The following is a 54,869-nucleotide window of genomic DNA, read 5'->3' on the forward strand; positions in this document are numbered from 1 at the left end:
ACGTGATGCTGAACCGGGCCTGCCCCGCGCGCTGCTGCTGGACAAGCTCTGGGATGGCTGGCCCGAGGCCGCCGAGTCCCTGCGCGTCGCCGCCGTCATCACCAACTACCGGCTGATGGACCGCGCGCTCATTGAACGCCTGCACGCCAAGGGCTGGCGGGCGCTGGTCTACACGGTCAACGATGCGGCGATTGCCGAGCGGCTGATTGCCGATGGCATCGATGGGATCATCACGGACGCCGTCGATCAGCTCGGACCCGCATGAAACTACGTGACACCCTGCTTGCTTTCGCTCTGCTGCCAGCGCTCAGCCAAGCTGCCCCGCCCTGCACACCGCAAACCGCAATCGACGTCAGCAAGATTGCGCAGCAGATCATCGTCGTCGGCGAGATGCATGGCACCGAGCAGGCGCCGCGTTTGGTCAGCGGGCTGGTGTGCAGCCTGCTGCAATCCGGACACGGCGTCATCCTGGCACTCGAGCGCAATGGCGCCGAACAGCCCGCACTGGTTCGCTACATCGAGTCTTCCGGCTCCGCCGCAGATCGGGCTGCACTGTGGCAGCAGCCGGACTGGCGCAACGCGACGCAGGACGGCCGCAGCAGCGCAGCGCTGATGGCCCTAATCGACGATGTCCGCAAGCTGCGCGGCAGCGGCCAACGCATCGGCATCCTCGCCATGCAGCAGGTCACCACGGAACTTGCGCCCTTGCGCGTCGATGAGAAGACGATGCTGGCAGAGCGCGAGGCCCTGCTGTACAGCCGCATCAACGACCGCAGCATGGCCGACAACCTGTTGGCGGCGGGCGTGCTCTACGGCAACTACAAGATCGTGGCGCTCGCCGGCGGCGTGCACACGGGAACCAAACGACCCGATTGGGCGGAACCGGGCTATCTGCCCATGGGTGCCCTGGTGCTGGCGGAGCGGCCGGCCTACTTCATCGGCTTGCGCTCAGAAGGCGGCACGGCCTGGGTGTGCGGAAGAGGCGGCGTCTGCGGCCCTCGTGAAGTGGGGGCTGGCGCCTTTGTTGCCGCCGACACGAAGATCGATGCGGAGGCCTCCCTTGGCCCTATCACGGCGTCGCCACCAGCGGCAAAGAACCCCTGATCAGGTCTCCCCAACGGTCGCCGTCCGGACCACCAGCAGATCAGGCGATGCGCGAGTAGACGCAGGTGTCGCGCGGATGCCCGTCGACGCCCAGGGCCTCGTTGCGCAGGATGCCCTCGAGCTCGAAGCCGCAGCGCTCGGCGACCGCGCGGCTCCTGGCATTGCGCGGGTCGCAGCGAATCTCGACGCGCCGTGCCGAGAGCTTCTCGAAGGCCATGGCTGCCAGCAGCCTGACGGCCTCGCTGACATGGCCCTGGCCGGCGGCCTCGGGGCGTATCCAGTAGCCGATCTCGAAGCGCCGCACGGCCCAGTCCATGCGGTGCAGGCCGGTGCCGCCCAGCAGCCGGCCGGGACTGCCGTCGGCGCGACGGGCATACATCTGGTAGCTCAGGTCGCGACGCCCGATGAAGTCGGCCTGCATGCGCCGCACGACCAGCTCCGAACTCTCGGCCGTGGGCGCCTCCTGGGCCCAGGGCATCCAGGGCCGCAGATGCGAGAGGGACTGCGTGATGACGACGGCCATCTCGGCGCCGAGGCCGGCCTGAGGCGCCAGCAGCACGGTGCGCTCGCCGTCCAGCCGCTCGGGGATGTCGATGAGAACGGGATCGATGCTCATGCCGTCACCACTTCAACCGGTTTGGGCAACTCGCGCACGCCGCGGATGACCGGGTGGCGCCAGGCCAGGGCGGCCAGCAGACAGGCCCCCACGCCCGAGAAGGCCAGGGCCGAGCGCAGGCCCATATGCTCGCCCAGCCAGCCGCCGATCAGGGCGCCCGGACCGGCGGGCAGCAGGATGAGCCAGCGCATCGTGCTCGTCATGCGGCCCAGCATGGGCGCGGGTGTGACGGCCTGGCGCAGCGACAGGAAGTTGATGAAGATCAGCACGGCACCGACACCGAAGGCGAACAGCATGAGCCCGAAGCTGACCACACCCAGATGACCCGTCGGCGCCAGTGCCAGCTGCAGCCAGCCGACACCGCAGGCCCCATAGCCCAGCACCAGGCAGGGCCCCGGGCCGATGCGGCGGCTGATGCGGTGGCCGAAGATGCTGGCCAGCACCGTACCGGCGCCCAGCGCGATATAGGAGGCCCCAACCGTCTGGGGGCTCAACTGCAGCTCGCGCGTGGCGAACAGGATCTGCACCACCAGCGCCGCGTTGTGGAAGAGCTGCCAGCCCCCGGTGGCCGTGGCCAGGCTGATGAGCAGCTTCTGCGAGCGCACGAAGGCCAGGCCCTCCTTCAGCGAGGCCCAGAAGGGACCACGGGTGAGCGACAGCTGCTCCTTGACGCGGATGCCGCGCAGGATGACGGCCGACGCCAGCAGGGCCAGCGCATCCACGGCCAGGGCCAACGGCGCGCCCAGCAGCTTGATCAGCACGCCGGCCAGGCCCGGGCCCACCACTTCGGCGCCGGAGCCGGCCAGGGCGTTCTTGGCATGGGCCTCGACGAGGCGCTCACGCGGCACGACCTGGGTCAGCACGATCTGCGCGGCACTGCCCGCCGTCGTGTGCACCGTGCCGAGCACGAAGCCGACCACGTAGAGCCAGCCCATGCCCAGCCAGCCCATCCAGGCGGCCAACGGCACGGTGGCCACGGCGACGGCGAGCAAGGTTTCCCCTGCGATATAGACCGGCAGCTTGCGCATGCGGTCCAGCAGCACGCCCGAAGGCAGGGAGAACAGCACGAAGGGCAGGATCTCCATGGCCTGCAGCAGGCCCATCTGCGTGGGGCTGGCGTTCAGCAGCACGGCCGCCGTCAGCGGCAGGGCCAGCATGGTGACCTGCCCGCCCAGCGACGAGATCAGGATGGACGACCACAGCCGCCGATAGACCACGTCGCGCAGCAGATCGCCGGGCGCGAGGGTGAAAAACTGGATCAGACGAGACCACATGGCTTGGCTCTACTCAGGACAACTCGACACGCGGGCATCGCCCACGCGGACACAGCAACGCGCCAGCAAAAGCGCGGTCAGTCGAGGTCGAGGAGCTTGGTCATGCGGGCCATCCTAGCAGTGTGGCCGGACGGTGGCGCGTGCCAACGGTCATGGATTGAGGATGACAAGTTCGGCGAAACCTGTTGCCGCATCGAAAGTGCGCGTCAGCGAACCGGGTGGTAGCGGCGCGACCAGCAGCTCGGCTGTCGTGCGCACCTCGCAGCCGGCGCAGACATGGCCGCCCAGCACACGGCCTGAGGCGTCGGACAGGCTGGCATGGAGGTGAGCGCCGGCCGGCGTCAGGCTGCCGCTCAGCGTCAGGATTTCCAGCGGGCCCTCGATGCGCGTCGACTGCGGTTCACCGGCAAAGCGCAGCTGGGCATGGGACAGGCTGCCAATGCCTGCGACGACAAAGCCGGTGCGCGCCAGCGCCTCCAGCGCGCCGCGCAGGTCATCGCCCGGGTTGAGGCGCAGCGGCTCCACCTTCACCAGCCCACGGCCGCGCCATCACGTCGCGGATCGCTGGCCGCGACATAGCCTTCGACGCCCGGATCGCCCAGGCGCCAGATGAACTGGCCGGCGCCAAAGTCCTGGTAGCTGTCGTGGATGTCACCGATCTCGTGGCCGCGTGCGCGCAGGGCCTCGATGGTGCCCGCGGGCATATGCGGCTCGATGTTGATGGACAGGCCCTCGTTGAACCGCCAGCGCGGCGCATCGCAGGCGGCCTGCGGGTTCTGTCCATAGCTGAGCATGCGCACCAGGGTCTGCAGATGGCCTTGCGGCTGCATATTGCCGCCCATGACGCCGAAGCTCATGACCGGCGCGCCGTCCCGGGTCAGGAAGGCCGGAATGATGGTGTGGAAGGGCCGCTTGCCCGGCGCGACCTGGTTGGGGTGGCCGGCCTCCAGCGTGAAGCAGTGGCCGCGGTTCTGCAGGCTCACGCCGTAGCCCGGCAGCACCAGGCCGGAGCCGAAACCCATGTAGTTGCTCTGGATGAAGCTGACCATCATTCCCGACTCGTCGGCCGCGGTCAGGTAGATGGTGCCGCCCTTGATGGGGTTGCCGGCGCCGAAGACCTGGGCGCGGGCCGGGTCGATGAGCCTGGCGCGCGAGGCAAGATAGCCGGGGTCAAGCAGCTGGTCCGGGCTGACCGTCATGGCGCCCGGCTCCGCGACGAAGCGGTAGACATCGGCGAAGGCCAGCTTCATCGCCTCGATCATCAGATGCTGGGCCTCGGGGCTGTCGACGGCATGCGCCGTGACATTGCAGTGTTCCAGCAGCCCCAGCGCCATCTGCGCCGCAATGCCCTGGCCATTGGGCGGGATCTCGTGCAGGGTGTGGCCGGCAAAGTCCTTGGCCAGCGGCGTGACCCATTCGGGCCGGTAGGCCGCCAGATCGGCCTCAGTCAGCGCACCGCCGGTGTCGCGGGCGAAGCGGGCCAGGGCCTGTGCGATTTCGCCGCGGTAGAAGGTCTCGCCCTTGGACTCGGCAATCAGCTTGAGGCTGCGCGCTGCATCGGCAAAGCGGAACAGTTCGCCCACCTCAGGCGCGCGCCCCCCGGGGAGGAAGGCCTGGGCAAAGCCGGGCTGCGACGTGATCTCGCTCAGGGCTGCGGCCATGGCCCATTTGCCCTGCACGATGGGCGGCACTGCATAGCCGCGCTCGGCAATCTCGATGGCGGGCTGCATCAGGTCGGCAAAAGGCAGCTTGCCGAAACGCTCGCTCAAGGCTATCCAGCCACCCACCGCGCCGGGCACGGTCACGGCCCCCCAGCCGCGCCTGGGCATGACCTGACCCTGGAAGAACTCAGGCGTCCATGCCGACGGCGCAGGGCCCGAGGCATTGAGGCCGTGCAGGCGCTGGCCGTCCCACAGGATGCAGAAGGCGTCCGAGCCCAGGCCATTGCTGCAGGGCTCGACCAGCGTCATGCAGGCCGCCGCGGCGATGGCCGCGTCGACGGCATTGCCGCCCCGGCCCAGCATCTGCAGCCCGGCCTGGGCCGCCAGCGGATGCGAGGTCGACACGAGATTGCGTGCGAACAGCGGGCTGCGGCGGCTCGGGTAGCCGGCGCTCCAGTCGAAGCGGGTTGCGGTGTTCATGGGCGCTGATTCTGCCGGTGTAAGGCTTTGCAACGGCGTCAACGTTGCCTCGCCAGGCCTCGTTGTTGCCCCAAGCTTTCGCGAAGCCGAACCGAAACCTGAAACCACCCTGGAGCCTCAAGATGAACACGCTGAAGACCACCATCGCCACCGCCCTCATCACGCTCGCCTCTGGCGTGGCCCTGGCGCAGAACCCGACTCCGGCCGCCGCCACCACCGCCCCGGCCGCCACGAAGACCACGGCCACCGCCGCCGCTCCCGCCACCACCGTGGCTCAGGCCGCGACGCCGGCTCCCGCTGCCACGCCGGCCGCCAAGCCCGCTCCCGCCGCGACGACCACGGCGCCCGCTGCCCCGACGGCTGCAGCCGCCCCGGCCGACGCCGCCAGCGGTGTCAAGCACGCCGCCAAGCACCACGCCAAGAAGCACGCCGCAGTCAAGACCGACGCGGCCGCCAAGACCGAGACCAAGACGCAGTAAGCGCATCAGCGCTCCGCGCAAGGCCGCAGCCCGCAAAGGCTGCGGCCTTTTCTTTTCAGCGGATCGGGCTCAACTCCTTCAGTGCCTTGACGGCGCCGGCGCCCATGGCGGCGCCAAAGCGCTTGGCCAGGCGCTCCGCGACGTTGTCGCGCGGCGTGTAGTCGATGACGTCTTCGGCCTTGACGACCTCGCGGGCCACGTAGTCCAGATTGCCGAAGCGATCGGCCAGGCCCAGCTTGACGGCCTGCTCGCCATTCCAGAACAGGCCCGAGAAGGTCTCCGGCGTCTCCTTGAGCCGCTTGCCACGGCCTTCGCGCACGACGGCGATGAACTGCTGGTGGATCTGGTCCAGCATGGCCTGGGCATAGCCACGCTGCTTGGCCGTCAGCGGGCTGAAGGGGTCCAGCATGCCCTTGTTCTCGCCAGCGGTCAGCAGGCGGCGCTCGACGCCCACCTTGTCCATCAAGCCGGTGAAGCCGAAGCCGTCCATCAGCACGCCGATGGAGCCGACGACCGAGGCCTTGTCGACATAGATCTCGTCGGCCGCCGCGGCGATGTAGTAGGCCCCCGAGGCGCAAATCTCCTCGACGACGGCGTAGACCGGCTTGTCGTACTGCTTCTTCAATCTCAGGATCTCGTCATAGACGATGCCGGCCTGCACCGGGCTGCCGCCGGGCGAGTTGATGCGCAGCACGACGGCCTGTGCGGCGTCGTCCTTGAAGGCGTCCTTCAGCGCGGCCAGCAGCAGTTCGGCGCTGGCTTCGCTATCCGCCGCGATCTCGCCGCGCACCTCGACCAGGGCGGTGTGCGGCGTGGCCGATGGCGTCACATGCTTGCCCTGCAGCCACAGGCTGTAGACCAGCAGGCCGGCCAGCGTCAACCAGAACAGGCGGAACACCGTGCGCCAGCGCCTCTCGATGCGCCTCTCCTGCAGAAACTCGCGCGCCAGCTGGGCCAGGGCGGCCTCGTGCTGGGGTGCCACCACAGGCGGCGGGGCAGGCACGCCCACGGGCTCTTGCATGGGCGGGGGCAGGGAGTCGTCGGGGGTGTTCATATCAACCTTCGAAAGCAGGTTTGGTGTCGCGGGTCGGGTGCCAGTACACCTCGCCGTCGCGCTCGGTCAGCTCGATCTTGGTCAGGCGCCCGCGGTTGCAAGGGCCCATCAGGCATTGGCCGCTCAAGGGGTCGTAGACGGCGCCATGGATGCTGCACATGATGAAGCGCTTGTCGTTGTCCAGGAACTCGCCCTCCTGCCAGTCCATCTCGGTCGGCACATGGGCGCAGCGGTTCAGATAGGCCACCGCCTTGCCGTCAAAGCGCAGCGCAAAGGCCCGCACGGGCTCGCGCCACTGGATGACATCGAAGCTGACCGCCTTGCCGCGCTCGGGCAGGTCGGCGGAAGCGCACAGGCGCTGCGGCGGCGCGACGTCTTGCTCAGGCATGCTCGATCAGCCAGTCGTGCAGTTCGCGCGTGGAGTGGGCGACGAAGAGCGGCCCGTGCTCGGCAAAGGTCTCGTGGTCGTGGGCGCCAAAGCTGACGCCCACGCTCGGCACGCCGGCGTTGGAAGCCAGCAGCAGGTCGTGCGTCGTGTCGCCGATCATCAGCGTGCGCTCGGGCTCGACGCCGAACTCGCGCATCAGCTCCAGCAGCATCTGCGGATGCGGCTTGGAGCGCGTCTCGTCGGCCGTGCGCGTGCCATCGAACATCTTCGTCAGCTCGGCATGGGCCAGCACCCGGTCCAGGCCCACGCGGTTCTTGCCGGTGGCGACGGCCAGCCAGTGATGGCGTTCCTTGAGCGCCTGCAGCATCTCCAGCGTGCCGTCGAACAGCGCCACCTCGTGCTCGGACGCCAGGTAGTGGTGGCGGTAGCGCAGGCCCAGCTCGCCATAGCGGTCGTGCGACAGGCCCGGCACCACATGTTCCAGCGCATCACGCAGGCCCAGGCCGATGACGTACTTGGCGCGCTCGAACTCGGGCTCGGGTTCGCCGATGTCGACGGCGGCGCGCTGGATGCAGCGGGCGATCAGCGCCGTGGAATCGAAAAGGGTGCCGTCCCAGTCGAAGGCGATGAGGTCAAAACGTTGGGGTCTCATGGGTTCATCAGCTTCGCACACTCGGGGGGCAGAGGCGCTTGCAGCGTCATCTCGGCGCCGGTGGCGGGGTGGTTGAAACGCAGGCTGCGGGCATGCAGGAACATGCGGTCGAACTTCGCGGGTCCGCGCGCCAGCTCGCGGTTGCGCTCGAAGTCGCCGTACTTGGGATCGCCGACTATCGAATGGCCGGCCTGCTGCAGGTGCACGCGAATCTGGTGGGTGCGGCCAGTCTTGATGGTCACGTCCAGCAGGCTGAAGCGCGGCGTCTTCTGCATGATCTTGACGAGGCTGATCGAGCGCTTGGCCTCCTCCTCGCCTTCCTTGCCCGGGCGCACCCAGCGCTCGCCGTCGCTGCCGACGAACTTCACCAGCGGCACGTCGATGACCTTGAGCTTCTCGGGCCAATCGCCCCAGACGAGTGCCGCGTAGGTCTTGCCCGTTTCGCGGTCACGCAGCTGGTCCTGCAGATTCGTCAGCGCGCTGCGCTTCTTCGCGATCATCAACAGGCCCGAGGTCTCCTTGTCCAGGCGATGCACCAGTTCGAGGAACTTGGCCGTCGGCCGGGCGCGGCGCAGGGCCTCGATGACGCCATAGCTGACACCCGAGCCGCCGTGCACGGCCACGCCGGCGGGCTTGTCGATGACGAGCAGGTGCTCGTCCTCGAAGACGACAGGGAACTCGCGCGCCGGCGCCTCGGGCTGGGCCGCGCGCTCGGGCAGGCGCACCGGCGGGATGCGCACCTCGTCACCGATCGCCAGCCGGGTGTCGGCCTGGGCCCGGCCCTTGTTGACCCTCACCTCACCCGCGCGGATGACGCGGTAGACATGGGTCTTGGGGACGCCTTTGAGCTCGCGCAGCAGGAAATTGTCCAGGCGCTGGCCGGCCGATCCTTCGTCCACGATGACGCGCCGGACCGCGGGTTTGTCCGTACTCACGGCGGCTGCCGACCCCGTGGCAGGGGCGGTATTGCCTGCCCCTATAATCCTTTTCACCACGTTGCTGCCGTAAGTGTTTGATTCTTTTGATTTTAGCGGCGACAACGCGGGGCCCGAAGGGCTTGCCCCTCGGGTCACAACAGGCGATGCAACGCATCCTGCGGCCGACAGGCAGTTTCCCCAAGTGAAACGGCGGTTGGCGGCACGGTGTGGCAGAGCGATGACACCCGGAACCCACCGGCCTCTCTTCAACGGCCTCGAAGCCCAAAGAGATCCGGTTGCCGAACAAGGTTTTCACGGCGCGAGAAAGCGCGGTACCCACCGCAACAGCTCGCGCCAGCGTCCAGCCCTCCTTCGCGGATGAGCCCTTTCCTCCCCCACCCGATGCGCCCCGCCGCGCGACCCCAGCCAGAAGCTGCGGTGGTCGTCCGGCCCGGCGTGCTCGCGTTCACGCGCGGCTGGGTCGAGGCAGAGCTTCCCTGCGCATGAAGGCCCGGTCGCATGCGCCAACGCCGCTCGGCGTCTGACCTCCGTCAGAAACCCGAGCGGTCCAGGGCACTCCTTCCACGGTTCCACGCCGTCGCTCGTGCGTCTTGAACGCCACCTTTGGGTGGCATGACGTGGCGCGTTCCTGCACGGGACGCGCGAAGGAGTGATGACATGAAACGCATGCTGATCAATGCGACGCAGCCGGAAGAGCGGCGCCTCGCGATCGTTGATGGCCAGAAGCTGCTGGACTTCGAGACCGAAATCGAAGGCCGCGAGCAGCGCAAGGGCAATATCTACAAGGCCGTCGTGACGCGGGTCGAGCCCTCGCTCGAAGCCTGCTTCGTCGACTATGGCGAGGACCGCCACGGCTTCCTGCCCTTCAAGGAAATCTCGCGCCAGTTCTTCCGCGAAGGCACCGACGTCAAGAACGCGACCGTCAAGGACGCGATCAAGGAAGGCCAGGAACTGCTGGTCCAGGTCGAGAAGGAAGAGCGCGGCAACAAGGGTGCGGCGCTCACCACCTTCATCTCGCTGGCCGGCCGCTACCTGGTGCTGATGCCCAACAACCCCCGCGGCGGTGGCGTTTCGCGCCGCATCGAGGGCGAGGACCGCGAGGAACTGAAGGAGAACCTCGACCAGCTCGAGTACCCCAAGGGCATGAGCCTGATCGCGCGCACCGCCGGCATCGGCCGCACCGCGCCCGAGCTGCAGTGGGACTTGAACTACATGCTCAAGCTCTGGACCGCGATCGACGACGCGGCCAAGGGCGGCAAGGGTGCCTACCTGATCTACCAGGAATCCAGCCTGGTGATCCGCGCCATCCGCGACTACTTCACGTCCGACATCGGCGAGATCCTGATCGACACGGACGACCTGTTCGAGCAGGCCCACCAGTTCATGAACCACGTGATGCCCGACCAGGGCCATCGCGTGAAGCGCTACCGCGACGACGCGCCGCTGTTCAGCCGCTTCCAGATCGAGCACCAGATCGAGACGGCCTTCAGCCGCACGGTCAACCTGCCCTCGGGCGGCGCCATCGTCATCGACCACACCGAAGCCCTGGTTTCGGTCGACGTCAACTCGGCCCGCGCCACGCGCGGCGGCGACATCGAGGAGACGGCGACCCGCACCAACCTCGAAGCGGCCGACGAAATCGCCCGCCAGATGCGCCTGCGCGACCTCGGCGGCCTCATCGTTGTCGACTTCATCGACATGGAGGAGAGCAAGAACCGCCGTGACGTCGAGCAGCGCCTGCGCGACGCCCTGCGCCAGGACCGTGCCCGCGTGCAGTTCGCCTCCATCAGCAAATTCGGCCTGCTGGAAATGAGCCGCCAGCGCCTGCGCCCGGCCCTGAGCGAAGGCAACCACATCACCTGCCCGCGCTGCAACGGCACCGGCCACATCCGCGACACCGAGTCCTCGGCGCTGCAGATCCTGCGCATGGTCCAGGAAGAGGCCATGAAGGACAACACCGCCGCCGTGCATGTGCAGGTGCCGGTGGAGGTCACGAGCTTCCTGCTCAACGAGAAGCGCACCGAGATCACCAAGATCGAACTCAAGCAGCGCGTCACCGTGCTGCTGGTGCCCAACAAGCATCTCGAGACGCCCAACTACAAGCTGGAGCGCCTGCGCCACGACGACCCGCGCCTGGAGAACCTGCAGGCCAGCTACACGATGATCGAGGAGCCGGACGACGAGGTCGGCATCACCCGCCGTGACGCCGGCGACAAGAAGAACAAGCAGGAGCCGGTCATCAAGGGCATCCTGCCCGAGCAGCCCGCACCGGTGGCGGCTCCCGCACCTGTGGCAGCCGCTCCGGCTCCCGTCGTGGCCCCGCCGCCCCCGGCGCCGGCGCCTGCCGAGTCCAAGGGCTTCTTCAGCCGCCTGTTCAGCTTCTTCGGCGGCGGCGCTGCCGCCCCGGCACCGGTGCCGGCCGTCGAGGCCCCCGCAGCAGCACCGGCCACGACCGACAAGCCCAAGCGCGAAGGCGGCCGTGACGGCCGTCGCGACGGTGGCCGCCGTGGCGAACGCGGTGAGCGCGGTGAACGTGGCGAGCGCAGCGAACAGCGTGGCCAGGGCGGCCGCCGTGACGGCAAGTCCGGCGAAGGCCGTGGCGAGCGCGGTGACCGCAAGCCGCGTGCCGAAGCTGGCAGCGACAAGCCCGAACAGCAGCAGCGCCCCGAGCGCGGCGAGCGTGCCGAACGCGGTGAGCGCCCCGAGCGGGGTGAGCGCGGCGAACGCGGTGAGCGCCGCCCGCGCGGCGAGCGCCAAGAGCGTCCGGCCGCCGAAAGCGTGGCAGCGCCGGTCACCGCAGCACTGAGCGAAGACCTGGCCGCCGTCCATGACGCGCCACCCGCTTTCGTCGACAGCCAGGCCGAAGGCGCCCTGCCCCCGACCGGCGACACGCCGGCCGGCGAAGAGCGCCAGGGCCGCGGCCGCCGCCGCCGCCGTGGGGGCCGCGACCGCGACGACCAGGCCGGCGCCAGCGCCGAAGGCGTGGTGGAAGCCGGCACGGAAGCGCCCGCGGACGCCGCGGCTGAAGCCGCCCCGGCCGCCGAGGGCGATGACGCAGAAGGCCATGGCCGCGAAAGCCGCCGCCGTGGGGGCCGCAACCGCAATCGCAACCGCCGTGAGGAAGGCGCCGTCGAAGGCCAGGAAGCCGCCGCCGATGAGCAAACCGCCGCCCCGGTGCAGAGCTCGCTGATCGAGGACGCGATGGCCAGCGCGGCCACGCCTGCCGCGCCGGCCCCGGCGCCGGTGGTGGCTCCGCCGCCGCCCGCTCCCGCACCCGCACCGGTCGTCGAAGCCTTCAAGCTGCCCATGGGCGAGCTGCAGGCCATCGCCGAAGGCGCCGGCCTGCAATGGGTCAACTCCGACGCCGACAAGATTGCTGCCGTCCAGGCCGCCATCGCCGCCGAGCCGGCGCCGGCCCCGCTGGGCCGCGAGCCGGCAGCCGTCGTCGTCGTCGACGAAGGCCCGCTGGTGCTCGTGGAAACCCGCAAGGATCTGAGCCAGGTGAAGCTGCCTTTCGAGGCATGATTCGAGTCGGCTGATCCCCTCCTCAGGAACGCCGCTCGGCCACAAGCCGGGCGGCGTTCTCACATTTCAGCGCCCAACCCCGAGGCTCCCCATGACGACCACTCTCACCGCCGACGCCGCCACCGCGGCTCGCCCCGCGGCCAAGATGCCGCCGCAGATCCCCTACATCATCGGCAACGAAGGATGCGAGCGCTTCAGCTTCTACGGCATGCGCAACATCCTGACGGTCTTCCTGATGACCAGCCTGCTGCTGGCCGTGCCGGAGTCCATGCGCAAGGCCGAGGCCAAGGAGGTCTTCCACACCTTCGTCATCGGCGTGTATTTCTTCCCGCTGCTGGGCGGCTGGCTGGCCGACCGCTTCTTCGGCAAATACCCGACCATCTTCTGGTTCAGCATCGTCTACTGCGCGGGCCACGCCTGCCTGGCGCTGTTCGACGACAACATCCGCGGCTTCTACTTCGGCCTGTTCCTGATCTCACTCGGCTCGGGGGGCATCAAGCCGCTGGTCAGCAGCTTCGTCGGCGACCAGTTCGACAAGAGCAACCGCACGCTGGCCCAGAAGGTCTATGACGCCTTCTACTGGATCATCAACTTCGGCTCGTTCTTCGCGTCGCTGTTCATGCCCATCCTGCTGAAGGAATTCGGCCCGCGCGTGGCCTTCGGCATCCCAGGCCTGCTGATGCTGGTGGCCACGGTCATCCTTTGGAGCGGCCGCCAGAAATATGTGCACCAGCCGGCGCGCGGCGCCAATCCGGACAGCTTCATCAAGGTGGTCTGGACGGCGCTGAAGGCCGGCGGTCTCGGCATGGGTGTCGCCATCCTCGGCCTGCTCGGCGCGGCCTATAGCCTCAGCCAGATGGGTGGCCTGGGCTTTGTGCCGGCCGTCTGCCTGGCCCTGGTGCTGGTGATGGGCTTTGGCGGCCTGGGCGCCTCGCTGCAGCTGGACCGTGCCCGCGGCGTGCATCCCGACGAGGCCGTCGACGGCGTGCGCGCCGTGCTGCGTCTGCTGGTGCTGTTCGCTCTCGTCACGCCCTTCTGGTCGCTGTTCGACCAGAAGGCCTCGACCTGGGTGCTGCAGGCCGACCAGATGGTAAAGCCGGGCTGGTTCCAGTCTTCCATGATGCAAGCCCTGAACCCGGCCCTGGTGATGATCCTCATCCCCTTCAACAACCTGGTGCTCTACCCGCTGGTGGAAAAGATGGGCGTCAAGGTCACAGCGCTGCGCCGCATGGGTCTGGGGATTGCGCTGGCCGGCGTGGCCTGGATCGTCGTCGGCATCATGCAGCTGTGGCTGGATGGCGGCGAGAAGGTCAACATCGTCTGGCAGGTGCTGCCCTATGCCATCCTGACCCTGGGCGAGGTGCTGGTCTCGGCCACCGGCCTGGAGTTCGCCTACAGCCAGGCACCGCTGTCCATGAAGGGCACCATCACCAGCTTCTGGAACCTGTCGGTGACCATCGGCAATCTGTGGGTACTGCTGTCCAACGTCAGCGTGAAGAGCCCGGGGGCGCTGGAGGCCATCAAGTCGACGGGCTACAGCGAGACGGCCTGCCTGATGTTCTTCTTCGCCGGCTTTGCCTTGGTAGCGGCAACATTGTTTGGCCTGGTCGCGCGGCGCTATCCGATGCAGGACAACTACCGGAATTGACGTTTTGCGGTGAATAGCCACATCGGTTTTGGCGCCGGGTGTCAGTAAGCTGCGCCCCGCCATGACCGACGCCCGCTCTCCCCGCCCCTACGTCGACCCCACGCAAGTCGACCACGATCTGCTGCCGCGCGCCGCGCCCGAAGCGGCGCCCGAACCGGCCGCCTGGCAACAGGCCTCGAACCGTCCGCGCCCGGCCAGTGCCGCCAGGCCGAAACGGCCGACGCGCGCCGCCCGGGAATCGAGCCGCGGCTATTTCGCCCGCCACTGGCATGGCGAGATGAGCCTGGTGCGCAGCTACTGGGTCAACAATATCCTGGTGGCCATGCCCCTGGCCTTCCTGCTGACGGGCCTGATGACCTGGATCAGCGTCAAGGGCGACTCGCTGCAGATCAGCGCCATCGTGCTGCTGCTGGGCGTGCCGCTGCTGATGTCTCTGGATGTCTGGTGCATCGTCGGCGGCTGGCGCTCGGCGGCCAACTATCTGCGCGAAGACGGCTCGGCGCTGTGGGGCTGGCTGGCCCGCATCTCGCTGGCCCTGGGCGCCCTGCAGCTGGGCCTGTCCATCGTCTTCGGCTTCCTGCCCAGCGTGGGCGAGTACTGGTCGATGGCCCGCGGCGTCGACCCGCTGGGCCAGGCCAAGTTCAGCTTCTCCCCCGATGGCCGCAGCCTGAAGCTGCAGGGCGTCATCGGCATGGGCGACGGCGAGCGCATGCGCCAGTTGCTGGCCAGCGACGCGGCCAAGGAGCTCAAGCGGGTGGAGCTGGAGTCTCCAGGAGGCCGCGTGCGCGAGGCCGAACGCATGGCCGCCGCTCTGAAGTCGCACGGTCATGCCAGCCGCGCCGTCGGCACCTGCGCCAGCGCCTGCACCCTGGTCTTCCTGGCCGGCCAGCCGCGTCATCTCACGCCGACGGCCGAGCTGGGCTTCCACCGCGCCTCCACCGGCACCTACAACCCCGTCTTCGAGGAACTGGCCAACCAGCAGCTGGCCAAGACCTATACCGAGCTGGGCCTGCCCCAGCCCATGATCGACAAGACCCTGCGCACGCCGTCGCGCAGTATGTGGTTTGTGCCGCGCGAGGAGCTGCTCTCCTATTCGCTGATCGCACCGTCGCCGCGCACCTTGGCCGTGCCCCTGCCGGATGCCAACGCCAAGCCCAGCGATCTCAACGACGCCCTGCATATGCATCCCGTCTGGGAGGCCCTGGACAGGCGCACGCCGGGCATGGTGGACGAAGTCGCCAAGCGCATGTGGGAGGCCCGCACGGCCGGCGCGGGCGACACTGAGGTGCAGGCCACCGCCCTGCCCCTGCTGGCGCGCCAGATGCCGGACCTGATCAACGGCACCGACCCCATCCTCCGCCGGCGCTATGTGCAACTGGTGGCCGAGCAGCTGAAGGCCCTGCGCGGCGCCAACGGCATCGGCGCCTGCCGCGACCTGGTCGAGGGGCGCTTGAGCGCGCGCCCGCAACTGCCGGAGGAACTGCAGGTCCAGGAGGCCCAGTGGGTGCGGGACGCGGCCGAGGGCACGCCGGCGCGTCGGCAATACAAGCCGGCCAGCGCCATCGAGATGGAGGTGCTGGAGCGCTCGGTCGGGCCCAGCGCCCTGGGCATGCTGTCCCGCCTGTGGGCCGATGTGCCCGACGCCGCCAAGCCCGGCCCGAGCTGCGATCCCGTCATCGCCATGCTGGATCGCCTGCAGGCCCAGCCGCCGGCCCGCCGCGACCTCGCCGCCCGCCTGCTCTTCCAGCCATCGCGCTGATCAGGACCGCATAAGTCGGCTTGGGTGAAATTACCCAGGCGGGCTGATCCCGGCCCGGCCGCGGCCTCTCCTACGATGCCGCCCGGCTGCCAGCCCGGCGGCATTTTTCTGGAGTCCTCTCGTGACCATCGCCTCTCCCTTGCGCCTGACCCTGCTGGGCGCCCTGCTCGGCCTCAACCTCGCTGCGCAAGCGGCACCCAGCGCGCCGGTCGCCGTCAGCTTCGACACCACGCCGCGCGCAGGCCAGCAGCAGCGCCAGCAGATCGACCTGCAAGCCGTCATCAAGGCACGCCTGGAGGCCGGCCCCGACGCCACCGAGGAGCAGCGCGCCAAGATGGCCAAGGCCGCCGAGAACATGGAGCGCATGGGCCAGATGAAGATGGCCATGCGCATGGAACAGACCATGAAGGTCGGCGCGCCCGACGCCCAGGGCTGGCTGCCGATGACCGTCGCCGTCGGCGCCAAGGGCGGCAGCGTGGAGATGGGCGGCAAGGTCAACCCCCTGCCCAACCTCGCCAAGGCCGACATGAGCTTTGCCGCGCGCTTCAACCCCAAGGACTTCGGCTTCGAGGTGCAGGCCGTCGAAGCGGGCTCGGCCGAGGGCAACGAGATGATGCGCAACCTGGGCAACAAGACGATCGGCGACTCGCTGCAGCTGTTCAAGGCGCTGAGCCAGCGTCCGCTGAAGATCGGCGAAAGCATCGAGGTGCCGCTGAACATGTCCCTGCCCATGCCGCTGCCCGGCGGCGCCAACAATATGCAGGGCCTGCTGCACTACACCCTGGCTCGCGTGGACAAGGGCGTGGCCCACTTCGACCTGAGCATGGACCTGAAGATGGAGCTCAACACGCCCGTGCCCAGGCCGCCGGCTGCGGCATCCGCGGCCGGCGCTGAAACCGCCGACGCGCCGCCCCAGATGCTGCACATGGTGCTCAGCGGCGGCGGCAAGGGCACGAGTTCGCTGCGCCTGGCGGACCGCCTGCCGCTGGCCAGCCGTCTCGCCATGGACATGAAGATGACGATGGACGGCCCGGACAACGGCCGCATGTTCATGGACATGGACATGGTGGTGGAGTCCAAGGGCGAGTCCCTGGCCAAGCCGGTGGCCGCCAAGAAGAAGCCCTGAAGGGGCGGCGCCCGGACCCGGATCTAGGGCGCCGTCTTCTCGACGACGACGAAGGCGACGGCATAGTCCTGCTCGTCGCTGACCGTCACATGGGCCTTCAGGCCACGGGCCGCGAACCAGTCGGCCAGGGCGCCATGCAGGGCGACCTCGGGCTTGCCGCTGGGCGCCTTGACGACCTCCATGGCCCGCCAGGTCATGGGCATGCGCATTCCCATGCCGATGGCCTTGGAGAAGGCCTCCTTGGCCGCGAAGCGCGTCGCCAGATAGGCCTCGCCGCGCGCTTCGACCTTGGCGCGACGGTCGCGGAAGACCGCCAGCTCATGCGGCCCCAGCACCTTCTCGGCAAAGCGCTCGCCGCGCCGCGCCAGCGTCTCGCGGATGCGGCGGATGTCACAGACGTCGGTGCCGATGCCGTAGATCACACGTAGGCGGTCGCGATGACCCGCTGGTAGGCCTTCACCGTCTCGGCATAGCCCAGCTCCAGCGCGTCGGCGATCAGGGCATGGCCGATGGACGCCTCCAGCACGCCTGGCACATGGCGCAGGAAGACGCTCAGGTTGTCGCGGTTCAGGTCATGGCCGGCGTTGATGCCGAGGCCCACCTTCAGCGCGGCCTCGGCCGTGGCCGTGAAGCCGGCCAGCACGGCATCCTGGCGCTCGGTGGCAAAGGCGCTGGCAAAGGTCTCGGTGTAGAGCTCGATCCGGTCGGCGCCCAGCTCGGCCACGGCAGCCATGGCGGCCGGGTTGGGGTCCATGAAGAGGCTGACGCGCACGCCCAGACCTTGAGCTTCCTGGATCAGCGGCTTCAGGCGCTCGGCGTCCTGCGGCAGGGTCCAGCCGTGGTCGGACGTGAACTGGTCTTCGGAGTCGGGCACGAAGGTGACCTGGTGGGGGCGGTGCTTGCGCACGAAGTCCATCAGGTTCTGGGTCGGGTTGCCTTCGATGTTGAACTCGGCCTGGGGCCAGTCCTTCAGGAAGGCGGCGAGGTCGTCGACATCGCCGGCGCGGATATGGCGCGCATCGGGCCGCGGGTGGACGGTGATGCCTTGAGCGCCTGCCAGCAGGCATTGCTCAGCGGCTCGCAGCACGCTGGGAATGCCGAGATGGCGGGTGTTGCGCAGCAGCGCGACCTTGTTGACGTTGACCGACAGGGCGCAGCGCTGGCCAGCGTGGGCGAAGGGATTCATGAGTCGAGCAGTTGTTGCACGTCGACCATCAGGGCCCGCGTGCGCAATGGCTGATGACCCAGATGGTAGTGGAGCAGGCCGCGCAGCGTCGTCTTCAGGGCTTGGGGGCCAGCGGCACAGGCCTGGCGCAGAGCGGCCATGCTGCCATGCAACAGGGCGGCCTGGAGCTGGATCAGCAGCGCCCCCGGCAGGCTGGCGTCGCTGGTTGGCGGGATGAGGCCGGACTCGGGCGACAGCTGGTAGCGGCGCGCCGGATCGATGGGGGCTTGCGTCGGTGTGACGACGCTGAGGTCGGGCAGCAGGCCCAGCTCGGCCAGCAGCTTGATCTCGAAGGCACGCAGCACCACGTCACCTTCGGCCAGATGGGCCAGCGCGTCGGCGTAGGCGTCAAAGAGCGCGGGGTGCGGGTCGTGGCGGGCCAGCAGCTTGAGCAGCAGCTCGTTCAGGTAGTAGCCCGAGAACAGCGCCGCACCGGCCGGCAGGGTCGCGCCGCCGCCCCACTCGGCGCTGCGCAGGGTCTGTACCTCGCCGCCGTCGGCCTTGGCCGGCTTGGACAGGCTGACGCTGATCCGCTGCAGCGGCAGCAGCACGGCCCGCAGCTGGGAATACGGTCGCTTGGCACCCTTCGCCGCGACGGCGATGCGGCCGGACTCGCGCGTGAACAGGTCGAGGATGAGGCTGGACTCGCTCCAGTCGTGCTGGTGCAGCACATAGGCGGGCTGCACCGACGGAGTCCGCACCGGGCTCACTCGTAGCCGTAAGAACGCAGATGCTCTTCCGTGTCTGCCCAGCCCGAGCGCACCTTGACCCACAGCTCCAGGAAGACGCGGCCATCCATCAGATGCTCCAGCTCCTGGCGCGACTCCGAGCCGATGCGCTTCAGGCGCTCGCCGCCCTGACCGATGATCATGCCCTTGTGGGCGTCGCGCTCGACGACGATGCTGGCGCTGATGCGGCGCAGCTCGCCCTCCTCTTCCCATTTGTCGATGACGACGGTGGAGGTGTAGGGCAGCTCGTCGCCGGTCAGGCGGAACAGCTTCTCGCGGATGATCTCGCTGGCCAGGAACTTCTCGCTGCGATCGGTCAGCGCGTCCTCGTCATAGAACCACCCCTGCTCGGGCAGATAGGGCTTGAGGATCTTGAAGAGGCGGGTCACGTCGGCCTCCTTCTTGGCTGACAGCGGCACGAACTCGGCGAAGTTGCGACGCTCCTGCATGCCCTTGAGCCAGGGCGCCAGTTCGGCGCGGCGGTGCACGGCATCGAGCTTGTTGGCGATCAGCACGACGGGCTTGTCCTCGGGCAGCAGTCCCAGCACCTTGGCGTCGTCCAGGCCGAAGCGGCCGGCTTCGACGACGAACAGCACCAGGTCGACGTCGGCCAGCACGCCGTGCACGGTACGGTTCAGCGTGCGGTTCAGCGCGGCGTTGTGCTTGGTCTGGAAGCCGGGCGTGTCGACGAAGACGAACTGGGCCTCGTCGACCGTGCGCACGCCGGTGATGCGGTGGCGGGTCGTCTGGGCCTTGTCGGACGTGATGCTGACCTTCTGGCCCACCAGGGCGTTCAGCAGCGTGGACTTGCCGACGTTGGGTCGGCCGACGATGGCGATGAGGCCACAGCGCTGCGGTACTTCGGAAGCACTGGAATCAGGCTTGGGCTCGGTGGTCATGGTCTGCCTCGTTCGGCGGTCAGTCTATCCAGCAGGCGGCGGGCGGCCTCCTGCTCGGCGATGCGGCGCGAACGCCCTTCGCCCAGTTCGGCGACGTCCAGGGCTGGCACCGCGCATTCGACCTCGAAGGTCTGGGCATGGGCCTGTCCGCGTGTCGCGACGATACGGTAGCTCGGCACGGCGATGCGCCGGGCCTGCAGCCATTCCTGCAGTGCGGTCTTGGCGTCCTTGGCGAAGTCGCCGGCGCTGGAGGCCGTGGCGATGGTTTCACCCAGCAGGCGGCGCACGATGGCCAGGGCCGCGTCGTAGCCGGCGTCGATATAGGCCGCACCCAGCACGGCCTCGACGGCATCGGCCAGGATGGAGGGCCGCTGGCCGCCGCCGCCGCGGGCTTCGCCGTCCGACATCTTCAGCACGGCCGGCAAGTTCAGCGCCAGGGCCAGCTTGTGCAGGCTGTCCTCGCGCACCAGATGGGCGCGCACCCGGGTCAGATCACCCTCGTCGGAGCCGGCGTAGCGTTCGTAGAGCAGGCTGGAGACGGCCAGGCTGAGGACGGCGTCACCCAGGAATTCCAGCCTCTCGTTGTGGTCGGCGCCGTAGCTGCGATGGGTGATAGCCCGCGCGAGCAACTCGGGCCGCTGGAAGCGGTGGCCAAGGCGTCGTTGCAGGTCGTCCAGCGCGGCGCTCATCGTCGCGGCATGGTCGTCAACGCGACTTGCCCCGGTACTTGATCATCAGGTAGACCGGGCCGAAGATGTCGATTTCCTTGTCCCAGGCGAACTCGATGACGACCCTGTCATTGGCGTCCTTGGTGATGACGAGGTCGGTGCTCTTGATGCTCTGGATGGAGTACTCGGTCAAGGTGGCCTTGTCGAACTCCTGACGCACCTGGGGAACGGTGGCCGGGTTGCCGGCCGCAATGCGGTCGACGACGCGCTGCACCGTGTAGTACTCCAGCACCGTCGGGAAGACTTTCATGCCGACGACGGCCGTGACGGCAATGACGGCGCCCCAGAACAGCAGGCCGATCAGCGTGAGGCCACGCTGGCTGCGGGAGGGGGCGGAAGGCGTAAGGCGGCGGCAGCTCATCTGGGGCATCAATTGAAGAAGGTACCGATGCGCTTGAGGTTACCGAAATTCATCCAGACCAAGAAGGCCTTGCCGACGATGTTTTCATCCGGCACGAAACCCCAGTAGCGGGAATCGCGGGAGTTGTCACGGTTGTCGCCCAGCATGAAGTAGTGGCCGGCCGGTACCTTGCAGGTCACGCCCTCGACGGTGTAGCGGCAGTTTTCCTGGAAGGGGAAGGGGCCGTCGGCGCGGTCGGCACGGAAAAAGGTCTGGGCGTCGGGCTGCACCAGGATCTCGTGCTCCTTGTCGCCCAGCTTCTCCAGGAAGCGGGGGCGATAGACGCGCGGCGAGCCGCTGTCGTCATAGAACTTGCCCAGCGGCTGGGTCGTCGCGAGCTGACCGTTGATGTAGAGCTTCTGGTTGACGTAGCTGATCTCGTCACCCGGGATGCCGGCCACGCGCTTGATGAAGTCGGTGCTCGGATCCTCGGGATAGCGGAAGACCATCACGTCGCCACGCTTGACGTCGTTGTTCGGGATGATCTTCTTGTTGATCACCGGCAGGCGGATGCCGTAGTGGAACTTGTTGACCAGGATGAGGTCGCCGACCAGCAGCGTCGGCACCATCGAGCCGGACGGGATCTTGAAGGGCTCGAACAGGAAGCTGCGCAGCAGGAAGACGACCAGGATGACCGGGAACAGGCCGGCGGTCCAGTCCAGCCACCAGGGCTGCTGCAGGATCTGCTGGCGGGCCGGCTCGACATCGCCGTCCACCCGGGCGATGCCCTGGGCGGCCAGCGTCTCGCGGCGCTTGGCATCGTTGTCCACCAGGGCCTGGGCGGCGGCGCGGCGGGCCGGCGCGAAATGAAAGCGTTCGGCCAGCCAGTAGAAGAGCGTGACCGCCGTCAGCACGAAGAGCAGCAACGCAAAGTTGCCGTTCCATCGGCCGGCGTACCAGCCGCCCAGATAGGCCACCAGGGCCGCATACAAAACGCCGGTGAGAACGCTCATCGATTGAAGGGGCATGGGAGTTAATCGTCGACTTGCAGGATGGCGAGGAAGGCTTCTTGCGGCACTTCCACGGAGCCGATCTGCTTCATGCGCTTCTTGCCGGCCTTTTGCTTTTCCAGCAGCTTGCGCTTGCGGGTGATGTCACCGCCATAGCATTTTGCCAGCACGTTCTTGCGCAGCGCCTTGATGTTCTCGCGGGCGATGATGTTGGCGCCGATGGCGGCCTGGATGGCGACGTCATACATCTGGCGCGGGATCTGCTCGCGCATCTTGGCCGCCACGCCGCGGCCGCGGTACTGACTCTGGCTGCGGTGCACGATCATGGCCAGCGGGTCGACCTTGTCGCCGTTGATCATGATGTCGACCTTGACGACGTCGGCGGCGCGGTATTCCTTGAACTCGTAGTCCATGGAGGCGTAGCCGCGCGAGGCCGACTTCAGCTTGTCGAAGAAGTCCAGCACGATCTCGGCCAGTGGGATCTCGTAGGTCAGCATGACCTGCTTGCCGTGGTAGGCCATGTTGAGCTGCACGCCGCGTTTCTGGTTGGCCAGCGTCATGACGACGCCGACATAGTCCTGCGGCATGTAGAGGTGCACCGTGACGATGGGCTCGCGGATCTCGCGCATGCGGCCGATGTCGGGCATCTTGGACGGGTTCTCGACCTGGATGACTTCGCCGTCGTTCAGCTCGACCTCATAAATGACGCTGGGCGCCGTCGTGACCAGGTCCTGGTCGAACTCGCGCTCCAGGCGCTCCTGCACGATCTCCATGTGCAGCAGGCCGAGGAAGCCGCAGCGAAAGCCGAAGCCCAGGGCCTGGCTGACCTCGGGCTCGTAGCGCAGCGAGGAGTCGTTGAGGCTGAGCTTTTCCAGCGCGTCGCGCAACTGGTCGTACTCGCTGGCCTCGGTCGGGTAGAGCCCGGCGAACACCTGGGGCTGGATTTCCTTGAAGCCCGGCAGGGCCTCGGTGGCCGGGCCGGCGTTGTTGGGCAGCTTCTTTTCCAGCGTGACGGTGTCGCCCACCTTGGCCGCGGCCAGCTCCTTGATGCCGCAGATGATGAAGCCCACCTCGCCGGCCTTCAGGCCTTCACGGTTCTCGCTCTTGGGCGTGAACACGCCGAGATGCTCGATCGGGTAGACCGAGTTGGTGTTCATCATGCGGATGCGCTCGCCCTTGCGCAGCTCGCCGTCCACCACGCGCACCAGCATGACGACGCCGACGTAGTTGTCGAACCAGGCGTCGATGATCATGGCGCGCGGCGGCGCGTCGGGGTTGCCGCGCGGGGGCGGCATGCGGGCGATGACGGCCTCGATGATCTCGTCGATGCCCATGCCGGTCTTGGCCGAGCAGGGGATGGCGTTGTCGGCGTCGATGCCGATGACGTCCTCGATCTCGGCCTTGGCGTTGTCGGGGTCGGCCGACGGCAGGTCCATCTTGTTCAGCACCGGCACGACCTCAACGCCGAGGTCCAGGGCCGTATAGCAATTGGCCACCGTCTGGGCTTCCACGCCCTGGGACGCGTCCACCACCAGCAGCGCGCCCTCGCAGGCCGACAGCGAGCGGCTGACTTCATAAGAGAAGTCGACGTGGCCGGGCGTGTCGATCAGGTTGAGGTTGTAGACCTGGCCGTCCTTGGCCGTGTACTGCAGGGCAGCCGTCTGCGCCTTGATCGTGATGCCGCGCTCGCGCTCCAGATCCATGGAGTCCAGCACTTGCGCTTCCATCTCCCGATCGCTCAAGCCTCCGCAGCGCTGAATGATGCGGTCAGCCAGCGTGCTCTTGCCGTGGTCGATGTGGGCAATGATGGAGAAGTTGCGGATGTGGTTCATCTGATCTTGAGCAGGACACAACGGCGTCAGCCGTTGCGCCGCACGCTAACTTCGCACTGCGAAGTTAAGCGCGGTGAAGCCGCGCGGCGGTAGGCAAAAAAAAGGCACGTCGAAGAGGCGACGTGCCTTCCAACAAAAGGTATGGCAACTGCTTGTTGGGCTTCCATTGTAGCCAAAAGGCCCAGCCGGGAAGCCGCACCAGCATTGGTTTTCCGGCCGTTGCAGGCTGCCAACAAGGAATTTTAACCACAGCTTATCCACAAGTTCTTGTGGATCGCCTGTGGAAGAAATCCTGGTGTCACGGACGGCCTTCGATTCCACCGTCGGACACCGCTTTCCAGCACGCATCGAGCCTCGATTTTAGCGGGTGGCGCGAACAATCCGGGCGCAAATACAAAAGTTAGCCGGCGCCAACTTCCCAAAACGGTGGACAACTTCATCCGCCGGCTGGCCCGGCCTTGCCGCATCGCGGAAAGCCCGAGGCGTCGGCCGAGGATTTGCGCTACATCAGCGGGCCGGCTTCAGCAGCACGAAGCTGGTCACGTCCTCCCGCCGCACGACCAGGTTGAGGGTCTTGTTCTTGTCGGCCTTGGCGATCTGGGCCTGGAAGGCCTTGACCGAAGCCACCTCGACGTTGTCCACCGATAGGATGAGGTCGCCCTCGCGCAGGCCCGCGCGGGCGGCGGCGCCCGTGGCGCTGTCGACCTTGACGCCGGATTTCAGCTTCAACTCCTTGCGCTGGGCCTCGGTCACTTCGGAAACCTTCAGGCCCAGGGCCGTGCTCGGGGCGGTGGTGGGCGCCGGCTCCTTGCTGCTGTTGTCGTCGCTGCTGCTGCCCAGCTTCTTGCTGCGTTCGTCCTCGCCGATGGTGACGACGATGTCCTTGGTCGTGCCGCGGCGGAACACGGTCAGCGTGGTCTTGGCACCGGGCTTCACATTGGCCACCAGGCGACGCAGGTCGGCGGCCTTGTCCACCGTCTTGCCGTCCACCTTGGTCACGACGTCGCCACCTTCGACGCCGGCTTTCTCAGCCGGGCCGCCGGCGATGACGGAGCGGATCACGGCGCCCTGAGGCTTGCCCAGACCGATGGCCTCGGCGATTTCCTTGGTCAGGTCATCCGGCAGCACGCCAAGATAGCCGCGCACGACGCGGCCGCCGGCGCGCAGCTCGTCGGCCACGCGGATGGCATCGGCGATGGGGATCGCGAACGAGATGCCCATATAGCCGCCGTTCTGGCTGTAGATCTGCGAGTTGATGCCGATGACCTCGCCCCGCATATTGACCAGCGGGCCGCCCGAATTGCCGGGATTGATGGCCACGTCGGTCTGGATCAGCGGCAGCAGATCGCCCGTATCGCGCTGCTTGGCGCTGATGATGCCCGCCGTCACGGTGTTCTCCAGGCCGAAGGGCGAGCCGATGGCCATGACCCATTCCCCGACCTTGGACTTGTTGCTGTCGCCAACCTTGACGACCGGCAGGCCGCTGGCCTCGACCTTGACGACAGCGACGTCGGAGCGCTGGTCGGCGCCGATGAGCTTGGCCTTGAGCTCGCGCTTGTCGGTCAGCGTGACGATGACCTCGTCGGCGCCCTGCACCACATGGGCATTGGTCAGCACATAGCCGTCGGCGCTGAGGATGAAGCCGGAGCCGACGCCGCGGCGCATCGGGCCGTCGTCGTCCGGCGTGCCGCCGCCGCGCGGCGCACCGCGGCGCTGGTTGGGCACCGGGATGCCGAAGCGGCGGAAGAACTCCTGCATCTGCTCGTTCATCTCCGCCTGGCCTTCGCTCATCTTCACCTTCTCGGCGGTGCGGATGTTGACGACGGCGGGACCGACGCTCTCGACCAGGTCGCTGAAATCCGGCAGGCCGCGCGGCTGGGCGGTGGCGGGCGCCTGGCCCAGGGCGAGGGCAAGGGCCAGCGCCGTGCCGGACAGCAGCAGGCGCGTGCGCGCGGGAGTCGAACGGTTCTCAGCGTGCATATCGGATTCCCAGGATTCAGCAGGCAAAAGCGGACAAACGGTCAGGGCAGATAAGGGCAGCGCCGCCGGGCTTCAAGGACGGGCTTGCGAGGCTGCAGGCTCCGGCAGTGTCAGGTTCCAGTCGATGACCTCGGGCGGCGCATCCGGCAGGGTACGACCTGCGGCCGTCTGCGCAAAGCTCAGGCCGCTAAGGCCCTGGGCTCGTGGTGTTGCAATCGGGGCAGCGGCGATCTCGACGTCCCCGGCGGGCGCGGGCCGCAGCAGGCCGAAACCCAGGGCGAAGGCGACGAAGCTGGCGGCCACCGCCAGCGGCGCCAGCCACTCGCGCCGGTGCCGGGGTTCGGCCGCCTCGACCGGCAACTGTGCGCGAAGCGCCGTGAGCAGGGCCTCGGGCTCGCGATGCAGCGCCGGCAACTCGGCCCTCAGGCCGTCACCGGCCGCGTGCCAAAGGGCCCAGCGCTCGCGCAGGCCCGGGTCGCCCGCCCAGGCCGCATTCACGCGCGCCCAGTCGGCAGGCGTCGCCCGGCCGTCCATGACGGCGGACAGGGCTTCGTTCAAGGCCTCGTCGACAGGGCTCACCATCGCCGCCCTCCTCCGCCGCCCAGCAGCGGCCGCAGCCGCGCGGCCACGGCTTCGCGCGCACGGAAGATGCGCGAGCGCACCGTGCCCGGTGGGCAGTCCATCAGATCGCCGATCTCGTCGTAGCTCAAGCCATCCACCTCTCGCAGCAACAGCGCCCGGCGCTGGTCTTCGGCCAGGGCTGCGACGGCGTCGTCCAGTTCCCGGGCCAGTTGGCGACCCGCGAGCAAGGCCTCGGGGGTCGCATCGTCGCTTGGAGCCGCATCGGTGCCGAAAGTTCCCTCGTCGTCATCCAGGGATTCCACGGGACGCTGGCGGGCCCGGTGCCGTTTGGCGGCATTGATCGCGATGCGGTAGATCCAGGTGTAGAAGGCGCTGTCGCCGCGAAAGGCCGGCAGGGCGCGGTAGGCCGCCAGGAAGGTCTCCTGGCAGAGGTCGGCGACGTCGGCGGAGTCGCGCACGCTGCGCGACAGCAGGCGCTCGACGCGGCGCTGGTATTTCAGTACCAGCATATCGAAGGCGGCGCGGCTGCCCGCCTGGGCCTCGCGCACCAGCAGGGCGTCGGCTTCGTCGCTCATCGCTGCACCGCGGCACCCGGCGCCGAGAACAAGGTGGCACGCAGCGCCCCCCATTGCAGTTGCTGATGACGGGCCAAAGGCAGCCAGCGCGGGCCGGGCGCGGCGCGCAGCAGCAACCAGGCGTCGAGATCGATCAGCACGGCGAGTTGGACGGCGGTTTCTTCATCTTGCCCAGGCTCGGCCAGCCACCAGGCCTGGCCGTCCCAGCGCAAGCGGCGCGGCAGCACGGCGGCGGCCCGCCAGGCATAGGCGATGGCGGCCGGCACGGCCAGCAGCACAGGCCAGGCCGAAGGGGTGTGGCTGAGGGCCCAGGCGGCAAGGCCGCCCGAAGCAAGCGCCGCGACGAGGGCCACAGCGGCCTGCACGGCCGGCTGAGGCTGCAACTGCACGACGACGGGCGGCGTGCGGCGCATCGCCGGCGGGCGCGATCAGACGCGCTTGAAGATCAGCGTGCCGTTGGTGCCGCCGAAGCCGAAGTTGTTCTTGGCGGCGACGTCGATCTTCATCGGCCGCGCCTCGTTGGCGCAGTAATCCAGGTCGCACTCGGGGTCCTGGTTGAAGATGTTGATCGTCGGCGGGGCGATTTGGTCGCGGATGGCAAGGGCGGTGAACACCGACTCGATGCCGCCCGCGCCGCCCAGCAGGTGGCCGGTCATGGACTTGGTCGAGCTGATGACCATGTTCTTGGCGTGGTCGCCAAAGGCCAGCTTGATGGCGTTGGTCTCGTTCACGTCACCCAGCGGCGTGGACGTGCCGTGGGCGTTCATGTACTGGACCTGGTCGGGGTTCATGCCCGCATTGCGCAGCGCCGCGCGCATCGAGCGCTTGGGGCCGTCAACGTTGGGCGCGGTCATGTGGTACGCGTCCGCACCCATGCCGAAACCGGCCAGTTCGCAGTAGATCTTGGCGCCGCGCTTCTTGGCGTGCTCGTACTCTTCGAGCACCAGCACGCCAGCGCCCTCGCCCAGCACGAAGCCGTCGCGGTCCTTGTCCCAGGGGCGGGACGCGGTCGCGGGATCGTCGTTGCGGGTGGAGAGGGCCCGGGCCGCGGCGAAACCGCCGATGCCCAGCGGCGACACCGCACCTTCGGCGCCGCCCGCGATCATCACGTCGGCGTCGCCGTACTCGATGAGGCGGCCGGCTTCGCCGATCGCATGCAGGCCCGTGGTGCAGGCCGTCACGATCGCCAGGTTGGGACCCTGGAAGCCGAAGTTGATGGAGACATGGCCCGAGATCATGTTGATGATCGAGGCCGGGATGAAGAACGGCGAGATGCGGCGCGGGCCGCGGTTCATCAGCTCGGTGTGGGTGTCTTCGATCAGCGGCAGGCCGCCGATGCCCGAACCCACGAGCACGCCGATGCGCTCGGCCTGTTCTTCGGTCAGTTGATCTCCGGTGGGAATGCCGGAGTCACGCACCGCCTGGAAAGCCGCCGCCAGCCCGTAATGGATGAAGCCATCCATGTGCCGGGCTTCCTTGGCGGGGATGTAGTCCTCGATGCTGAAGCCCTTGACCTCACCCGCGAAATGGCATGCCAGGTTGCTGGCATCAAAGCGGGTGACGGTGGCAATGCCGGAACGACCGGCGAGGATATTGGCCCAACCTTCGGCAACGGTATTGCCGACAGGACTGATCAGGCCAAGACCGGTGACGACAACGCGACGACGGCTCATGCAGTGCGGATCAGAGTTGCGAGAGAGAAAAGGCCTCAGGCCTTCTGGTGCTTGACGGCGTAGTCGATCGCCAGCTGCACGGTGGTGATCTTCTCGGCTTCCTCGTCGGGGATCTCGATGCCGAACTCGTCTTCGAGGGCCATCACCAGTTCCACGGTGTCCAGAGAATCGGCGCCCAGGTCAGCAACGAAAGCCTTCTCGTTGGTGACGTCGGCTTCCGCCACGCCGAGTTGCTCGGCAATGATCTTCTTGACTCGTGCTTCGATATCGCTCATGAAACTCCTCCAGGAGAGGTTTGCAGAAAACAGCCCGGCATTCTACGGGCACTAGATGGACGCCCCTAATTCAAGGCGTCCGGCCCAAATCAGGCCATGTACATGCCGCCGTTGACGTGCAGCTCGGTGCCCGTGATGTAGGCACCGCCGGGTGACGCCAGGAAGGCCACCGCCGCGGCGATTTCCTCGGGTGCGCCGAGGCGCCCGAGCGGGATCTGAGCCAGCAGCGCGGCCTTCTGGGCCTCGGGCAGGACCTCGGTCATGTCGGTGGCGATGAAGCCCGGCGCGATGCAGTTGACGGTGATGCCGCGGCTGCCCAGTTCGCGGGCCAGCGAGCGCGTCAGGCCGGCCACACCGGCCTTGGCGGCGGCGTAATTGGCCTGGCCGGCATTGCCGGAAGCGCCGACGACGGAGGTGATGTTGATGATGCGGCCGGAGCGCTGTTTCATCATCGGCTTGGTCACCGCGCGGGCCAGGCGAAAGACCGCCTTGAGATTGGTGTCCAGCACGGCGTCCCAGTCCTCGTCCTTCATGCGCATGGACAGGGTGTCGCGGGTGATGCCGGCGTTGTTGACCAGCACATGCAGGCCGCCTTCCTTGGCGACGATGTCGTCGACGGCAGCCTGGCTGGCCGCGGCGTCGGTCACGTTCAGCGCGATGCCACGGCCACCGTGGGGCGCCAGGGCTTCGGCGATGGCGGCAGCGCCGGCTTCGGTCGTTGCCGTGCCGACGACGCGCCAGCCTTCATTGGCCAGGGTCAGGGCGATGGCACGGCCGATGCCGCGGCTGGCGCCGGTGACGAGGGCGACGCCCTTGCTCGTGGATTCAGTCATGGGTTCAGCCTCCACCCAGGAGGGCGCGAGCCTCGGCCAGCGAGGCGGGGTCGAAGACACAGGCGGCCTGCAGTTCGCCGTCGATGCGCTTGGCCATGCCGGTCAGCACCTTGCCGGGGCCGGCCTCGATGATGTGGCCGACGCCGCGGGCCTTCAGGGCCTGCACGACCTCGACCCAACGCACCGGGCCGAAGGCCTGGCGGTAGAGGGCGTCGCGCAGCGCGGCGTCGTTGTCGGTGATGGCGACGTCGATGTTGTTGATGACGGGGAAGGCGGCGGCCTGGAACTGCACGGTCGCCAGCTTTTCCTTCAGGCGCTCGGCGGCCGGCTTCATCAGGCTGGAATGGAAAGGCGCGGATACCGGCAGCGGCAACGCACGCTTGGCGCCAGCGGCCTTCAGGATCTCGGCGGCCTTGTCGGCGCCGGCCTTGCTGCCGGCGATGACGGTCTGCTTGGGGTCGTTGAAGTTGACGGCCTCGACGGCCTCGCCCGTTTCGGCGGCCGCCTGGGCGCAACCGGCGCGCACGGCATCACCGTCCAGGCCCAGGATGGCGTACATGGCGCCCGCACCGACCGGCACGGCTTCCTGCATCGCCTGAGCGCGGAAGCGCACCAACGGCAGCGCGTCGGCCAGGCTCAGCGCGCCGGCGGCCACGAGGGCCGTGTACTCACCCAGCGAATGGCCGGCGGCCGCAACGGGCACCGCGCCGGTCTCGGCGACAAAGGCGCGCCAGCAGGCGATGCCGGCCGTCAGCATGACGGGCTGGGTGTTGGTCGTCAGGTCCAGCTGTTCCTTGGGCCCGGCGTGGATCAGCGCGCCGATGTCCTCGCCGAGGGCGGCGGAGGCTTCTTCCAGCGTGCGGCGGACTTCCAGATGGTCGCCCCAGGCGTCGAGCATGCCGACGGCCTGCGAGCCTTGGCCGGGAAAGACAACGGCAAAAGGTGCAGTCATGAGATCAATTCCAGTTGATGCGTCGGCGCAGCCGGCACCGCTCAATATTTGAGCAGCGCGGCGCCCCAGGTAAAGCCGCCGCCGACACCTTCCAGCATGAGGGTGTCGCCGCGCTGGATGCGGCCGCTGCGCACGGCGACGTCCAGGGCCAGCGGCACGGAGGCGGCCGAGGTGTTGCCATGCTCGTCGACGGTGGCGATGAGCTTGTTCAGGTCCAGCTTCAGCTTCTTGGCCGTGCCCTGCATGATGCGGATATTGGCTTGATGCGGGATCAGCCAGTCGAGGTCGGCGTCCGTCATGCCGGCCTTCTCGAGCACCGAGCGGGCCACCTTTTCGAGCACGCCGACGGCGAGCTTGAAGACGGCCTGGCCATCCATCTTCAGGAAAGGGCTGCCAAGCACCCGGCCGCCAGCGACGGTGCCGGGCGTGCAGAGGACGTCGACATGGCGCGAATCGGCATGCAACTCGGTGGCGAGGATGCCGGGTTCGGCGCTGGCACCCAGCACGACAGCGCCGGCGCCGTCACCAAACAGCACGCAGGTGGTGCGGTCCTTGAAGTCGAGGATGCGCGAGAACACCTCGGCGCCAACGACCAGGGCCTTGTTGGCGGCGCCGCTCTTGATCATGGAGTCCGCCACGCTGAGCGCATAGACGAATCCCGAGCAGACGGCCTGCACGTCAAAGGCCGCGCAGCCATGCACGCCGAGCTTCTTCTGCAGCAGGCAGGCCGTGGAGGGGAAGACCATGTCCGGCGTGGACGTGGCGACGATGATGAGGTCGATCTCTTCGGCGGCGATGCCGGCGGCTTCCAACGCCGCTTGCGCGGCCGGGAAGGCCAGGTCGCTGGAGGCTTGATCGGCCGACGCGAAGTGGCGGGCGCGGATGCCGGTGCGCTCGACGATCCAGTCGTCGGAGGTCTCGACGCCGTCGGCAGCCAGGCGATCGGCCAGGTCTTGGTTGGTCACGCGGTCGGCCGGCAGGAAGCTGCCGGTGCCGAGGATGCGGGAATAACGGGGGGATTGGATTCCAGTAGGGCTCATGCAGCCTGCGCGACGGAGTTCGCCGCGTTGTCTCCAGCATCATTCGCCTTCGCCTGAAGCGTGGCGACGATGCGGTCGTGGACCCGGTCAAGCAGCCGGTTGCGGGCGGCATCATAAGCGCGGGCCAAAGCCTGCTCGAAGGCAAAGGCATCGGCCGAACCGTGGCTCTTGAAGACCAGGCCTCGCAGACCCAGCAGGGCCGCACCATTGAAGCGGCGGTGGTCGACGCGGTTCTTGAAGGCCTTGAGGATGGGCAGGGCCAGCAGCGCGACGAACTTGGTCAGCAGATTGCGGCTGAACTCTTCCTTGATGAAGGCGCCGATCATGGTGGCCAGGCCTTCAGAAGTCTTGAGCATGACGTTGCCGACGAAGCCGTCGCAGACAACGATGTCCGTCGTGCCCTTGTAGATGTCATTGCCTTCGACATTGCCGAAGAAGTTCAGCTGGCCGGCCGCGCCGGCCGCACGCAGCAGCTCGCCGGCCTGCTTGATGGTCTCGCTGCCCTTGATGGCTTCCTCGCCGATATTGAGCAGGCCGACGCTGGGCTCTTCATTGCCTTCGACGGCCGCGACGAGGGCGCTGCCCATGACGGCGAACTGCAGCAAGTGCTCCGCCGTGCAATCGACGTTGGCGCCCAGGTCCAGCACGGTCGTGAAACGGCCGCGCTGGTTGGGAATGACGGTGGCGATGGCAGGGCGGTCAATGCCGTCCAGCGTCTTCAGCAGATAGCGGGCCACGGCCATCAGGGCGCCGGTGTTGCCGGCGGACACGCAGGCATGGGCCAGGGCCGGGTTGCCTTCGCGGTCGGCCTTGAGCTGCTGGATGGCGACACGCATGGACGAGTCGCGCTTGCGGCGCAAGGCGACCTCGATCGGATCTTCCATCGTGACGACCTCGCTGGCCGCGACGATGCGGCAACGCGGCCACGCCGCGGCGGCGGTCAACTCCTCGGGCTTGCCGACGAGGATGAGCTCGGCGCCGGGATGCTTGTCGAGAAAGGCGCGGCAGGCCGGCAGCGTGACCGAGGGGCCGTGGTCGCCGCCCATGCAGTCGACGGACAGGCGAATCGGTTCAGGCAAGGGAGCGGCGGTCATTTCAGTGGTTTTCGTGAGCCACAAAGACCAAACCCGGCTCTGCGCGGTACGCAGGCCGGGTCGGCAGATTCATCGATAGTTTGGCGCCGCACCAGGCGGCACCGGCCACCATCAGGCCGCGTCGGCCTTGCTCTTCAGCACCTTGCGACCACGGTAGAAACCGGTGGGGCTGATGTGGTGACGCAGATGCACTTCGCCAGTCGTCGGCTCGATGGCCGTGCCCGGGGTCACCAGGGCATTGTGGGAACGGTGCATGCCGCGCTTGGAAGGCGACTTCTTGTTTTGCTGAACAGCCATGAAATTCTCCAGAATCTGCGGGGTTTGGGGGCGGACATTGGGGCACTGCCCCGAGGAGTGAGATCAAAGCTCGAACTCCAGGCCGCAGAAAAGCCCACGAGTGTAGCACCGGATGCAAAAACCGCCAAGCCGCGTCGATGAAAGGCGCGGGGGAACAGCCGCCAACCATGGTTCAGGCGCTGCCGCCTCGCTTCAAGGCGGCGAGCTTGGCAAAGGGATTGGGGCGCTCGTCCGCTTCCGCGACGGGCAGATCATCCACATGGGCCAGCGGCTCGGGGCAGGCCTCGTGGCGCGGCACCAGCGGCAGGGCCAGCAGCAATTCGTCTTCGATCAGCTCGCGGGCATCGAGATGGCGCGGCAGGGCCAGCACGTCGTCGTCGCTGTCGACGTCCAGTGCGGCCGCCTCGGCCTCGGTGTCGACAAAGCGGATCCAGCGGTCGATGTCGATGTCTTCATGCACCGGCTTCAGGCAGCGCTGGCAGGTCAGGGCGACCTGGCCCGAGGCCGTCAGGTGCAGCCAGATCTGGGCCTTGCCGCCCTTGGGCTGGCGGGTCTCGCCGTGCAGGCTCCATTGCAAGGCCGGCCAGCCGCTGGCGGGAGCCTCGGGAGCAGCCGAGTCGGCCAGTCGCTGCAGCGAGGCCGCCGGCCATTCGCCGGACAGGCTGGCGTCGTCATGGGCCAGGGCCGCAACGTCGAGCTTCTCGGGAACAAAGGCGCGCGATTTCATGGTCGAGAGTTTAGGCGGGCGAGAATGCCGCGATGCCTCAGCTGATCCTCGCCTCGACCTCGCGCTATCGACAGGAATTGCTGGCCCGGCTGCGCCTGCCCTTCGAGGCTGTGGCACCCGAGGTCGACGAGACCGCCCTGCCCAGCGAGGCACCGGCGGCCCTGGCCGAGCGCCTGGCGTTGGCCAAGGCCCGCGTGGTCGCGGCGCGCTTCCCCGGCGCCATCGTCATCGGCTCCGACCAAGTGGCCGATCTGGGCGGCGAGGCGATTGGCAAGCCGGGCACTCACGAGGCCGCTACCGCACAACTGCGCCGCATGAGCGGGCGCGAAGTCGTGTTCCAGACCGCCGTCGCCGTCGTCGCACCGGGCCTGGCAGCCATCGAGCGGGCCGAGGTGCGCGTGCGGCTGCGCGAGCTGAGCGATGCTGTCATCGAGACTTATCTTCGCGCCGACAAGCCCTATGACTGCGCCGGCAGCGCCAAAGTCGAGAGCCTGGGCATCGCCCTGCTGGAGGCCGTGGAATCCGACGATCCGACGGCGCTGATCGGCCTGCCGCTGATCCGCACTTGCACCCTGCTGCGCCGCGCCGGCCTGGAGCCGCTCGCATGAACAAGGGCCGCCTCATCCTGATGCCCAATACGCTGGACTTTGGCGTGGACGACTCCCTGGACCTGCGCGAGGTGCTGCCTCAGCGCGTCATCGAGCAAGCGGCCAAGCTCACGCACTGGGCGGCGGAGAACGCGAAGACGACGCGCTCGCTGCTCAAGCGTGTCGACGCCGTCGCACCGCTGGTGCAGCCGCTGCAGACCGTGCAGATCGCCGAGTTGCCGCGCCCACCCAAGGGCGGCCGAGGCGGCGGCGATGACATGGCAGCCTGGCTCGCCCTGCTGGACCCAGCGCATGCCGGGCATGATCTCGGCCTGATCTCCGAAGCCGGCCTGCCGGCCGTAGCCGACCCGGGCGCGCGGTTGGTGGCACTGGCCCACGAGGCGGGCATCGAAGTGGTTCCGTTGTCCGGCCCCAGCTCCCTGTTGCTGGCGCTGGCGGCCAGTGGGCTCAACGGTCAGAGCTTCGCCTTTGTCGGCTATCTGCCGGTGGAGGCAAGCGGGCGTACGGCCCGCATCCGCGAGCTGGAGGCCCTGTCCGCCAAGGCCCAGCAGACCCAGTTGCTGATTGAGACGCCCTATCGCAACGAAGCACTGCGCCAGGCCCTGCTGGCGACATTGAAGCCCGGCACGCGGTTGTCGATCAGCGTCGGCCTGACCTTGCCGGGCGGCTGGACCCAGACCGCCACGGTGGCTGACTGGCGGGCGAATCGCACCACCCTGCCCGACCGCATCCCGGCGGTCTTCGCGCTGCTGGCTTAAGACTCCGTCGGCGCCGGCGCGCGCTTGGCGCCGAACAGCGCCGCGACCTGCTTCTTGGGCTTGATGTAGCTGGACAGCCCCTTGGCGACGGGCGCCGCGGCCTTGGCCTTCTCCCAGGCGGGCGGCTCGCTGCCGGCCGCGCTGGCCTCGTAGGGCTTGTCGAAGAAGGGGTCCTTGGGCGGCGCCGGCGGACGGAAAGCCGCACGCGGCGCCGGTCGCGCTGCGGGCTCTTCCTCTTCCGGGCGGCGGCGCTCGAAGCGCGGCGGGCGACTGTCCTGCAACTCGAAGGGGTCGAGGTCGATCTTGCGCTTGATCAGCTTCTCGATGTCGGCCATCAGGCGCGCATCGGACTTGGTGACCAGGGTGACGGCCAGGCCCGAAGCGCCGGCGCGGCCGGTGCGGCCGATGCGGTGGACATAGTCCTCGGCGTTGAAAGGCACGTCGAAGTTGAAGACGGCCGGCAGGTCGGCGATGTCCAGCCCGCGGGCGGCGACGTCGGTGGCCACCAGCAGATCGACCTCACCGCGCTTGAAGGCATCAAGGGACTTCAGGCGCTCGTCCTGGGACTTGTCGCCATGCAGGGCGGCCGTGCGCAGGCCGTCGCGCTCGAACGAGCGGGCCAGGCGGGCGACGCCGAGCTTGGAGTTGCCGAAGACGATGGCCTGGCGGATGGAGCGGTCCTTCAGGATCTGCTTGACCACGGCGCGCTTGTCGTCGTCGGTGACGCTGATGAAGCGCTGCTCGACGGTCGACGCCGTCTGGTTGGGACGGGCCGTCTCGACCAGGATGGGATCCTGCAGATAGCTCTGGGCCAGGCGCTTGATCTCGGGCGAGAAGGTGGCCGAGAACAACAGGGTCTGGCGGGCCTTGGGCAGATAGCTCAGGATGCGCTGCAGATCGGGCAGGAAGCCGATGTCCAGCATGCGGTCGGCTTCGTCGAGCACGACGTACTCGACCTGGTTGAGGACGCAGTTCTTGGCCTCGATGTGGTCCAGCAGGCGGCCGGGTGTGGCGATCAGCACCTCGACGCCGGCCTTGAGTGCGGCCGTCTGCGGCTTCATGTCGATGCCGCCGAAGACGACGACGGAGCGCAGATGCGTGTGCTTGGCGTACTTCTTGACGTTCTCGGCGACCTGGTCGGCCAGTTCGCGGGTCGGCGCCAGCACCAGGGCGCGCACCGGATGGCGGGCCGGGGACACGCTCGGGTTCTCATGCTTGAGCATGCGCTGCAGCAGCGGGATGGAGAAGGCCGCCGTCTTGCCCGTGCCGGTCTGGGCGGCGCCCATGACGTCGCGGCCTTCCAGGACAATGGGGATGGCCTTGGCCTGGATGGGCGTCATCGTCAGGTAGCCGGAATCGGCCACCGCGCGCAGCAGTTTGGCGTCCAGAGGGAGGGTGTCGAAGCGGGCAGGCGCCGCTTCAACGGGCGCCGCGGCTGCGGACTCGGGGGTTTCTTGCATCCCGTGATTATCCGGGATGCGCCAAACCTACTCCGGCCGGGCCATTGGCGGCCGGGATTCGGCCCGGGAATTGAGCACCATCCAGCGCGGCGTGCGGAAGCGCACGATGCGCCAGTACAGCAGCACGTAGAAGACGACGAACAGACCCAGGATGATCTGCAGCATGACGGTGTCGTCCCACCAGATCGTGGCCGGCACGACGGACAGGCTGCACAGCACCCACAGATAGGGCGCCGTCAGCGCGTTGCGGCGGGTCAGCACGGCGGCGTCCCGGCTGCCGATGGCCCAGCGCATCAGGCGGCGGTAGATCAGGCTGTGCAGATGGATGCCGTCGGGCATGCCGACCGGGCGGCCGCGCACGACCTTGCGACGGTACATGGAGAACACCGTCTCCCAGACCGGGTAGGCACACAGCAGCAGCGGGAACATCGGCGAGACCTCGGGATTGCGCACCAGCAGCAGGATGGCGAGTTCCGACAGAATGAAGCCGAGGAAATAGGCCCCGCCGTCGCCGAGGAAGATCAGGCCGAAGGGGTAGTTCCACATGAAGAAGCCGAGCACGGCGCCGATGACGGCGATGGCCATGGCCGCGACGAACTGGTCACCCGCCTGCAGGGCCACATAGGCCAGGCCCGCCAGCATGATGGCCGAACACATCGAGGCCAGGCCGTTCATGCCATCGATGATGTTGATCGAATTGGCCACGCCGCTGACGACCAGCAGGGCCAGCACATAGCCACCGACCGCCGTGGACGCGATCAGGTCCAGGCCGGGAATCGCCGTCTCCTTGATCTGGGCCCCCAGCAGCCAGGCGCCCAGGGCCGCGGCGACCAGGGTCGCCAGCATGCGGCGCAGCGGGCTGACGCGCTTGGTCAGGTCCTCGATGACGCCCGACACGAAGGCCGGCACGCTGCAGGTCAGCAGCAGGGCCGCCATGCTGCGCATCGCCGGGTAGCGCCAGGCGAGCAGGGCGGTGCCGACGGCGAAGCCGCCAAATATGGCGAGGCCGCCGATGCGAGGCACCGGGCGCGAATGGAATTTCTGCGGGCCCGACAGGTCATGGTCCGCCGACAAGGCGCCATGCAGATGCGATGACCGGATGATGAGCAGCGTCGCAGCGGCTGCAATGGCGAAGCTCAGGGCGAGGATGGGAAGCATGCAGTTTCGCGGGTCGTGGGCAGCAAGCCCGGCGGTCGGTCCGCCCGTCGACCCGAAGGCCGAAGTGTAGCCAGTGGCTTTTGCACGCGGCGCCATTCCTTGCGCCCTGGCTAGAATCCGCGCCGCCTTGGCCCGCCTGGACTCACTGAGCGTGCACAAGCAGTCCATCAATACGAGCCTCGTCAATGAATATCTGTGCGTCCAGGGACCGAACACCGCTTTTGACTGGGCGACTCAGCGTCAGCGCCTGCCGGACCGGCATGCTCAGGGGCCTTGCCGCGGTGGCCGCCGGCCTCTGCCTGCACGGCGCGGCCGTGGCCGCGGACGAGAACAACGATCCCAACGCCGTGGGTCCGGTTCGCCTGATGGTGCCGAACCGACAAGGCAATAACAGCAGTGCCGACTTGCAGACGGCCGCGCCACTGACGCCTTCGCAGCGCGAGACCGTGCTCCAGCAGCAGCAGCAGATGCTGCTGCAGCTGCAGATGCTGCTGCAGCCCCTCCCCGGCCAGCCCCTGACGCGTGAACAGCTGGCGGCCCGCGCCGCCCAGCAGACCGAGTTCGAGCGCTATGTGCAGCGCGCAGTGGGCGACGACGTCGAGATCCGCCGCTTCGGCGCCGAGCTGATGATTCCGGCCCTGCCCCAGCTCAGTGAACTGCAGCAGCAGGTCCAGCAGCAACAGCCGCAACGACAGGGCCTGTCGTCGATGGGCGAGACCTCGAGCCAGGTGCCGTCGGACTATGTGATCAGCGTCGGCGACGAGGTCATCGTCACGATCTGGGGGGCCGTCGACGCCGACCTGCGGCTGACGGTCGACCGCGCGGGCCGCATCAACATCCCGCGCGTGGGCCCCGTGCTTGTGGCCGGAGTCCGCTATGGCGACCTAAACACCACCATCGAGCAGCGTGTGGGCCAGGTGTTCCGCAATTTCAAGCTGAGCGCATCGCTGAGCAAGCTGCGCAGCATCCGCATCTATGTGACCGGCTTCACCCAGCGCCCCGGCGCCTACACCGTCAGCAGCCTGTCGACCATCGTCAACGCGATGATCCAGGCCGGCGGCCCCTCGGCCTCGGGCAGCTTCCGCAACCTCGAACTGCGCCGCGGCGGCAAGCTGGTCGGCAGCTTCGACCTCTATGACCTGCTGCTGCGTGGTGACCGCAGTGGCGACCGGCTGCTGCAGGCCGACGACGTCGTCCACATCGGCCCCGTCGGCCAGCAGGTGGCGCTGATCGGCAGCGTCAACCGCCAGGCCATCTTCGAACTCAAGGCCGGCGAGACCCTCAACGATCTGATGCTGATGGGCGGTGGATTCAGCGCCGCCGCTGAAATCGGACGCGTCGCCATCGAGAGCGTGGCCGTGCGCAACGACGGCCGCGTCATCGAGGCCAAGCTGCCGAAGCAAGGCAGCCTGGTATTGCAGGGCGGCGACGTCGTGCGCGCCTTCAATGCGCTGGACACCGTGCTGCCGCTGTACAAGCAGAACAAGCGTGTGCGCGTCGACGGCGAAGTGCAAAGGCCGGGCGAATACATCCTGCCGCCCAGCAGCACGCTCAATGATGTGGTCAAGGCCGCGGGCGGCCTGACACCGGCCGCCTTCATCTACGGCTCCGAACTCAGCCGCGAGAGCGTGCGCGCCGCCCAGCAGGCGCAGTACGACCGCGCCCTGCGCGACCTCGAAGGCGAATTCGCCCGCGTCATCGTCAAGCCGCGCTCGGCCAACACCGCGGACGACGTCACGACGCAGAGCAACCGCGGGCAGGCTTCGGGCCGACTCATCGACCGCCTGCGCGCCGTCAAGCTGACGGGCCGCGTCGTGCTGCAGATCGCCCCCGCCGCCAGCAACCTGCCGGAACTGGCCGTCGAGGATGGCGATCGCCTCACCATCCCCTCCCGTCCCACCACCGTGGGGGTGTGGGGAAGCGTCTTCAATACCGGCAGCTATGCCTTCACCCAGGGCGCCAGCGTCGAAGACATGCTGCGCCTGGCCGGCGGCCCGACGCGCGGCGCCGACGCCGGCAGCACCTTCGTCATCCGCGCCAACGGCAATGTGGTCAGCTCACGCCAGCACAGCAGCGGCTGGTTCACGTCTGGAGCGGGTCTGTCTTCGGTCGCGGCCCAGCCGGGTGACACCATCTTCGTGCCGGAGGACCTGACCAAGGTCACCTTCAGCCAGGAGGCGAAGGAGTGGACGCAGATCCTTTACCAATTCGGCCTGGGCGCTGCGGCCCTGAACTCCCTGAAGAACTAAAGTGATGAACAGCCCGAGCGCGGAAGAGCGCACCACGTCGGCCTCGCCGGATGAATTTCAGGCGGGACCCGTCATCGCCTTGTTGTGGCGCCACCGCCTGCTGATGGTGGGCGTGCCGCTGCTGGCCAGTGCGCTCGCCTTGGGGGGCAGCTACTTAGTCACACCCACCTTCGCTTCGCGGGTGACCTTCCTGCCGCCCCAGCAGCAGCAGGGAGGCGCAGCCGGCGCGCTGGCATCTCTTGGCGCGCTCGGAGGCCTCGCGGCGGGCGGCGGCAAGACCAATGGCGATCAATACGTCAGCTTTGCTCAGAGCCGTGCCGTGGCCGACCGCATCGTGGAGCGCTTCGACCTGATCAAGCGCTACGACAAGGAATTCAAGACCGATGCGCGCAAGGAGCTGGCCGAGAACACCCACATCAATCTGGGCAAGCGCGATGGCCTGATCACGCTGGACGTGGAGGACGTCGACCCCAAGGTCGCGGCTGCCATGGCCACCGCCTACATCGAAGAGGTCAAGGCCCTCACCGCCAACCTGGCGCTGACGGAAGCCCAGCAGCGACGCATCTTCTTCGAACGCCAGATGCGCCAGGTGCGGGACAAGTTGACCGAAGCCCAGCAGGTGCTGGCGGCGACGGGTGTCAGTCCTGACGCCATGAAAGCCGAGCCCAAGGCCACGGCCGAAGCCATGGCGAAACTGAAGGCGGAACTGACGAGCAACGAGGTGCGGCTGCAGGTGCTCAGGGGGGCCATGTCGGACGGTACCGCCGAGGTGGTCGCCCAGTCGGCCAAGGTCGCCGCCCTGCGCGACCAGCTGGCCAAGCAGGCTCAGAACGAAAGCTCCGCGCCTGCGAACAGCTACATCGCCGCCTATCGGGAATTCAAGTACCAGGAAACGCTGTTCGAACAGATCGGCCGGCAGTATGAGCTCGCCCGCATCGACGAGAGCCGTGATGGCGGCCAGCTGCAGGTCGTCGATACGGCGCTGGTGCCCGAACGCAAGTCCAAACCGCGGCGCAGCGTCTACATGCTCTTCGCCTTCGCGCTGGCCTTCGTGGCTTGCGCCGGCTTCGTCGTGCGCCGCGAGATCGTCAAGAAGGGCCGCCTGGGCTGAAAGATCATGGCCAGGCCCCGGGGCCACCTGCCAACGCAGGCGCTTCGGGCACCAGGCCTCACCGAGCGGCGCGCCCATTGGCCCGACAGTCGCCGCGAAACGTCCCAGGAGTAATCCATGCAGTTCATCGATCTCAAGAGCCAATACCAGGCGCTCAAGACCGGCATCGACGCCCGCATCCAGCAGGTGCTGGACCACGGTCAATACATCATGGGCCCGGAAGTGGCCGAGTTGGAAGCCGCGCTGGCCCGGCTGACCGGCGCCAAGCACTGCATCACCGTTTCCAGCGGCACCGAGGCCCTGCTGATCGCGTTGATGGCCGAAGGCATCGGCCCCGGCCACGAGGTCATCACGACGCCGTTCACTTTCGCCGCCACCGCCGAGACCATCGTGCTGGCCGGCGCCAAGCCGGTCTATGTGGACATCCGGCCCGGCGACTGCAACATCGACCCCGCCCTCATCGAGGCCGCCATCACGCCGGCGACGCGGGCCATCATGCCGGTGAGCCTGTACGGCCAGGTCGCCGACATGGACGAGATCAATGCCATCGCGGCCCGGCACGGCCTGTCCGTCATCGAGGACGCGGCCCAGAGCTTCGGCGCCAGCTACAAGGGCCGCATGAGCTGCAATGTGTCGCGCATCGGCGCCACCAGCTTCTTCCCCAGCAAGCCGCTGGGCTGCTATGGCGACGGCGGCGCGCTTTTCACCAGCGACGACGCGCTGGCGCAGGCGATGCGCGAGATCCGCGTGCACGGCCAGAGCGCGCGCTACACCCACACCCGCGTCGGTGTGGGCGGGCGCATGGACACGCTGCAGTGCGCGGTAGTGCTTGGCAAGCTCGAGCGCTTCGAGTGGGAGATCACGCAGCGCAAGCGCCTGGGTGACCGCTATGCCGAGCTGATCCAGGCCAGCGGCGTGCCCGTCGAGTTGCTCGACGTGGCGTCCGACCGGGATTGCGTCTGGGCCCAGTACACCGTCAAGGTCGACGACCGTGCCGCCGTGATCGCCGCCCTCAAGGAGCAAGGCATCCCCACGGCGGTTCACTACCCACGCCCCCTGCACCGCCAGCCCGCGTACGAACGCCCGGACTGCCCGCCCACCTGCTTCCCTCATGCCAACCGCGCCGCTGACCGCGTCATGAGCCTGCCGATGAGCGCGGACCTGGGCGACGCCGAGCAGCAGCGCGTCGTCGAGGCCCTGGTCAACGCCATGGCGACCGCCTGACGTCCTGCGGGTGAGCAGCAGCCGCACGCCTCCCATGACCAGGCCCGAACCAACAGCGGCCCATGGAGGATTTCTGCGTGCGGTGATCGTGCTCGTCAGCGGCACGGCGCTGGCGCACGGACTCAGCGCCCTGGCATTGCCCGTGCTGTCCCGGCTCTACACGCCCACCGACTTCGGCCTGCTCGCCGTGTTCTCCGGAGCCCTGTCCATCGTGGCGGCGGCCGCCTGCCTGCGCTATGACCTCGCCGTGCCGCTGCCCGAAAGCGAGGACGACGCGATGCATCTGCTGGCGCTATCACTGGCGTGTGCCTGCGGCATCGCAGCGGTGCTCGCCGTCGCCGTGGCGCTGGCGGGACATCAGATGGCCGACCTGCTCGGCCAACCGGCGCTGGCGCCCTTCCTGTGGCTGCTGCCGGTGGGCGTGCTGGCCGCAGGCAGCTACGCCGCCCTGCAGGCTTGGCATATCCGGCGTCGGAATTTCGGTCGGCTGTCGCGCACCCGGGTCGCGCAATCCGTGTCCAGCGTCGCCGTGCAGATCGGACTCGGCAGCCTGTCAGCGGGGCCGGTCGGCCTGCTGCTGGGCTATGTGATGAATGCGGGCGTGGCCTGTCTCGCGCTGGGCGGCGACTTGCTGCACGCCCTCCCGAGGTTGGCGCCCGCCCGCATGCGCGTGCTGGCGCGGGAGTACCGCCGCTTTCCCAAGTACTCGACGCTCGAGGCCCTGGCCAACAGTGCAGCCATTCAGCTGCCCATCATCCTGATCGCAGGGATTGCCGCACCATCGGAGGCGGGCTATCTGTCAATGGCCATGTTCGCCATGCAGGTTCCCATGGCGCTGGTGGGGACGGCCATCAGCCAGGTCTATCTTTCGCGCGCGGCCGAAGAACATCGCGCCGGGCGGCTGGGACCGTTCACCGCCGACATGCTGCGCGGCCTGATCCGGGCAGGCATCGGCCCGCTGATCGCAGCGGGCATCCTCGCCCCCGCGCTGTTCGGCCTGATCCTCGGCGCGCGCTGGGAACGCGCAGGACTGCTGGTCAGCTGGATGGTGCCCTGGTTCGCCTTGCAGTTCCTCGCCTCGCCCACGTCCATGGCCCTGCACGTGACCGGCCATCAGCGACGCGCCTTTGCCCTGCAGCTGGCGTCGCTGTTGCTGCGCGTGGGCGTGGTGCTGCTGGCAGCCCAACTCATCCCGTCGGCGGTCGCCGAGGCCTATGCCGTGTCGGGCGCCGCCATGTATTTCATCTACCTGCTGGCCGTCATGGCCTCGGCGGGCGTTTCGGCGCGCGGTCTCCTGCGAGGCAGCCAGCGCAGCGCGCTCGTCACCACGGCGTGGGCCATGGCCGCACTCGCCGGCCTGTGGGGCATTCAGCACATGGGAGGCCTGGCGTGAGCGCGCCTGCACACCTGATGCCGGGCGGCATCTCGCGCACCGGCCACACGCTCGCAGCCTGGGCCTACTTCATCATCTTCCCGGCCTTCATCTGCTATCAGATCCTGGCCATTGCCGGCTACATCTCACCGGCGCTGGGCGGCTATTTCACGGCGGGCGCGTCCGTCGCATTCCCGCTGCTGCTGCTCGGCCTGAAACGCCACCGGATCCCGCTGAGCCGGGGCAGCAGCTTTGTCGCGCTGACGTTCGCCTGCTTTCTCGCCCTGTGGGCATTCCGCGTGCTGACCGGCATGCAGGCCGGCGCGGACGACGAGATCACGTCATCGCACTGGGCCTACATCTTCAAGTTCATCGTGCTGTTCCTCGTCGCCCGGCTGCTCGACGGTGATGCGGCCGGATTCCATCGCTACTGCACGCTCGCCCTGCTGGCCGTCGCGGCGCTGGTCGCCGTCGAGGGCAGCGGCGGCCAGTTCCTGCAGGCGTCCATCCTGCAGGGCCTGTACGCCGGCTTCCTGCTGGACTATCAAGGCATGGCCTATGCCTACATGGTGATGCTGGCCTACTGCGTGCTGCCGCTGGCCATCGGCTGGCGCTTCGCGGTCTACCTGATCTCCTTCGGCGCCCTGTTCCTGATCGGCGCCCGGTCCGAGTTCGTGGGCTTCGTGCTGATGGTGGGGGTGGTCGAGTACTGCAAGGCCAGGTCGCGCCCGGCCCTGCTGATGAAGGTGCTCGCGCTGATCGCCGTGCTGGCGGTCTTCTTCTTCCAGTACCGGAGCGAGTTCGCGGACAACCGCATCTTCGCGATCCTGGAGATGAGCAACGACCAGTCGGTGATGGAGAGAGCCGAACTCCACGATGCCGCCGTCAACACCATCCAGGACAAGCCGCTGACCGGCGACTACGCCAGCTACAAGCCTGGCAACTACGCGCACGACATCCTGTCGGTATGGGTGGACCTGGGCTTGGTCGGCTTCCTGCTGCTGCTGGCCTGCATCGTCGCGCCGCTGCTGGTGCTGCTGCTGCAGTTCGCGCGGCGGTCGCGCGACAACCTGTATGTGCTGACCCTGGCCGTCTGCATGGTCAACGCATTGATGGTCTTCTTCGCGAAGAACTACACCTACCAGATGATCCCGATCGCGCTGGGGCTGTACTGCCGCTATCGCGCCGTCCGGCACCCCAGAACCCTGCTGGCCCGCAACCCCGCGAGAATGCTGCCCCCCGGGCCGGACCTCACCACGACACCCGGCGTCGTCGGCTCTGTCTAGATTACTTTCTGCATGCATCCCATGGACGTTTCGGTCGTCATCGCCGTCAAGAACGAGGAAGTTCACGTCGAATCCGCCGTCACCAGCGTTGTCGAGCAGGTCGGCCTGACCTTCGAGGTCATCGTCGTCGATGACGGCTCCACGGACAGGACTTCGGAGATCCTGTCGGCACTGGCCGGCCGCCATGCCCACCTGCGCGTCGTCAGGAATCCCAAGGCCGGCAAGTGCTCGGCCTTCAACCACGGCATCAGCTTGGCCACAGGACGCTTCGTCTGCATCTTCGCCGGCGACGACATCATGCCGGCCGGCAGCCTCGCAGCACGCTTTGCCAAGGTCAAGGACTACCCGGTCGATGAGCCCGTGGTCGGGCTGTGCAAGCTGGTCACCATGTCGGAAGTGAAGCGCTTCGACGGCCATCTGGTGCCGCGCAAGCCCGGCGTCGGGGCACTCTCGGGCGTCTCGCCGCTGATGAGCCAGCAGGTCCTGCACAAGATCTTCCCGGTGCCGGAGATGCTGCCCAACGAGGACACCTGGATGGAACTGGCCGTGTTGCACTACCCGGGCTGGACCGTGGTGCATTCGGACATCGTGGGTTGCGCCTGGCGCGTCCACCAGGGCAACAGCATCAACATGATGTCTGCCTTCCCCGAATACAACCGCAAGATCACCATCCGGCTGCGCGCCTACGGGCTGTTCCTGGCCCAGCATGGTGCCGACCTCAGGCCGGCCGGTCGCAGCGAACTGCAGGCCAAGGTGCAATGCGAGGAGCAGCGGGTCAAGGGGTCGGTGATCGGCGTGCTGCGCAGCCCGGTGGGCTGGGTCGATCGGCTGCGGGCGCTGTCGATCACCAATGGTTTCATGTATGGCGTGCGGCGCCGGCTCTACGGCCTGCTCTCGGGCTGGTGAGCCCGGCGGCGCGGGAAAACTGCCTGCGCAGGTTTGCCAGGACAATACGAATCGATGGAAAAGCTGAATTACCGCATCTGCGCCAACTGCATCATGGACACGTCCGACTCGGGCATCGTGTTCGACGAGCGCGGCTGGTGCGACTACTGCAACAACTACCACCGCAACATCCTGCCCAACTGGCACACCGACGAGCGCGGCGAGCGCGAAATCATGGCCCAGGTCGAGCAGATCAAGCGAGATGGCAAGGGCAAGGACCATGATTGCCTGATCGGCCTGTCGGGTGGTGTCGACAGCTCCTACGTGACCTATCTGGCCAAGGAGAAGTTCGGACTGCGGCCGCTGCTTTATCACGTGGACGCCGGCTGGAATTCCCAGCAGGCCGTCAACAACATCGAGAAGCTCGTCGACGGCCTGGGGCTGGACCTGTTCACCGAGGTGGTGGACTGGCCCGAGATGCGCGACCTCCAGCTGGCCTTTTTCAAGGCCCAAGTGCCCCACCTGGACACGCCGCAGGACCACGCCTTCTTCGCCGGCCTCTACAACTTCGCGGCCAAGCACAACGCCAAGTACATCCTCACTGGCGCCAACTACTCGACGGAATGCGTGCGCGAGCCGCTGGAGTGGCACTACCACGCCTCCGACGTGCGCCAGTTGAAGGACATCCACCGCCGCTTCGGCACGCGGCCGCTGAAGAAGTTCCCGCTCGCCGGCATCTTCCGCTTCAAGATCTACTACCGCTTCTTCAAAGGCGTGCAGGTCGTCAAGCCGCTGAACCATGTGCCCTTCTTCAAGGAAGCGGCGATGGACGAGCTGGTGCAGAAGTTCGGCTGGCAGAAATATGCCCACAAGCACTACGAGTCGCGCTTCACGCGCTTCTACGAGGGCTACTGGCTGCCCAGCAAGTTCGGCTACGACAAGCGCCGCGCGCATTTCTCCAGCCTCATCCTGACGGGCCAGCTCACGCGCGAGGAGGCCCTGGCCAAGATCGCCGTCCCCGCCTACGACGAGGAGACGCTGGCGCATGACTTCGAGTACATCGCCACCAAGTTGGGCCTGACGGTTGCCCAGCTGCACGAATTGCACCGCGGCCAGCCCAAGACCTACCGCGACTACAGCAACGACATGGCCCTGATCGAGCTCGGGACCAAGGTGCTGCGGGCCCTGGGCGTGCAGCGGGCCATCATCCGATGATCACCATCGTCAGCTACGGCGTCGGCAACATCGGCGCCCTGGCCACCATGTACAAGCGCATGAGCGTCCCGACGCGCTTCGCGACGACGCCTGCCGAGATCGAGGACGCCACCCATGTCATCCTGCCCGGCGTGGGCGGCTTCGACGACGCGATGACGCGGCTCAACGACTCCGGCCTGCGCGAGCCGCTGGACGCCATGGTCGCGCGCGGCGGCGTGCCCGTGCTGGGCATCTGCGTCGGCATGCAGATGCTGGGCGAGTCCAGCGACGAGGGCCGCTGCCAGGGACTGGCCTGGGTGCCGGGCCAGGTCAGGCATTTCGACGGCACCGGCAAGACCCAGGGCCTGCCCCTGCCCCACATGGGCTGGAACGACGTCAAGCCGCTGGCCGGCGTGCCGCTGTTCAAGGGCCTCGAGACCGATGCCCGCTTCTATTTCCTGCACTCCTACTACTTCGAGTGCCGCGACCCGGCCCACGAGGCAGCGCACGCGGAGTACGGTGCGACCTTCGCGGCCTCGGTGCGCAACGGCTGCATCTACGGCATGCAGGGCCATCCCGAGAAAAGCCATCACTGGGGCGCCACGCTGCTGAAGAACTTCGCAGAGCTGGAGTCGTCGCGATGCTGAGGCCACGCATTACCCCTTGCCTGCTGGTGCACGAGGGCGGCCTCGTGAAGACGGTCGGCTTCAAGGATCCAAAGTACGTCGGCGACCCGATCAACGCGGTCAAGATCTTCAACGAGAAGGAATCCGACGAACTCGTCGTGCTGGACATCGACGCGACCCGCAACGGCGTCGAGCCCGACTACAAGCTGATCCAGGACCTCGCCGCCGAGTGCCGCATGCCCCTGGCGTATGGGGGCGGCGTGCGCACGCCGGAACAGGCCAAGCGCATCATCGAGCTGGGTGTCGAGAAGGTCTGCATCAGCAGCGCCGCGGTCGAGGACCCGACGCTGATCCGCCGCATCGCCGACGCGGTTGGCGGGCAGAGCGTCGTCGTCGTGCTGGACGTGCGCAAGAAGAGCGGTTTCTTCTCGAGCGGCTACGAGCTCTGCACCCACAACGCGACCAAGGGCCACAAGCTCGACCCCATCGCCTTCGCGCGCGAATGCCAGGCCCAGGGCGCCGGCGAGATCGTGCTGAACTCCGTCGACCGCGACGGCGTCATGAAGGGCTATGACCTCGAGCTGGCCAGGCAGGTCCGCGCTGCCATCCGCATTCCCATGAGCGTGCTCGGCGGCGCCGGATCGCTGGCCGACATCGAGGCGCTGATCAAGACCTGCGGTGTCGTCGGCTGCGCAGCCGGCAGCCTCTTCGTCTTCAAGGGGCAATACCGCGCCGTGCTCATCAACTACCCACAGCCGGCCCAGAAGGATGCCCTCTTCGCCGCCGCCCTGCCCCGCTAAACATGTTCGACGACAAGACTCTGCTCATCACCGGTGGCACCGGCAGCTTCGGCAACGCCGTGCTGCGCCGCTTCCTCGACTCCGGCCTGCGCGAGATCCGCATCCTCAGCCGCGACGAGAAGAAGCAGGACGACATGCGCAAGAAATACGCGTCGCCCAAGCTCAAGTTCTACATCGGCGATGTGCGTGACCCGCGCGCCGTGGCGGGCGCCATGCGCGGCGTCGACTACTGCTTCCATGCCGCGGCCCTCAAGCAGGTGCCGTCGTGCGAGTTCCATCCCATGGAAGCCGTGCGCACCAATGTGCTCGGCACCGAGAACGTGCTCGATGCGGCCATCACCGCCGGCGTCTCGCGCGTCATCTGCCTGTCCACGGACAAGGCTGTGTACCCCATCAACGCGATGGGCATCTCCAAGGCCATGATGGAGAAGGTCATGGTCGCCGCCTCGCGCAACCTCGAGGGCACGGGGACCGTCATCTGCGGCACGCGCTATGGCAACGTGATGGCCTCGCGCGGCTCGGTCATCCCGCTTTTCGTCGAGCAGGTGCGCGCCGGCAAGCCCATCACGCTGACCGACCCGGCCATGACCCGCTTCATGATGACGCTGGACGACGCGGTCGAACTGGTGCTGTATGCCTTCGAGCATGGCCGCAACGGCGACATCTTCGTGCAGAAGGCGCCGGCCGCGACCATCCGCGTGCTGGCGGATGCGGTGCTCAATGTCATGGGCCAGGCCGGCCACCCCGTGCGCGAGATCGGCACCCGCCACGGAGAGAAGCTCTACGAAGCCCTGCTCAGCCGCGAGGAGCGCGCGGGCGCCGAGGACCTGGGCGGCTATTACCGCATCCCGCCCGACGGCCGGGATCTGAACTACACCAAGTTCGTCGAGCAGGGAGAGGCACGCATCCAGGCCGCGGAGGACTACACCTCGCACAACACCGAGCGTCTGGACGTGCCGCGCATGGAGGCGCTGCTGATGAAGCTGGACTTCATGCGCCGCATCGCGGCCGGTGAAAGCAACGTCACCGCGGAGGATTGACGTGAAGGTCGGCATCACTGGCGCGTCCGGCTTCATCGGCCGCAACCTGCAATGGCGGCTTCGCGAGGCGGGCTACACGAGCGTGCGCCTGATCTCCCACCTTGCCGAGGACGCGGAGCTCATCGAGCAGCTGACCGGCCTGGATTTCGTCTTCCACCTGGCCGGCGTGAACCGCCCACAGGACCCGATCGAGTTCGACGACGGCAATGCCGACTTCAGCCTGCGGCTGATTTCCATCCTCGGCAGCCTGCAGGATCGCCCGCCGGTGGCCTTCGCCTCGTCCACGCAGGCGGCGCTGGACAATGTCTACGGCAGCAGCAAGCGCGCCGCCGAAGATGCGCTGCTGCACTACCAGCGCCAATGCCGCGTACCGGTCTACATCTTCCGGCTGACCAATGTGTTCGGCAAATGGTGCCGGCCCAACTACAACTCCGTCGTCGCCACCTTCTGCCACAACATCGCGCGCGACCTGCCCGTCACGATCAACGATCCGACGGCGCCTCTGCGCCTGGCCTACATCGACGACGTCATCGACGAGATGCTGGCCCTGGTCGGGCCGACACCGCCCGAGCCGGGCTTCGTGGATGTCACGCCGGCCTACGACACCACGGTGGGCGAACTCGCCGCCACGCTGAAGGGCTTCCGCCAGACCCGCGACGGCCTGATGACTGACCGCGTCGGCACCGGGCTGACGCGCGCGCTGTACGCCACCTACGTGAGCTACCTGCCGCCCGAGGCCTTCGCCTACACCGTGCCTCGCCACGCCGACCCGCGTGGCGTCTTCGTCGAGATGCTGAAGACGCCCGACTGCGGCCAGTTCAGCTACTTCACGGCGGGGCCCGGCATCACGCGCGGCGAGCACTACCACCACACCAAGACCGAAAAGTTCCTCGTCATCAAGGGCACGGCCCATTTCGGCTTCCGTCACATCGACAGCGGCGAGACGCATGAGCTCGTCACCTGCGGCGGCGAAGCCCAGATCGTCGAGACCATTCCGGGCTGGACCCACAACATCACCAACATCGGCGAGGACGAGCTCATCGTCATGCTGTGGGCCAACGAGGTCTTCGACCGCGCACGCCCGGACACGACCGCCATGAAAGTCAAGCCATGAAGAAGCTCAAGGTGCTGACCGTCGTCGGCACGCGCCCCGAGATCATCCGCCTGTCCCGCGTGATGGCGGCGCTGGACGAGCATTGCGAGCACGTCCTCGTCCACACCGGGCAGAACTACGACTATGAGCTGAACCAGGTCTTCTTCGACGATCTCGGTGTGCGCAAGCCGGCGCATTTCCTCAACGCAGCCCAGGGCGGCGCCGCGCAGACCATCGGCAACATCATCGGCGGCATCGATGCGGTCCTCGAGTCCGAACAGCCGGAGGCCATGCTGGTGCTCGGCGACACCAACAGCTGCCTGGCCGTCATCGCCGCCAAGCGCCGCAAGATCCCCATCTTCCACATGGAAGCCGGCAACCGCTGCTTCGACATGCGCGTACCCGAGGAGACCAACCGCCGCATCGTCGACCACACCGCCGACATCAACCTCACCTACAGCACCATCGCGCGCGACTACCTGCTTCGCGAGGGCCTGCCGCCCGACCAGGTCATCAAGACCGGCAGCCCGATGTTCGAGGTGCTCGACCACTACCGCGCCGGCATCGACGCGTCCGACGTGCTGGCACGGCTCGGCCTGGCCGAGCAGGGCTATTTCGTCGTCAGCGCCCACCGCGAGGAGAACATCGAGTCGCCGCGCACCTTCGGCAAGCTGGTCGGCGTGCTGAACGCGGTGGCCGAGGACCACGGCCTGCCGGTCATCGTCTCCACCCACCCGCGCACCCAGAAGCGCATCGATGCCGAGGGCATCCAGTTCCATGCCGGCGTGCGCCTGATGAAGCCACTCGGCTTCCTCGACTATGTGCGCCTGCAGGCCTCGGCCCGGGCCGTGCTGTCCGACAGCGGCACCATCACCGAGGAGTCCTCCATCCTCAACTTCCCGGCGCTGAACCTGCGCGAGGCGCATGAACGGCCCGAAGGCATGGAGGAAGGCGCCGTCATGATGACCGGCCTGTCCGTCGACCGGGTGCGCCAGGGCCTCGCCCTGCTGCAGACCCAGCCGCGCGGCGCGGACCGCAAGCTGCGCCTGGTGGCCGACTACAGCATGCCCAATGTGTCCGACAAGGTCGTGCGCATCATCCACAGCTACACCGACTACGTGAAGCGCGTCGTCTGGCGCCAGTACGACTGAGGATGCGCGTCCTGGTCGTCAGCCAGTATTTCTGGCCCGAGGTCTTTCGCGTCAACGAAATCGTCTCGGAGCTGCGCGCGCGCGGCCACGAGGTCACGGTCCTCACCGGCCGGCCCAACTACCCGGGCGGCCAGGTCTTCGAGGACTACGCAGCCGACCCCGCCGCGTTTGCCGGCTATCACGGCGCCGACGTCGTGCGCCTGCCGCTGCGCCCGCGCGGCCAGGGCTCGGTCCGCCTGTTGCTGAACTACTGGAGCTTCGTCTTCTGGGGCTGCCTGCTGGGCCCCTGGAAGCTGCGGGGCCGGCGCTTCGACGCCATCTTCTGCTTCGAGACCTCCCCCATCACCTCGGCCCTGCCCGCGGTGCTGCTGCGCTGGATCAAGGGGGCGCCGCTGCTGCTCTGGGTGCTCGATCTGTGGCCCGACACGCTGGCCGCCGTCGGCATGGTCCGTTCCAAGCTCGGCTTGAACGCCGTGGGCGCGCTGGTGCGTTTCATCTACAAGCGCTGCGACCTGATCCTGGCCCAGTCGAGGAGCTTCTTCCCGGCCATCGAGCGCTGGTCCCGCGCGCCGGCCAAGACGCGCTACTTCCCGCAGTGGGCCGAAGCCATCTTCGACGGTGACATGAGCGGCGTCGCCGTCGCGCCCGAACTCGCGCCGCACGCCGAGGCCTTCAAGGTCATGTTCGCCGGCAACATCGGCGACGCCCAGGACTTCCCCGCCCTGCTGGCTGCCGCCGAGGCGACTCGCGCGCGGCCCGACATTCACTGGCTGATCGTCGGCGATGGTCGCCAGGCGGAATGGTTGCGCACCGAGATCCAGCGACGCAGTCTGCAGACCACCGTCTTCATGCTGGGTCGCCACCCCATCGAGCGCATGCCCGAGTTCTTCATGGGCGCCGATGCCCTGCTGGTGTCGCTGAAAGCCGAGCCCATCTTTGCGATGACCATCCCGGGCAAAGTGGCCGCCTATCTGGCCGCCAGCCGGCCGCTGCTGGCGATGCTGGATGGCGAAGGTGCGCAGGTGATCACGGAGGCCGGGGCCGGACTGGTGGCGCCGGCCGGCGACGGCCCAAGGCTAGCGGCGCTGGCCCAGCGCCTGCTGGCCACGGCGCCGCAGGAGCGCGCGGCAATGGGGCAGCGGGCGAGGGAGTATTGCCGCCAGCATTTCGATCGCGTGACGCTGATCGATCAGCTGGAGGAATGGCTGGGCACGACCCGCATCAACTGAACTCGCGCATACGGCGCACCAGCTCCGGCCAGGAGGGGGGCTGGTAGCCGCTGGCGCGATTGAAGCGGTCCGAGATCAGCGACCGGTCCATGACAAGGTCGGCGTCGGACTGCAGCACGGCCCGGCTGCCGTACTCGTTCGCCACCAAGCTCAACACCTCGTATTTGCTGATCGCCTCGGCGCCCACATGGTAAGTCCCGCTCAGTTCCGGGTGGGGGATCACATGCTGCTGGATCACCCGGGCCAGTTCGACCGTCGGCAGCGCCGAGAAGATGGCGCGGCTGAAACCCTTGACGGCGCCGGTTTGCGCGGTGAACCAGCCCACCAGCCCGTGCCCGGACTGGAGTTCGTGGCCGATGATCGATGTCCTCAACGTCACCGCATAGGGCTGGCTGACCTCGCCCATCAGCTTGCTACGGCCGTAGAGGTCGTCGGCATCCGGTTCGTCGTCTTCGGTGTAGGCGCCCCGACTGCCCGAAAACACGCAATCGGTGCTGATGTGGATCAGCCGCGCCCCATGGTGCTGGCAGAGCCTGGCCAGGCGGTGCGGGAGCATCGCATTGATGGGGATGGCGATGGAAGGATCGTCGGCCCCGGCCAGCTGCTTGACCACGCCGATGCAGTTGATCACCACCTGCGGCTTCACGTCCTCGAACAGGCGGCGCAAGCTGGCGACCTGGCTGGCGTCCACGTTCTCGACGAGATTGACACCCGGCATCCTGGCACGCAAGGCCATGGCGGCTTCAGGCCGGCGCACGGAGCCGAAGACCTCGAAGTTCGGGTCGGCGGCCAGCCAGCGCAGCACGGCATTGCCCAGCATGCCGTTCGCTCCCATGACCAGCAGCCGCTGCGGGGCCCTGGCCGATGCGCTGTCGGATGTCGTCGTTGTCATCGGCCGATTGTCCTTCACCTGCAGGAATCGACCATCGCGTTCCACCCGCCGGCACGCGGCTAAAGTGCATTCCCTCTGCGCATCAAGCCAACATGGACCACTCGATAGTCGACCTCAGAACCGTCCCGTTTGATCGGCTGATCGCGTTCTACGAGAAAAACGGCTTCGGCTCTGCCAATTGGTACCGGCAAAAGCTGGCGCCGCCCCATCAGAGCGGCAAGCTGCTGGGCAGCGTGTGCGTCGACAACTCCTCCGGCGACATCCTGGGCGCCTATCTCGGCCTGGACCAACCGCTGCTCTGCAATCCAGCGCTGAAGGCGGTCCAGTCCATCGACACCTTGATATCGCCGCAGGCGCGAGGCGGGGCGCTGATGCGCCAGATCGGCGAATCCTTCTACCGTGAATTGGCCGATCGCGGCTATGACTGCGTTTACGGGTTGCCGACCCGCCGAAGCGAACCACTGCGAGAGCGCGCACTCGGCTGGAACAAGTCCAGGGCGACCTACCGCTACCTCGTTCCGCTTCCCGTCCCGCTACTGAAGCTGGCGCACCTGGCGTTTCTGTTGCTTCTGCGCCCCGAGACTTCATCGCTTCGCAAGGAGCCGGGACTCGACGCCCAGGCCAGGGCATTCAGCCAGCAAGCCGGGTACATCTGCCACGACCAGCGCGACCTGTTCTTCGTCGCCTATCGCCGCGGCGCCTTCGCCAAGATCGGCCTGGTCAGAAGCCGAAGGCACCGGGGCTGGCTCGACCGCTTCAGGACCATGTGCCGCCTGGCCTCCCTGTGCGGCGGCTGGTTCCTGCTGACCTACGCCACCGAAGACTCGGAAACCGCCCAGCTGTTCAGCTCGTTCAGCCTGAGGAAGTGGGCCTTGAATTTCAGCGGCCGCCTGCTGGGCGCCGATTCGAAGTTCTCATTCGGCGAGACCTCGTTCGAGTTCCTGGAATTCGACACCTTTGGACTGACATGATTCTCAACGGGCATGTCCTGAGCGCCTACAACCCTGGCCTGATGAAGCTGGCCTCACGCGCCTTCGCGTCTGCCAGCGACGAGAACGAGGACCGCCATTGCAACGCCCTGCTGCCGCTGCTGTGGACATTCGACGATGGCCTCCAGGATCTGCTGGCCATCGACGCAAGGCTGCGCGGCGACTTTGGCGTCCACTTCCGGTTCTTCATCTGCCCGCAGCTGGTCGATCAATATTCCGCCGGCCAGACCGCGTCGGTGCAGGGAAAGCT

The 54,869-nt window shown here is 67.6% G+C and carries 55 protein-coding genes (2 of these 55 only partly in view); 24 read left to right on the forward strand and 31 right to left on the reverse strand.

The window, feature by feature from the left end; translation table 11 throughout:
- On the forward strand, positions 1-265 hold the 3' portion of the coding sequence (gene ugpQ / locus J2X20_RS22280; RefSeq protein ID WP_310269659.1) for a glycerophosphodiester phosphodiesterase. 470 nt of this gene lie to the left of the window's left edge; the window shows 265 of its 735 coding nt (coding positions 471-735); its start codon lies beyond the left edge, outside the window; it ends in the stop codon at positions 263-265.
- Complete coding sequence (locus J2X20_RS22285) at positions 262-1,104, forward strand: TraB/GumN family protein (protein ID WP_310269662.1); 843 nt, start codon at positions 262-264, stop codon at positions 1,102-1,104. Before ugpQ ends, J2X20_RS22285 begins: the two co-directional genes overlap by 4 nt.
- A 40-nt stretch (positions 1,105-1,144) precedes the next feature.
- Here the strand turns inward: J2X20_RS22285 and J2X20_RS22290 are convergent, their stop codons facing one another.
- From J2X20_RS22290 to J2X20_RS22305, 4 genes are all read right to left on the reverse strand, one after another.
- On the reverse strand, positions 1,145-1,720 hold the full coding sequence (locus J2X20_RS22290) for a GNAT family N-acetyltransferase (protein ID WP_310269664.1): 576 nt from the start codon (positions 1,718-1,720) through the stop codon (positions 1,145-1,147).
- A complete protein-coding gene (locus tag J2X20_RS22295; protein WP_310269666.1) occupies positions 1,717-2,994 on the reverse strand; it encodes an MFS transporter in 1,278 nt (425 codons plus the stop codon). Before J2X20_RS22295 ends, J2X20_RS22290 begins: the two co-directional genes overlap by 4 nt.
- Before the next feature lie 150 nt (positions 2,995-3,144).
- The gene (locus J2X20_RS22300) at positions 3,145-3,525 is read right to left on the reverse strand and encodes a PPC domain-containing DNA-binding protein (RefSeq protein ID WP_310269669.1); all 381 of its coding nucleotides are present in this window, start codon (positions 3,523-3,525) and stop codon (positions 3,145-3,147) included.
- Positions 3,522-5,135 carry a gamma-glutamyltransferase family protein gene (locus J2X20_RS22305; RefSeq protein WP_310269672.1) on the reverse strand — a complete coding sequence of 538 codons (1,614 nt, stop codon included), beginning with the start codon at positions 5,133-5,135 and terminating at the stop codon, positions 3,522-3,524. The genes J2X20_RS22300 and J2X20_RS22305 overlap by 4 nt, the downstream gene beginning before the upstream one ends.
- Before the next feature lie 122 nt (positions 5,136-5,257).
- Between J2X20_RS22305 and J2X20_RS22310 the strand changes: the two genes are divergently transcribed.
- Positions 5,258-5,614, forward strand: coding sequence for a hypothetical protein (locus J2X20_RS22310; protein WP_310269674.1), 357 nt, complete (start codon positions 5,258-5,260; stop codon positions 5,612-5,614).
- 55 nt (positions 5,615-5,669) lie between these two features.
- On the opposite strand, the gene J2X20_RS22315 is transcribed toward J2X20_RS22310, so the two are convergent.
- The 4 genes from J2X20_RS22315 to J2X20_RS22330 are packed head-to-tail and all read right to left on the reverse strand — an operon-like array spanning position 5,670 to position 8,643.
- Positions 5,670-6,668: a S49 family peptidase gene (locus tag J2X20_RS22315; protein ID WP_409034187.1), complete on the reverse strand. Its 999-nt coding sequence runs from the start codon at positions 6,666-6,668 to the stop codon at positions 5,670-5,672.
- A gap of 1 nt (position 6,669) precedes the next feature.
- Complete coding sequence (locus J2X20_RS22320) at positions 6,670-7,056, reverse strand: Rieske (2Fe-2S) protein (RefSeq protein WP_310269676.1); 387 nt, start codon at positions 7,054-7,056, stop codon at positions 6,670-6,672.
- A complete protein-coding gene (locus J2X20_RS22325; protein WP_310269678.1) occupies positions 7,049-7,708 on the reverse strand; it encodes an HAD family hydrolase in 660 nt (219 codons plus the stop codon). Before J2X20_RS22325 ends, J2X20_RS22320 begins: the two co-directional genes overlap by 8 nt.
- A complete protein-coding gene (locus J2X20_RS22330; protein WP_310269680.1) occupies positions 7,705-8,643 on the reverse strand; it encodes an RluA family pseudouridine synthase in 939 nt (312 codons plus the stop codon). Before J2X20_RS22330 ends, J2X20_RS22325 begins: the two co-directional genes overlap by 4 nt.
- A gap of 660 nt (positions 8,644-9,303) precedes the next feature.
- On the opposite strand from J2X20_RS22330, the gene J2X20_RS22335 reads away from it, so the two are divergent.
- From J2X20_RS22335 to J2X20_RS22350, 4 genes are all read left to right on the forward strand, one after another.
- Positions 9,304-12,171, forward strand: a complete 2,868-nt coding sequence (locus tag J2X20_RS22335) for an Rne/Rng family ribonuclease (protein ID WP_310269683.1) — start codon at positions 9,304-9,306, stop codon at positions 12,169-12,171.
- Positions 12,172-12,262: 91 nt separating this feature from the next.
- Positions 12,263-13,819, forward strand: coding sequence for a POT-type proton-dependent oligopeptide transporter (locus J2X20_RS22340; protein WP_310269686.1), 1,557 nt, complete (start codon positions 12,263-12,265; stop codon positions 13,817-13,819).
- Positions 13,820-13,880: 61 nt separating this feature from the next.
- Positions 13,881-15,578 (forward strand): COG3904 family protein, encoded by a 1,698-nt coding sequence (locus J2X20_RS22345; protein ID WP_310269689.1) that lies wholly within the window; start codon positions 13,881-13,883, stop codon positions 15,576-15,578.
- Between the two features lie 121 nt (positions 15,579-15,699).
- A complete protein-coding gene (locus J2X20_RS22350) occupies positions 15,700-16,704 on the forward strand; it encodes a hypothetical protein (RefSeq protein WP_310269692.1) in 1,005 nt (334 codons plus the stop codon).
- A gap of 23 nt (positions 16,705-16,727) precedes the next feature.
- Here J2X20_RS22350 and acpS read toward each other — a convergent pair whose 3' ends face one another.
- The 20 genes from acpS to J2X20_RS22450 all read right to left on the reverse strand — a co-directional run bounded on the left by acpS (position 16,728) and on the right by J2X20_RS22450 (position 33,494).
- Complete coding sequence (gene acpS / locus J2X20_RS22355; protein WP_310269695.1) at positions 16,728-17,126, reverse strand: holo-ACP synthase; 399 nt, start codon at positions 17,124-17,126, stop codon at positions 16,728-16,730.
- Positions 17,123-17,890: a pyridoxine 5'-phosphate synthase gene (locus J2X20_RS22360; RefSeq protein ID WP_310269698.1), complete on the reverse strand. Its 768-nt coding sequence runs from the start codon at positions 17,888-17,890 to the stop codon at positions 17,123-17,125. The genes acpS and J2X20_RS22360 overlap by 4 nt, the downstream gene beginning before the upstream one ends.
- Positions 17,887-18,630: a DNA repair protein RecO gene (gene recO / locus J2X20_RS22365; RefSeq protein ID WP_310269700.1), complete on the reverse strand. Its 744-nt coding sequence runs from the start codon at positions 18,628-18,630 to the stop codon at positions 17,887-17,889. Before recO ends, J2X20_RS22360 begins: the two co-directional genes overlap by 4 nt.
- Positions 18,631-18,635: 5 nt before the next feature.
- Positions 18,636-19,556 (reverse strand): GTPase Era, encoded by a 921-nt coding sequence (gene era / locus J2X20_RS22370; RefSeq protein WP_310269703.1) that lies wholly within the window; start codon positions 19,554-19,556, stop codon positions 18,636-18,638.
- Positions 19,553-20,245, reverse strand: a complete 693-nt coding sequence (gene rnc / locus J2X20_RS22375; RefSeq protein ID WP_310269706.1) for a ribonuclease III — start codon at positions 20,243-20,245, stop codon at positions 19,553-19,555. Before rnc ends, era begins: the two co-directional genes overlap by 4 nt.
- A gap of 16 nt (positions 20,246-20,261) precedes the next feature.
- Positions 20,262-20,645, reverse strand: a complete 384-nt coding sequence (locus J2X20_RS22380; protein ID WP_310269709.1) for a DUF4845 domain-containing protein — start codon at positions 20,643-20,645, stop codon at positions 20,262-20,264.
- An 8-nt stretch (positions 20,646-20,653) separates the two neighbouring features.
- The gene (gene lepB, locus J2X20_RS22385; protein ID WP_310269712.1) at positions 20,654-21,637 is read right to left on the reverse strand and encodes a signal peptidase I; all 984 of its coding nucleotides are present in this window, start codon (positions 21,635-21,637) and stop codon (positions 20,654-20,656) included.
- 20 nt (positions 21,638-21,657) lie between these two features.
- Entirely contained in the window at positions 21,658-23,466 is a 1,809-nt protein-coding gene (gene lepA, locus J2X20_RS22390) for a translation elongation factor 4 (protein WP_310269715.1), read from the reverse strand.
- Positions 23,467-23,973: 507 nt separating this feature from the next.
- Positions 23,974-25,446 (reverse strand): DegQ family serine endoprotease, encoded by a 1,473-nt coding sequence (locus J2X20_RS22395; RefSeq protein WP_310269717.1) that lies wholly within the window; start codon positions 25,444-25,446, stop codon positions 23,974-23,976.
- 72 nt (positions 25,447-25,518) lie between these two features.
- Positions 25,519-26,028 carry a sigma-E factor negative regulatory protein gene (locus J2X20_RS22400; protein WP_310269719.1) on the reverse strand — a complete coding sequence of 170 codons (510 nt, stop codon included), beginning with the start codon at positions 26,026-26,028 and terminating at the stop codon, positions 25,519-25,521.
- Positions 26,022-26,603 carry a sigma-70 family RNA polymerase sigma factor gene (locus tag J2X20_RS22405; RefSeq protein WP_310269721.1) on the reverse strand — a complete coding sequence of 194 codons (582 nt, stop codon included), beginning with the start codon at positions 26,601-26,603 and terminating at the stop codon, positions 26,022-26,024. The genes J2X20_RS22400 and J2X20_RS22405 overlap by 7 nt, the downstream gene beginning before the upstream one ends.
- On the reverse strand, positions 26,600-27,016 hold the full coding sequence (locus J2X20_RS22410) for a hypothetical protein (RefSeq protein ID WP_310269724.1): 417 nt from the start codon (positions 27,014-27,016) through the stop codon (positions 26,600-26,602). The genes J2X20_RS22405 and J2X20_RS22410 overlap by 4 nt, the downstream gene beginning before the upstream one ends.
- Positions 27,017-27,031: 15 nt before the next feature.
- A complete protein-coding gene (fabF, locus tag J2X20_RS22415; RefSeq protein WP_310269727.1) occupies positions 27,032-28,276 on the reverse strand; it encodes a beta-ketoacyl-ACP synthase II in 1,245 nt (414 codons plus the stop codon).
- A gap of 35 nt (positions 28,277-28,311) precedes the next feature.
- On the reverse strand, positions 28,312-28,551 hold the full coding sequence (gene acpP / locus J2X20_RS22420; RefSeq protein WP_056204266.1) for an acyl carrier protein: 240 nt from the start codon (positions 28,549-28,551) through the stop codon (positions 28,312-28,314).
- An 89-nt stretch (positions 28,552-28,640) separates the two neighbouring features.
- Positions 28,641-29,384: a 3-oxoacyl-ACP reductase FabG gene (gene fabG / locus J2X20_RS22425; RefSeq protein WP_310269742.1), complete on the reverse strand. Its 744-nt coding sequence runs from the start codon at positions 29,382-29,384 to the stop codon at positions 28,641-28,643.
- Positions 29,385-29,388: 4 nt separating this feature from the next.
- Positions 29,389-30,336 (reverse strand): ACP S-malonyltransferase, encoded by a 948-nt coding sequence (gene fabD / locus J2X20_RS22430; protein WP_310269744.1) that lies wholly within the window; start codon positions 30,334-30,336, stop codon positions 29,389-29,391.
- Between the two features lie 41 nt (positions 30,337-30,377).
- Positions 30,378-31,376, reverse strand: coding sequence for a beta-ketoacyl-ACP synthase III (locus J2X20_RS22435; protein WP_310269746.1), 999 nt, complete (start codon positions 31,374-31,376; stop codon positions 30,378-30,380).
- A complete protein-coding gene (gene plsX / locus J2X20_RS22440; RefSeq protein WP_310269748.1) occupies positions 31,373-32,470 on the reverse strand; it encodes a phosphate acyltransferase PlsX in 1,098 nt (365 codons plus the stop codon). Before plsX ends, J2X20_RS22435 begins: the two co-directional genes overlap by 4 nt.
- A 111-nt stretch (positions 32,471-32,581) precedes the next feature.
- A complete protein-coding gene (rpmF, locus tag J2X20_RS22445) occupies positions 32,582-32,767 on the reverse strand; it encodes a 50S ribosomal protein L32 (RefSeq protein ID WP_056876082.1) in 186 nt (61 codons plus the stop codon).
- A 172-nt stretch (positions 32,768-32,939) separates the two neighbouring features.
- Positions 32,940-33,494, reverse strand: coding sequence for a YceD family protein (locus J2X20_RS22450; RefSeq protein WP_310269755.1), 555 nt, complete (start codon positions 33,492-33,494; stop codon positions 32,940-32,942).
- 32 nt (positions 33,495-33,526) lie between these two features.
- On the opposite strand from J2X20_RS22450, the gene J2X20_RS22455 reads away from it, so the two are divergent.
- On the forward strand, positions 33,527-34,102 hold the full coding sequence (locus J2X20_RS22455) for a Maf family nucleotide pyrophosphatase (protein ID WP_310269758.1): 576 nt from the start codon (positions 33,527-33,529) through the stop codon (positions 34,100-34,102).
- Positions 34,099-34,860 carry an SAM-dependent methyltransferase gene (locus J2X20_RS22460; protein ID WP_310269761.1) on the forward strand — a complete coding sequence of 254 codons (762 nt, stop codon included), beginning with the start codon at positions 34,099-34,101 and terminating at the stop codon, positions 34,858-34,860. The genes J2X20_RS22455 and J2X20_RS22460 overlap by 4 nt, the downstream gene beginning before the upstream one ends.
- Here the strand turns inward: J2X20_RS22460 and J2X20_RS22465 are convergent.
- Both J2X20_RS22465 and J2X20_RS22470 read right to left on the reverse strand, forming a co-directional pair.
- Positions 34,857-36,320, reverse strand: coding sequence for a DEAD/DEAH box helicase (locus tag J2X20_RS22465; protein WP_310269763.1), 1,464 nt, complete (start codon positions 36,318-36,320; stop codon positions 34,857-34,859). The genes J2X20_RS22460 and J2X20_RS22465 overlap by 4 nt on opposite strands.
- Before the next feature lie 27 nt (positions 36,321-36,347).
- A complete protein-coding gene (locus tag J2X20_RS22470; protein WP_310269767.1) occupies positions 36,348-37,478 on the reverse strand; it encodes an MraY family glycosyltransferase in 1,131 nt (376 codons plus the stop codon).
- A 260-nt stretch (positions 37,479-37,738) separates the two neighbouring features.
- Here J2X20_RS22470 and J2X20_RS22475 point away from each other — a divergent pair, with 260 nt between their 5' ends.
- The 13 genes from J2X20_RS22475 to J2X20_RS22535 all read left to right on the forward strand — a co-directional run bounded on the left by J2X20_RS22475 (position 37,739) and on the right by J2X20_RS22535 (position 52,738).
- Positions 37,739-39,727, forward strand: coding sequence for an SLBB domain-containing protein (locus tag J2X20_RS22475; protein WP_310269769.1), 1,989 nt, complete (start codon positions 37,739-37,741; stop codon positions 39,725-39,727).
- A gap of 4 nt (positions 39,728-39,731) precedes the next feature.
- The gene (locus J2X20_RS22480) at positions 39,732-40,838 is read left to right on the forward strand and encodes a GumC domain-containing protein (RefSeq protein WP_310269775.1); all 1,107 of its coding nucleotides are present in this window, start codon (positions 39,732-39,734) and stop codon (positions 40,836-40,838) included.
- A gap of 117 nt (positions 40,839-40,955) precedes the next feature.
- Entirely contained in the window at positions 40,956-42,062 is a 1,107-nt protein-coding gene (locus J2X20_RS22485) for a DegT/DnrJ/EryC1/StrS family aminotransferase (RefSeq protein ID WP_310269778.1), read from the forward strand.
- A gap of 82 nt (positions 42,063-42,144) precedes the next feature.
- Positions 42,145-43,455, forward strand: coding sequence for an oligosaccharide flippase family protein (locus J2X20_RS22490; protein WP_310269781.1), 1,311 nt, complete (start codon positions 42,145-42,147; stop codon positions 43,453-43,455).
- Complete coding sequence (locus tag J2X20_RS22495) at positions 43,452-44,720, forward strand: O-antigen ligase family protein (RefSeq protein ID WP_310269784.1); 1,269 nt, start codon at positions 43,452-43,454, stop codon at positions 44,718-44,720. Before J2X20_RS22490 ends, J2X20_RS22495 begins: the two co-directional genes overlap by 4 nt.
- Positions 44,721-44,741: 21 nt before the next feature.
- Positions 44,742-45,626, forward strand: coding sequence for a glycosyltransferase family 2 protein (locus J2X20_RS22500; RefSeq protein ID WP_310269788.1), 885 nt, complete (start codon positions 44,742-44,744; stop codon positions 45,624-45,626).
- 54 nt (positions 45,627-45,680) lie between these two features.
- Complete coding sequence (locus tag J2X20_RS22505) at positions 45,681-46,820, forward strand: N-acetyl sugar amidotransferase (RefSeq protein ID WP_310269791.1); 1,140 nt, start codon at positions 45,681-45,683, stop codon at positions 46,818-46,820.
- Complete coding sequence (gene hisH, locus J2X20_RS22510) at positions 46,817-47,446, forward strand: imidazole glycerol phosphate synthase subunit HisH (RefSeq protein ID WP_310269794.1); 630 nt, start codon at positions 46,817-46,819, stop codon at positions 47,444-47,446. The genes J2X20_RS22505 and hisH overlap by 4 nt, the downstream gene beginning before the upstream one ends.
- A complete protein-coding gene (locus tag J2X20_RS22515) occupies positions 47,440-48,225 on the forward strand; it encodes an AglZ/HisF2 family acetamidino modification protein (protein ID WP_310269797.1) in 786 nt (261 codons plus the stop codon). The genes hisH and J2X20_RS22515 overlap by 7 nt, the downstream gene beginning before the upstream one ends.
- 2 nt (positions 48,226-48,227) lie before the next feature.
- Positions 48,228-49,265 carry a polysaccharide biosynthesis protein gene (locus tag J2X20_RS22520; protein WP_310269800.1) on the forward strand — a complete coding sequence of 346 codons (1,038 nt, stop codon included), beginning with the start codon at positions 48,228-48,230 and terminating at the stop codon, positions 49,263-49,265.
- Position 49,266: 1 nt separating this feature from the next.
- A complete protein-coding gene (gene wbjC / locus J2X20_RS22525) occupies positions 49,267-50,379 on the forward strand; it encodes a UDP-2-acetamido-2,6-beta-L-arabino-hexul-4-ose reductase (RefSeq protein WP_310269803.1) in 1,113 nt (370 codons plus the stop codon).
- Positions 50,376-51,509: a non-hydrolyzing UDP-N-acetylglucosamine 2-epimerase gene (wecB, locus tag J2X20_RS22530; RefSeq protein ID WP_310269806.1), complete on the forward strand. Its 1,134-nt coding sequence runs from the start codon at positions 50,376-50,378 to the stop codon at positions 51,507-51,509. The genes wbjC and wecB overlap by 4 nt, the downstream gene beginning before the upstream one ends.
- 2 nt (positions 51,510-51,511) lie before the next feature.
- Entirely contained in the window at positions 51,512-52,738 is a 1,227-nt protein-coding gene (locus J2X20_RS22535) for a glycosyltransferase family 4 protein (RefSeq protein WP_310269809.1), read from the forward strand.
- Here J2X20_RS22535 and J2X20_RS22540 read toward each other — a convergent pair.
- Positions 52,731-53,630 (reverse strand): dTDP-4-dehydrorhamnose reductase family protein, encoded by a 900-nt coding sequence (locus tag J2X20_RS22540; protein WP_310269813.1) that lies wholly within the window; start codon positions 53,628-53,630, stop codon positions 52,731-52,733. The two genes, J2X20_RS22535 and J2X20_RS22540, sit on opposite strands and share 8 nt — an antisense overlap.
- Positions 53,631-53,722: 92 nt before the next feature.
- Here J2X20_RS22540 and J2X20_RS22545 point away from each other — a divergent pair, with 92 nt between their 5' ends.
- Together J2X20_RS22545 and J2X20_RS22550 are read left to right on the forward strand one after the other, a co-directional pair.
- Positions 53,723-54,601, forward strand: coding sequence for a hypothetical protein (locus J2X20_RS22545; protein ID WP_310269815.1), 879 nt, complete (start codon positions 53,723-53,725; stop codon positions 54,599-54,601).
- Positions 54,598-54,869, forward strand: partial view of a polysaccharide deacetylase family protein gene (locus tag J2X20_RS22550; protein ID WP_310269818.1) — the 5' end (the start) only. Its footprint extends 394 nt past the window's final position; only the first 272 of its 666 coding nucleotides appear in the window; it begins with the start codon at positions 54,598-54,600; its stop codon lies beyond the right edge, outside the window. Before J2X20_RS22545 ends, J2X20_RS22550 begins: the two co-directional genes overlap by 4 nt.

Origin of the sequence: Roseateles saccharophilus (genome assembly GCF_031458095.1) — a bacterium.
GTDB lineage: Bacteria > Pseudomonadota > Gammaproteobacteria > Burkholderiales > Burkholderiaceae_C > Pelomonas > Pelomonas saccharophila_A.

What these genes read in the sequence shown, in the direction of transcription:
- J2X20_RS22285 (WP_310269662.1), top strand. Translation starts at nt 262, where the DNA reads ATGAAACTACGTGACACCCTGCTTGCTTTCGCTCTGCTGCCAGCGCTC.
- J2X20_RS22290 (WP_310269664.1), bottom strand. Translation starts at nt 1,720, where the DNA reads ATGAGCATCGATCCCGTTCTCATCGACATCCCCGAGCGGCTGGACGGC.
- J2X20_RS22295 (WP_310269666.1), bottom strand. Translation starts at nt 2,994, where the DNA reads ATGTGGTCTCGTCTGATCCAGTTTTTCACCCTCGCGCCCGGCGATCTG.
- J2X20_RS22305 (WP_310269672.1), bottom strand. Translation starts at nt 5,135, where the DNA reads ATGAACACCGCAACCCGCTTCGACTGGAGCGCCGGCTACCCGAGCCGC.
- J2X20_RS22310 (WP_310269674.1), top strand. Translation starts at nt 5,258, where the DNA reads ATGAACACGCTGAAGACCACCATCGCCACCGCCCTCATCACGCTCGCC.
- J2X20_RS22315 (WP_409034187.1), bottom strand. Translation starts at nt 6,668, where the DNA reads ATGAACACCCCCGACGACTCCCTGCCCCCGCCCATGCAAGAGCCCGTG.
- J2X20_RS22320 (WP_310269676.1), bottom strand. Translation starts at nt 7,056, where the DNA reads ATGCCTGAGCAAGACGTCGCGCCGCCGCAGCGCCTGTGCGCTTCCGCC.
- J2X20_RS22325 (WP_310269678.1), bottom strand. Translation starts at nt 7,708, where the DNA reads ATGAGACCCCAACGTTTTGACCTCATCGCCTTCGACTGGGACGGCACC.
- J2X20_RS22335 (WP_310269683.1), top strand. Translation starts at nt 9,304, where the DNA reads ATGAAACGCATGCTGATCAATGCGACGCAGCCGGAAGAGCGGCGCCTC.
- J2X20_RS22340 (WP_310269686.1), top strand. Translation starts at nt 12,263, where the DNA reads ATGACGACCACTCTCACCGCCGACGCCGCCACCGCGGCTCGCCCCGCG.
- J2X20_RS22345 (WP_310269689.1), top strand. Translation starts at nt 13,881, where the DNA reads ATGACCGACGCCCGCTCTCCCCGCCCCTACGTCGACCCCACGCAAGTC.
- J2X20_RS22360 (WP_310269698.1), bottom strand. Translation starts at nt 17,890, where the DNA reads ATGAATCCCTTCGCCCACGCTGGCCAGCGCTGCGCCCTGTCGGTCAAC.
- era (WP_310269703.1), bottom strand. Translation starts at nt 19,556, where the DNA reads ATGACCACCGAGCCCAAGCCTGATTCCAGTGCTTCCGAAGTACCGCAG.
- rnc (WP_310269706.1), bottom strand. Translation starts at nt 20,245, where the DNA reads ATGAGCGCCGCGCTGGACGACCTGCAACGACGCCTTGGCCACCGCTTC.
- J2X20_RS22380 (WP_310269709.1), bottom strand. Translation starts at nt 20,645, where the DNA reads ATGAGCTGCCGCCGCCTTACGCCTTCCGCCCCCTCCCGCAGCCAGCGT.
- lepB (WP_310269712.1), bottom strand. Translation starts at nt 21,637, where the DNA reads ATGAGCGTTCTCACCGGCGTTTTGTATGCGGCCCTGGTGGCCTATCTG.
- lepA (WP_310269715.1), bottom strand. Translation starts at nt 23,466, where the DNA reads ATGAACCACATCCGCAACTTCTCCATCATTGCCCACATCGACCACGGC.
- J2X20_RS22395 (WP_310269717.1), bottom strand. Translation starts at nt 25,446, where the DNA reads ATGCACGCTGAGAACCGTTCGACTCCCGCGCGCACGCGCCTGCTGCTG.
- J2X20_RS22400 (WP_310269719.1), bottom strand. Translation starts at nt 26,028, where the DNA reads ATGGTGAGCCCTGTCGACGAGGCCTTGAACGAAGCCCTGTCCGCCGTC.
- J2X20_RS22405 (WP_310269721.1), bottom strand. Translation starts at nt 26,603, where the DNA reads ATGAGCGACGAAGCCGACGCCCTGCTGGTGCGCGAGGCCCAGGCGGGC.
- J2X20_RS22410 (WP_310269724.1), bottom strand. Translation starts at nt 27,016, where the DNA reads ATGCGCCGCACGCCGCCCGTCGTCGTGCAGTTGCAGCCTCAGCCGGCC.
- fabF (WP_310269727.1), bottom strand. Translation starts at nt 28,276, where the DNA reads ATGAGCCGTCGTCGCGTTGTCGTCACCGGTCTTGGCCTGATCAGTCCT.
- acpP (WP_056204266.1), bottom strand. Translation starts at nt 28,551, where the DNA reads ATGAGCGATATCGAAGCACGAGTCAAGAAGATCATTGCCGAGCAACTC.
- fabG (WP_310269742.1), bottom strand. Translation starts at nt 29,384, where the DNA reads ATGACTGAATCCACGAGCAAGGGCGTCGCCCTCGTCACCGGCGCCAGC.
- fabD (WP_310269744.1), bottom strand. Translation starts at nt 30,336, where the DNA reads ATGACTGCACCTTTTGCCGTTGTCTTTCCCGGCCAAGGCTCGCAGGCC.
- J2X20_RS22435 (WP_310269746.1), bottom strand. Translation starts at nt 31,376, where the DNA reads ATGAGCCCTACTGGAATCCAATCCCCCCGTTATTCCCGCATCCTCGGC.
- plsX (WP_310269748.1), bottom strand. Translation starts at nt 32,470, where the DNA reads ATGACCGCCGCTCCCTTGCCTGAACCGATTCGCCTGTCCGTCGACTGC.
- rpmF (WP_056876082.1), bottom strand. Translation starts at nt 32,767, where the DNA reads ATGGCTGTTCAGCAAAACAAGAAGTCGCCTTCCAAGCGCGGCATGCAC.
- J2X20_RS22450 (WP_310269755.1), bottom strand. Translation starts at nt 33,494, where the DNA reads ATGAAATCGCGCGCCTTTGTTCCCGAGAAGCTCGACGTTGCGGCCCTG.
- J2X20_RS22455 (WP_310269758.1), top strand. Translation starts at nt 33,527, where the DNA reads ATGCCTCAGCTGATCCTCGCCTCGACCTCGCGCTATCGACAGGAATTG.
- J2X20_RS22460 (WP_310269761.1), top strand. Translation starts at nt 34,099, where the DNA reads ATGAACAAGGGCCGCCTCATCCTGATGCCCAATACGCTGGACTTTGGC.
- J2X20_RS22465 (WP_310269763.1), bottom strand. Translation starts at nt 36,320, where the DNA reads ATGCAAGAAACCCCCGAGTCCGCAGCCGCGGCGCCCGTTGAAGCGGCG.
- J2X20_RS22470 (WP_310269767.1), bottom strand. Translation starts at nt 37,478, where the DNA reads ATGCTTCCCATCCTCGCCCTGAGCTTCGCCATTGCAGCCGCTGCGACG.
- J2X20_RS22475 (WP_310269769.1), top strand. Translation starts at nt 37,739, where the DNA reads ATGCTCAGGGGCCTTGCCGCGGTGGCCGCCGGCCTCTGCCTGCACGGC.
- J2X20_RS22480 (WP_310269775.1), top strand. Translation starts at nt 39,732, where the DNA reads ATGAACAGCCCGAGCGCGGAAGAGCGCACCACGTCGGCCTCGCCGGAT.
- J2X20_RS22485 (WP_310269778.1), top strand. Translation starts at nt 40,956, where the DNA reads ATGCAGTTCATCGATCTCAAGAGCCAATACCAGGCGCTCAAGACCGGC.
- J2X20_RS22500 (WP_310269788.1), top strand. Translation starts at nt 44,742, where the DNA reads ATGGACGTTTCGGTCGTCATCGCCGTCAAGAACGAGGAAGTTCACGTC.
- J2X20_RS22505 (WP_310269791.1), top strand. Translation starts at nt 45,681, where the DNA reads ATGGAAAAGCTGAATTACCGCATCTGCGCCAACTGCATCATGGACACG.
- hisH (WP_310269794.1), top strand. Translation starts at nt 46,817, where the DNA reads ATGATCACCATCGTCAGCTACGGCGTCGGCAACATCGGCGCCCTGGCC.
- J2X20_RS22515 (WP_310269797.1), top strand. Translation starts at nt 47,440, where the DNA reads ATGCTGAGGCCACGCATTACCCCTTGCCTGCTGGTGCACGAGGGCGGC.
- J2X20_RS22520 (WP_310269800.1), top strand. Translation starts at nt 48,228, where the DNA reads ATGTTCGACGACAAGACTCTGCTCATCACCGGTGGCACCGGCAGCTTC.
- wecB (WP_310269806.1), top strand. Translation starts at nt 50,376, where the DNA reads ATGAAGAAGCTCAAGGTGCTGACCGTCGTCGGCACGCGCCCCGAGATC.
- J2X20_RS22535 (WP_310269809.1), top strand. Translation starts at nt 51,512, where the DNA reads ATGCGCGTCCTGGTCGTCAGCCAGTATTTCTGGCCCGAGGTCTTTCGC.
- J2X20_RS22540 (WP_310269813.1), bottom strand. Translation starts at nt 53,630, where the DNA reads ATGACAACGACGACATCCGACAGCGCATCGGCCAGGGCCCCGCAGCGG.
- J2X20_RS22545 (WP_310269815.1), top strand. Translation starts at nt 53,723, where the DNA reads ATGGACCACTCGATAGTCGACCTCAGAACCGTCCCGTTTGATCGGCTG.